General features: G+C 69.3%; 29 protein-coding genes. 10 read left to right on the forward strand and 19 right to left on the reverse strand.

From position 1 onward, the window contains the following. Together CCN51_RS20575 and CCN51_RS20580 are read left to right on the forward strand one after the other, a co-directional pair. The coding region (locus CCN51_RS20575) for a CoA-acylating methylmalonate-semialdehyde dehydrogenase (RefSeq protein WP_086859957.1) at positions 1–1,349 on the forward strand (1,349 nt) is incomplete at its 5' end. Between the two features lie 34 nt (positions 1,350–1,383). Beyond that, positions 1,384–2,748, forward strand: coding sequence for an aspartate aminotransferase family protein (locus tag CCN51_RS20580; RefSeq protein ID WP_014173193.1), 1,365 nt, complete (start codon positions 1,384–1,386; stop codon positions 2,746–2,748). Here CCN51_RS20580 and CCN51_RS20585 read toward each other — a convergent pair. Next, positions 2,743–2,958 (reverse strand): ACT domain-containing protein, encoded by a 216-nt coding sequence (locus tag CCN51_RS20585; RefSeq protein ID WP_014173194.1) that lies wholly within the window; start codon positions 2,956–2,958, stop codon positions 2,743–2,745. The genes CCN51_RS20580 and CCN51_RS20585 overlap by 6 nt on opposite strands. A 210-nt stretch (positions 2,959–3,168) precedes the next feature. Here CCN51_RS20585 and CCN51_RS20590 point away from each other — a divergent pair, with 210 nt between their 5' ends. The 3 genes from CCN51_RS20590 to CCN51_RS20600 all read left to right on the forward strand — a co-directional run bounded on the left by CCN51_RS20590 (position 3,169) and on the right by CCN51_RS20600 (position 7,093). Then, positions 3,169–3,630, forward strand: coding sequence for an Lrp/AsnC family transcriptional regulator (locus CCN51_RS20590; RefSeq protein ID WP_014173195.1), 462 nt, complete (start codon positions 3,169–3,171; stop codon positions 3,628–3,630). A gap of 69 nt (positions 3,631–3,699) precedes the next feature. Next, positions 3,700–4,692, forward strand: a complete 993-nt coding sequence (locus tag CCN51_RS20595) for a formylglycine-generating enzyme family protein (RefSeq protein ID WP_043486030.1) — start codon at positions 3,700–3,702, stop codon at positions 4,690–4,692. 133 nt (positions 4,693–4,825) lie between these two features. Next, complete coding sequence (locus CCN51_RS20600) at positions 4,826–7,093, forward strand: arylsulfatase (RefSeq protein WP_014173197.1); 2,268 nt, start codon at positions 4,826–4,828, stop codon at positions 7,091–7,093. Positions 7,094–7,165: 72 nt separating this feature from the next. On the opposite strand, the gene CCN51_RS20605 is transcribed toward CCN51_RS20600, so the two are convergent. The 8 genes from CCN51_RS20605 to CCN51_RS20640 are packed head-to-tail and all read right to left on the reverse strand — an operon-like array spanning position 7,166 to position 15,820. Further along, positions 7,166–7,963 (reverse strand): SDR family NAD(P)-dependent oxidoreductase, encoded by a 798-nt coding sequence (locus CCN51_RS20605; protein WP_014173198.1) that lies wholly within the window; start codon positions 7,961–7,963, stop codon positions 7,166–7,168. A 5-nt stretch (positions 7,964–7,968) separates the two neighbouring features. Next, a complete protein-coding gene (locus tag CCN51_RS20610; protein WP_014173199.1) occupies positions 7,969–9,483 on the reverse strand; it encodes an aldehyde dehydrogenase family protein in 1,515 nt (504 codons plus the stop codon). 2 nt (positions 9,484–9,485) lie between these two features. After that, on the reverse strand, positions 9,486–10,319 hold the full coding sequence (locus CCN51_RS20615; RefSeq protein ID WP_014173200.1) for an ATP-binding cassette domain-containing protein: 834 nt from the start codon (positions 10,317–10,319) through the stop codon (positions 9,486–9,488). Further along, positions 10,312–11,355: an ABC transporter ATP-binding protein gene (locus CCN51_RS20620; protein ID WP_014173201.1), complete on the reverse strand. Its 1,044-nt coding sequence runs from the start codon at positions 11,353–11,355 to the stop codon at positions 10,312–10,314. Before CCN51_RS20620 ends, CCN51_RS20615 begins: the two co-directional genes overlap by 8 nt. Next, on the reverse strand, positions 11,352–12,245 hold the full coding sequence (locus CCN51_RS20625) for an ABC transporter permease (RefSeq protein WP_014173202.1): 894 nt from the start codon (positions 12,243–12,245) through the stop codon (positions 11,352–11,354). Before CCN51_RS20625 ends, CCN51_RS20620 begins: the two co-directional genes overlap by 4 nt. Further along, a complete protein-coding gene (locus tag CCN51_RS20630; RefSeq protein ID WP_014173203.1) occupies positions 12,242–13,192 on the reverse strand; it encodes an ABC transporter permease in 951 nt (316 codons plus the stop codon). Before CCN51_RS20630 ends, CCN51_RS20625 begins: the two co-directional genes overlap by 4 nt. Before the next feature lie 16 nt (positions 13,193–13,208). Then, positions 13,209–14,741 (reverse strand): ABC transporter substrate-binding protein, encoded by a 1,533-nt coding sequence (locus CCN51_RS20635; RefSeq protein ID WP_014173204.1) that lies wholly within the window; start codon positions 14,739–14,741, stop codon positions 13,209–13,211. A 5-nt stretch (positions 14,742–14,746) separates the two neighbouring features. After that, positions 14,747–15,820 carry an isocitrate/isopropylmalate dehydrogenase family protein gene (locus tag CCN51_RS20640; protein WP_014173205.1) on the reverse strand — a complete coding sequence of 358 codons (1,074 nt, stop codon included), beginning with the start codon at positions 15,818–15,820 and terminating at the stop codon, positions 14,747–14,749. Positions 15,821–15,970: 150 nt separating this feature from the next. Between CCN51_RS20640 and CCN51_RS20645 the strand changes: the two genes are divergently transcribed. Further along, positions 15,971–17,437 (forward strand): amidase, encoded by a 1,467-nt coding sequence (locus tag CCN51_RS20645; RefSeq protein ID WP_014173206.1) that lies wholly within the window; start codon positions 15,971–15,973, stop codon positions 17,435–17,437. After that, complete coding sequence (locus CCN51_RS20650; protein ID WP_014173207.1) at positions 17,434–18,201, forward strand: FadR/GntR family transcriptional regulator; 768 nt, start codon at positions 17,434–17,436, stop codon at positions 18,199–18,201. The genes CCN51_RS20645 and CCN51_RS20650 overlap by 4 nt, the downstream gene beginning before the upstream one ends. Positions 18,202–18,216: 15 nt before the next feature. Here CCN51_RS20650 and icmF read toward each other — a convergent pair whose 3' ends face one another. The 3 genes from icmF to CCN51_RS20665 form a co-directional block, all read right to left on the reverse strand. Next, positions 18,217–21,447, reverse strand: coding sequence for a fused isobutyryl-CoA mutase/GTPase IcmF (gene icmF / locus CCN51_RS20655; protein WP_014173208.1), 3,231 nt, complete (start codon positions 21,445–21,447; stop codon positions 18,217–18,219). A 116-nt stretch (positions 21,448–21,563) separates the two neighbouring features. Further along, a complete protein-coding gene (locus tag CCN51_RS20660) occupies positions 21,564–22,328 on the reverse strand; it encodes a helical backbone metal receptor (RefSeq protein ID WP_014173209.1) in 765 nt (254 codons plus the stop codon). Positions 22,329–22,375: 47 nt separating this feature from the next. Next, a complete protein-coding gene (locus CCN51_RS20665; RefSeq protein ID WP_238545259.1) occupies positions 22,376–23,227 on the reverse strand; it encodes an ATP-binding protein in 852 nt (283 codons plus the stop codon). A 581-nt stretch (positions 23,228–23,808) separates the two neighbouring features. On the opposite strand from CCN51_RS20665, the gene CCN51_RS20670 reads away from it, so the two are divergent. Then, positions 23,809–25,209 carry an MFS transporter gene (locus CCN51_RS20670; protein ID WP_014173212.1) on the forward strand — a complete coding sequence of 467 codons (1,401 nt, stop codon included), beginning with the start codon at positions 23,809–23,811 and terminating at the stop codon, positions 25,207–25,209. Continuing rightward, positions 25,206–26,429 carry an FAD-dependent monooxygenase gene (locus CCN51_RS20675; protein ID WP_014173213.1) on the forward strand — a complete coding sequence of 408 codons (1,224 nt, stop codon included), beginning with the start codon at positions 25,206–25,208 and terminating at the stop codon, positions 26,427–26,429. Before CCN51_RS20670 ends, CCN51_RS20675 begins: the two co-directional genes overlap by 4 nt. Before the next feature lie 246 nt (positions 26,430–26,675). Here the strand turns inward: CCN51_RS20675 and CCN51_RS20680 are convergent, their stop codons facing one another. The 5 genes from CCN51_RS20680 to CCN51_RS20700 form a co-directional block, all read right to left on the reverse strand. Continuing rightward, entirely contained in the window at positions 26,676–27,368 is a 693-nt protein-coding gene (locus tag CCN51_RS20680; protein ID WP_043486032.1) for a response regulator transcription factor, read from the reverse strand. Next, complete coding sequence (locus tag CCN51_RS20685; RefSeq protein WP_043488701.1) at positions 27,365–28,708, reverse strand: sensor histidine kinase; 1,344 nt, start codon at positions 28,706–28,708, stop codon at positions 27,365–27,367. Before CCN51_RS20685 ends, CCN51_RS20680 begins: the two co-directional genes overlap by 4 nt. A 7-nt stretch (positions 28,709–28,715) precedes the next feature. Continuing rightward, positions 28,716–30,998, reverse strand: a complete 2,283-nt coding sequence (locus tag CCN51_RS20690) for an MMPL family transporter (protein WP_014173216.1) — start codon at positions 30,996–30,998, stop codon at positions 28,716–28,718. Positions 30,999–31,200: 202 nt separating this feature from the next. Continuing rightward, positions 31,201–31,434 carry a hypothetical protein gene (locus CCN51_RS56475; protein ID WP_193383690.1) on the reverse strand — a complete coding sequence of 78 codons (234 nt, stop codon included), beginning with the start codon at positions 31,432–31,434 and terminating at the stop codon, positions 31,201–31,203. Positions 31,435–31,504: 70 nt separating this feature from the next. Further along, complete coding sequence (locus CCN51_RS20700; RefSeq protein ID WP_078610288.1) at positions 31,505–37,816, reverse strand: non-ribosomal peptide synthetase; 6,312 nt, start codon at positions 37,814–37,816, stop codon at positions 31,505–31,507. Positions 37,817–37,955: 139 nt separating this feature from the next. Here CCN51_RS20700 and CCN51_RS20705 point away from each other — a divergent pair, with 139 nt between their 5' ends. Beyond that, on the forward strand, positions 37,956–38,990 hold the full coding sequence (locus CCN51_RS20705) for a 2-ketoarginine methyltransferase (protein ID WP_043486034.1): 1,035 nt from the start codon (positions 37,956–37,958) through the stop codon (positions 38,988–38,990). Here the strand turns inward: CCN51_RS20705 and CCN51_RS20710 are convergent. After that, positions 38,987–40,156: a beta-methylarginine biosynthesis bifunctional aminotransferase gene (locus tag CCN51_RS20710; RefSeq protein WP_014173220.1), complete on the reverse strand. Its 1,170-nt coding sequence runs from the start codon at positions 40,154–40,156 to the stop codon at positions 38,987–38,989. The two genes, CCN51_RS20705 and CCN51_RS20710, sit on opposite strands and share 4 nt — an antisense overlap. After that, positions 40,156–41,196, reverse strand: a complete 1,041-nt coding sequence (locus tag CCN51_RS20715; RefSeq protein WP_014173221.1) for an inosamine-phosphate amidinotransferase — start codon at positions 41,194–41,196, stop codon at positions 40,156–40,158. Before CCN51_RS20715 ends, CCN51_RS20710 begins: the two co-directional genes overlap by 1 nt. Between the last annotated feature and the right edge of the window lie 36 nt (positions 41,197–41,232).

Here is a 41,232-nt window from a genome sequence, read left to right on the forward strand (position 1 = left end):
AGGCGGCCGCGGCCGCCTTCCCCGCCTGGCGTGACACCTCGCTGGCCAAGCGCACCGCGATCATGTTCCGGTTCCGTGAACTGCTCAACGAGCGCAAGGGCGAGCTCGCCGAGATCATCACCGGTGAGCACGGCAAGGTCCTGTCCGACGCGCTGGGCGAGGTCACCCGCGGCCAGGAGGTCGTGGAGTTCGCCTGCGGCATTCCGCATCTGCTCAAGGGCGGGTTCAGCGAGAACGCCTCGACCGGGGTGGACGTGACCTCGATCCGGCAGCCGCTCGGAGTGGTCGGCATCATCTCGCCGTTCAACTTCCCCGCCATGGTGCCCATGTGGTTCTTCCCCGTAGCCATCGCGGCCGGCAACACCGTGGTGCTCAAGCCGAGCGAGAAGGATCCCTCGGCCGCCCTGTGGCTGGCCGAGCTGTGGGCCGAGGCCGGACTGCCTGCCGGGGTGTTCAACGTACTGCAGGGTGACAAGGTCGCGGTCGACGAACTGCTGTCCCACCGGGCCGTCAAGGCCATCAGCTTTGTGGGCTCCACGCCGGTCGCCCAGTACGTGTACGCCGCGGGAACCGCCGAGGGGAAGCGGGTCCAGGCGCTGGGCGGGGCGAAGAACCACGCCGTCGTGCTGCCCGACGCCGACCTGGACCTCGCCGCCGACGCCATGGTCAACGCCGGATTCGGGTCGGCCGGGGAGCGCTGCATGGCGATCTCCGCGGTCGTGGCGGTCGGGGCCATCGCCGACGAACTGGTCGCGAAGATCGCCGAGCGCGCCCGTCTCGTCAGGACCGGCGACGGCACCCGGGACTGTGACATGGGGCCGCTGGTGACGGCCGCGCACCGCGACCGGGTCGCCTCCTACATCGACGGGGCCGAGCGGGAGGGCGCGGCCATCGTCGTGGACGGACGGCAGGTCGTGGCCGACGGCGGCCGGGACGGTTTCTGGCTCGGCCCCACCGTGGTCGATCGCGTCACCACCACCATGAGCTGCTACACCGACGAGATCTTCGGACCGGTCCTGTCCGTCCTGCGGGTCGACTCCTACGACGAGGCCCTGGAGCTGATCAACGCCAACCCGTACGGCAACGGCACGGCGATCTTCACCAATGACGGCGGGGCCGCGCGCCGCTTCCACAACGAGGTCGAGGTCGGCATGGTCGGCATCAACGTGCCGATTCCCGTGCCGATGGCCTACTACAGCTTCGGTGGCTGGAAGAGCTCCCTGTTCGGGGACACCCATGCGCACGGTACCGAGGGCGTGCACTTCTTCACCCGCGGCAAGGTCGTCACCACCCGCTGGCGCGGCCCCAGCCAGGGCGGCCTCAACCTCGGCTTCCCGCAGACCGTCTGAGACCGCCTGAGACCGCCTGAAGGAGACGCACGTCATGACTCTCGTCCACCCCGAACTCAACCCGCAGGCTATCGCCCGGACCTACGAACTCGACCGCCGCCATGTCTTCCACTCCTGGTCCGCCCAGGCCGAAATCACGCCCATGGTCATCACCCGCGCCGAGGGTTCCTACATCTGGGACGGCGAAGGCAACCGGCTGCTCGACTTCTCCTCCCAGCTGGTGAACACCAACATCGGCCACCAGCACCCCTACGTCGTGGAAGCGATCGCCGACCAGGCCCGCACCCTGGCCACGGTGGCCCCGCAGCACGCCAACGACCAGCGCTCCGAGGCGGCCCGCCTGATCTGCGAACGCGCCCCCGGCGAGCTGAACCGGGTGTTCTTCACCAATGGCGGTGCCGACGCCAACGAACACGCCGTGCGCATGGCCCGGCTGACCACCGGCCGGCCCAAGGTACTGAGCCGCTACCGCTCGTACCACGGCGGAACGCAGACCGCGATCAACCTGACCGGGGACCCGCGCCGCTGGCCCAACGACGAAGGGACCTCGGGTGTGGTCCACTTCTTCGGCCCGTACCTCTACCGGAGCCACTTCGACGCGACGACCGAAGAGGAGGAGTGCCGGCGGGCACTCGCACACCTCGAGCAGGTCATCGAACTCGAGGGGCCGCAGACCATCGCCGCGATCCTGCTGGAGGCCATCCCCGGCACGGCCGGCATCATGCCGCCCCCGCCCGGCTATCTCGCAGGCGTAAGGGCGCTGTGCGACCAGTACGGCATCGTGTTCATCGTCGACGAGGTGATGACCGGCTTCGGCCGCACCGGCGCGTGGTTCGTCTGCGACGACGAAGGCGTGGTCCCCGACCTGCTGACCTTCGCCAAGGGCGTCAACTCTGGGTACGTCCCGCTGGGCGGTGTCGTCATCTCGGACCGGATCGCCGAGCACTTCGCACACCGTCCCTACCCCGGCGGGCTCACCTACTCCGGGCACCCGCTGGCGTGTGCGGCGGCCGTTGCCGCGATCACCGTCATGGAACGCGACGGCATCATCGACAACGCCCGCCGCATCGGCACCGACGTGTTCGGCCCCGAACTCGTCCGGCTCGCCGCACAGCACCCCAGCGTCGGCGAAGTCCGCGGACGGGGCGTCTTCTGGGCCATCGAGCTCGTCACCGACCGGCACACCCGCCGGCCTGTCGCGCCGACCGGGGGCAGCAGCCCGGTGATGGCCGAGGCCGTCCGCGCCTCGAAGGAGCTCGGACTGCTGCCGTTCACCAACTCGGGCCGCATCCACCTCGTACCGCCGTGCACCATCACCGAATCCGAGGCCCGCGAGGGGCTGCACATCATCGACCAGGTCCTGAGCCGGGTCGACACGCTGTGCGGTGCGTCGTCATGACACCGTGACGACCTCGGGTGCCCGGTTCAGGAACTTGACGAGCTGCTGCAACTTGATCTCGTCTGCCGTGTCCACCTCGATGGTGATCCTCCGCAGCCCGTCGACGGGCGCGGCGACATCCATGGTGATCAGGTCGAACTGGCGGTGTGCCAGGATCGATGCGACCCGGGCGACCGCCAGGGGCATGGCGACGACCTCGAGTTGCAGCACGGCACCACCGGGGTGCGGGCTTGGTTTCACGGCTTCGGAGGGGGCAGCACGGGTTGCTGACTGTGTCGCGGCTGACATGAGGGACACCGTGGCAAGAGCGCGATGACGTCCACAACGAAAGTGCGCACAGCGATGCGAAGCACGCTCCCGTCGAGCAGTCCGGCCGGGGCGAAAGTGAGCGTCGCGGTAAGTGCTGCTTACACTTGTGGCATGTCGGCACCCGTACATCTCGACTCGGTCGATCTGCAGATCCTGGAGTTGCTGCGAGCCGACGGGCGGCGCACCGTGCGCGATATCGCACGTCTGGTGAAGCTCTCGCCGGCGCCGGTCCGCCGGCGCATCACACGCCTCGAGGAGTCGGGGGTCATCACCGGTTACACGATCACCACGGATCAGGCCAGGCTCGGTCAGGGCCTTCAGGCGGTCACCGAGCTGCGTTTCACGGGCGACACGGACATCCATGACATCGTGGAGTTCGCGTCGACCCTGCCGGAGGTCGACGAGGTGCTGACGCTCACCGGCGATGTGGACGCACTGGTCAGGTTGCATGTCGACAACGTCGATGAGCTGCAGAAAGTGGTCAATCGTCTGCGTCGTAAGGGGGTCGGTGTGCTGCAGACGAAGACACTGATCGTCATCGCCTCCTGGCAGCGTGGAGCTCCCGTGCCCTGAGACCGCCCGGACTCAGCGGTGTATGTGTGATCAGTCGGGCCAGGAGCGGCAGCCGCGGTCGGAGGAGCGATGTCAGGTGCGTGTTGCGCCCCCGCCTCAGGGGGCGCCTCAGAGGGCGACCGGGAGATCCCCGAGCCCTCCGCCGTTCGGCTCCGGGCCTCGGAGCGGGAGCGGGCGCAGGGGCTGCGCGCCATGCTGCACATCCCTGGAGGAACGTTTTCGATGGGGGGCGATGACGCCGACGCGTTTCCCGAGGACGGTGAGGGCCCGGTCCGGGCGGTGCGGCTGTCGCCGTTCCTCATCGACGCCACGGCTGTCACCAACAGGCAGTTCGCGGCGTTCGTGCGTGCCAGCGGCTATCGGACCGATGCCGAGCGCTACGGCTGGTCCTACGTGTTCTACGCGCTCGTCCACCCCGGGGCCCGGCACCTGGTGCGCGACACGGTGGCGCAGGCGCCCTGGTGGCTCGCGGTGGAGGGGGCGTGCTGGCAGGCCCCGTACGGGCCGGGGTCGTCATGGACCGAGCTGTCGAACCACCCCGTCGTCCATGTCTCCTGGCGCGACGCGTCCGCCTACGCCGCCTGGGCGGGCAAGCGCCTGCCCACCGAGGCGGAGTGGGAGAGGGCGGCGCGTGGCGGTCTGGAGCGCTCCCGCTTCCCCTGGGGGGACGAACTGCTGCCCCGCGGGCAGCACCGCTGCAATATCTGGCAGGGGCGGTTTCCACAGGTCAACACGGGTGAGGACGGATATCTGGGCACCGCGCCGGTCAAGACCTTCCGGCCCAACAACTTCGGCCTCTACAACACCTCGGGCAATGTGTGGGAATGGTGCTCCGACTGGTGGAGCACCACATGGCACGCGGCCGACCGTCCGGAGACCCGCCAGGACCCGGCCGGGCCTCCCGCCGGGGAGGCGAAGGTGATCCGCGGCGGCTCCTATCTGTGCCATGCGTCGTACTGCAACCGCTACCGCGTCGCCGCGCGCACCTCCAACACACCGGACAGCAGCACCGGACACATGGGGTTCCGTTGCGCGGCCGACCTGCCCCGGACGGTTCGGTAGACGAACCGCCGCCCCAGCGGGCCGGCTGGGCCGGCGATGGTTGACACCACAACAGGAGCGGGCGAAACTTACTGCCCAGACTACTGGTAAGACCAGTTAACCTGAGCCTTCCTTGGTCAAAGGAGCTTCCTGGATGACCAACGCCTCTCCGTATCCGCCGTCCGAGAGCGGCACTTTCCAAGGCAAGATCGGCACCACCTACGAGGAGTCGACTCCTTGGTGGCCGGATCCGCAGACGCTCCCCGAGGACACGCCCAATGTCGTGGTCATCGTGCTCGACGATGTCGGCTTCTCCGACCTGGGCTGTTTCGGCTCGGACATCGACACCCCGGCCATGGACGCCCTCGCCACCGACGGCCTTCGCTACGCGAACTTCCACACCACCACGCTGTGTTCGCCCACCCGTGCCTCCCTGCTGACCGGCCGCAACCACCACTCCGTCGGCATGCGCATGCTGTCCAACTTCGACACCGGCTTCCCCAGCGGTCGCGGACGGATCACCAAGGCCGCCGCGACCCTGCCCGAGGTGCTGCGCGACAGCGGCTTCAACACCATGGCCGTGGGCAAGTGGCATCTGGCGCCGATGGAGCAGACCACCGCCTCCGGGCCGTACACCCAGTGGCCGCTGTCCCGCGGGTTCGAGCGCTACTACGGCTTTCTCGAAGCCGAGACGGACAGCTTCTATCCGGAGCTGTTCTACGACAACCACGCCGTGGACCCGCCCAAGAGCCCGGAAGAGGGCTATCACCTCAGCGAGGACCTGGCCGACCGGGCCATCCAGTTCATTACGGACCAGACGTCGGTCACTCCTGAGAAGCCCTTCTTCATGTATCTGGCGTTCGGCGCGGCACACGCCCCGCACCAGGCTCCCCAGGAGTACCTGGAGAAGTACCGGGGCCGGTTCGACCACGGCTGGGACGCCGAGCGCGCCACCCGCCACACCCGCCAGATCGAACGGGGCATCCTGCCGCCCGGCACCGAACTTGCGCCGCGCAACCCAGGGGTCGTTCCCTTCGACGAGCTGTCGGACGACGAGAAGAAGCTGTCCGTACGCCTCCAGGAGGCCTACGCGGCGATGCTCGACCACACCGACCACCAGATCGGCCGGCTCATGGAGTTCCTGGAGCGGATAGGCCGGCTGGAGAACACCATCACCATCCTGCTGTCGGACAACGGGGCCAGTCAGGAAGGCGGGCAGAAGGGTTCGCTCAACCCCACCGCGTTCCAGAACGGCATCGCCGAGGACCTGGAGGAGATGGTCGCGCGGATCGATGACATCGGCACCGCCCGCGCCCATGCCAACTACCCGTGGGGCTGGGCACAGGCGGGAAACACCCCGTTCAAGCGCTACAAGCAGAACACCCACGAAGGCGGCGTCCGCTGCCCGCTCATTGTGCAGTGGCCGCGGGGTCTGCCGCGCACCGGCGAGATCAGGCAGCAGTTCCACCATGTCACGGACATCGTCCCGACCCTTTTCGAACTGCTGGGTGTGCAGTCCCCCTCGGTCTACAACGGCATTCCGCAACTGCCGGTCCACGGTGTGAGCATGGCCTACACCTTCGGCTCACCGACCGCGCCGACACGCAAAGAAGCCCAGTACTTCGAGATGTTCGGACACCGCGCGATCTGGCACGACGGCTGGAAGGCCGTCTCCTTCCACCAGCGCGGTACGTCGTTCGACACGGACCAGTGGGAGCTCTACCACCACGACACCGACTTCTCGGAGTGCGACGACCTGGCGCAGAAGCGGCCCGAGCAGCTGCAGAAGATGATTTCCCGCTTCTGGGTGGAGGCGGGAAAGTACGATGTGCTGCCCTTGGACGACCAAGGCTTCGCCTACCGGGCGAAGATTCCGCGCCCCGGCTCCCCGCGGATGCGCACCATCTTCACCTACTACCCCGGTATGGCCCATCTGCCCATCGCCGCGGTCCCACCGGTGATGAACCGCGGACACCGCATCACCGCGTTCGTCGACCGGGCCGCCGCGTCGGACGAGGGTGTCCTGGTGTCCCTGGGCAACATCAGCAGCGGATACGTCCTGTACGTCAAGGACAACCGGCTGATCTACGAGTACAACTTCCTCGGCACCCGGTACACGGTGACCTCCGCGGAAGAACTCCCGCTCGGCCCGGCGGAGCTGACCTTCGAATTCGTCAAGACCGGTGATATGCGGGGCACCGGACACCTGTATGTATCGGGAAGGACGGTCGGCTCCGAGCCCATTCCGCGAGTCCTCCCGCACTTCCTGGGCTGGCAGGGCCTCGACATCGGCCGGGACACCCTGTCGCCCTCCTCGACCGGCTACGACGGCGAATTCGCGTACACCGGAGCGTTCGAGAAGGTTGTGTTCACGGTCGCGCCGGACGAAGAGGACACGGAGCCCTTCGAGCGGATCGACTGACTCCCGCCGCCACACGACTGGGAGCGACGCGGAGCCCTTCGGGGCCCGCGTCGCTCCCAGTTGGTCATCCGGTCAGGTGGGCGGTGTGAAGCGTCCGTCGATCGCCGTCCAGCCTCCGTCCACGAAGAGCTGGCTCCCCGTGACGAAGGACGACGCGTCCGACGCCAGGTAGACCACGGCGCCGGCCAGCTCATCGGGGCGGGACCAGCGGCCCAGGGCGCTCTTGGTCGCGTACGCCTCCGACCACTCGGGCACGGCCTTGATCTGCGTGGTCAGCGGTGTGTCCACGATGCCCGGGGCGATGGTGTTCACCCGCACGCCCGACGGGCCCAGTTCGGCCGCCGCGGTCCGCACCAGCTGGACCAGGCCCGCCTTCGTGGCCGCGTACACCCCCTGCCCCGGCTCGACGGCCACCGCGCGGATCGAGCTGAAGCCGATGATGCTTCCCCTGCCACGCTCGGCCATGCCACGGCCGAACGCGCGCACCAGGTCGAAGGACGCGCGCAGATTGAGCGCCACGACCCGCTCGAACTCCTCCGCCGTGTAATCGAGCAGCCGCTTGCGCACATTCGTCGCAGCGGTGAAGACGAGCACATCGACGGGGCCGAGCTCCTCGGCAGCGCGCGCCACCGCCTCGCCGTCGAGCACATCCAGGGCGTACGGGACAAGGCCCGGCCCCATCGACGCCGACGCCGTGGCCGCCGTCAGGTCGCGGTCGGCGCACACCACCGTGGCGCCGTGCGCGGCCAGCGCCAGGGCGCTCTCGCGGCCGATCCCGCTGCCCGCGCCCACCACGACGGCCTTGCGGCCGTCGAGCCTGAACAGGCGGGAGTACGCGTCCACCGCATCGGTGCGGTCCTCTGCTTGCATGGTCCTCACGGCTTCTTTGTCGTCGGAGTTGTCGTCGGGCGGATCACTGCCATACGGGTGACGGTGAGCTCTTCGATGGCGAACCTCGGGCCCTCCCGTCCGGCCCCGGAGTCCTTCACGCCGCCGTACGGCATGACGTCGGAACGGAAACCGGGCACCTCGTTGACCACCACTCCGCCCACCTCCAGGCGGTCGAGAGCGGCGAACGCGGTGTCGAGGGCGCTGGTGTAGACGCTCGCGTGCAGTCCGTAGCGCGAGTCGTTGACCAGGTCGAAGGCCGTCTCCAGATCGGGGACGGACCGTACCGCGACCACGGGGCCGAAGACTTCCTCGCCCCAGACGGGGAGGGCGCGGTCCACGTCGAGCAGCACGGTGGGCTCGATCACCCCGTCGGTGACCTTGCCCCCGGCCACCAGCGACGCCCCCGCCGCCACCGCCTCGTCCAGCCATCCGCGGACCCGCTCGGTCGACCGCTTGTCGATGAGTGCCGAAACCCTCGTCGCCGGATCGCGGGGATCGCCCACGACCACCTGGGCCACCCGCTCCGCCAGGCGGGCCATGAACTCCTCGCGTACGGCGTCCACCACGATGACCCGCTGCACGCTGATGCACGCCTGGCCCGACGCGTAGTACCCACCGCGCACCACCGCGTCGGCGGCGGCGTCGAGGTCGGCGTCGGCGGCGACCACCAGGGCGGCGTTGGAGCCGAGTTCGAGCAGCACCTTGGTGGGGGCCGCGTCCCGGGCGATCCGGTGGCCCACGGCGGCAGAGCCGGTGAAGGACACCGCCCCGATCCGGCGGTCGGTGGTCAGCGCGACACCCACCTCGGGCCCCCCGGTCACCAGTTGCACCGCGGCCGGCGGCGCCCCGGCGGCGCGCAGGGCCTCGCGGAGGAGGTGCACCAGCCACAGGGTGGCCAGCGGTGTCTGCGGGGCGGGCTTGACGACGACCGGGCAGCCGGCGGCCAGCGACGGCGCGACCTTGTGCGCGGCGAGCAGCAGCGGGTAGTTGAAGCCCGCGATGCCCACCACCACACCGATCGGCTTACGGGTCCAGAAGCCGAGCAGCCCCTCCCCCGACGGCAGCAGGTCCAGCGGCACCGTCTCCCCGTGCAGCCGGGCCACTTCCTCGGCCGCCGTCAGCAGGGTCAGCAGCGCGCGGTCCACCTCGACACGGCAGTCGACCAGCGGTTTGCCGGTCTCCAGGACCAGGAGCCGTTCGAAGTCCGCGCGCCTGGCGGCGATCGCCTCGTGCGTGGCGAGCAGGGCCGCCCTGCGGGTGTGCGAGGGGAGCCGGCCGACCTGTTCGCGGACCGCGACGGCCGCGTCCACCGCGCGGCGCGCGAGGTCGGTGTCCCCGACCGGGGCCCGCGCGACGAGCGTCCCGTCGTAGGGGAAGCGGATGTCCTCCGCGGCGGGTGCCGCCACCCAGTGGTCGCCGATGGGCAACCCCGTCGGGAACTGGTGGAACTCCAACACCTGGGCGCTTTCGCCACTGGCGGGTTCGACGTGGGTCGTCACGGTCAGTACTCCCGGTTGAGGTCGGCCGCCGACACGCCGGACAGTGCCTTGCCCAGGGTCGGTACGGCGGCGATCAGCCTGCGTGTGTAGGAATGTTGCGGCTCCTCGTACACCTGCTCCGTGGGCCCGGTCTCCACGATCTGTCCGCCGTTCATGACCGCGACCCGGTCGCACACATGGCGGACCACGGACAGGTCGTGGGAGACGAAGACCAGCGTGAGGGACAGCTCCTCGACGAGGTCGGCGATGAGGTTGAGCACTTGGGCCCGTACGGACACATCCAGGGCGCTCACCGGCTCATCGGCCACGATGATCTTCGGTCGGGGGGCGAGGGCGCGCGCGATCGAGATGCGCTGCCGCTGGCCGCCGGAGAACTGGTGCGGATACCGGTCCGCCGCGTCGGCCCGCAGGCCGACGGCCTCGAGCAACTCGGCCACCCGCTCCCGGCGGTTCGAGTGTCCCTGTGCGACCAGCGGCTCGGCCACGATGTCACCGACACGCATACGCGGGTCCAGCGAACTCATCGGGTCCTGGAACACGAGTTGAAGCCGCTCGCGGACGAACCCGAGCTGTCTCTCCCTGAGCCCGGTGATGTCCCGGCCGTCGATCGCGACGCTACCGCTGGTGGGGCGGTCGAGCCCGGCCAGAATCCGCAGCAGGGTCGACTTACCGCACCCCGACTCCCCCACGATGCCGAACCGCTGCCCCTGGGGGACGGTGAAGCTGACGCCCCGCAGGGCGTGCACCGGGGGGCTGGGGTGGCGCAGCGAGGTACGCGGACGGTGGTAGACGCGTGTGACGTCGCGGACGCTGATGGCGGTCGGCTGCTCAGCCACGGCCGGCCTCCTGGTTCATGGGTGTGCCCTTCACGTGCGCGCCACTCTGGGATGCCGGGCTCTCGGATGCCGGGTGGAAGCAGGCGTAGCCGGAGTCCGGCCCGGTCGGGACCCATTCCGGCCTGGTGGCGCACGCCTCGGTCGCGTGGGCACATCTGTTTCTGAAGACACATCCGGCGGGGAACTGGCCCGCCGGCGGTACCGATCCGGGGATCGTGGCCAGCCGGCCGCGGTCGTCCACCACGGTCAGATCCGATGCGCCGATCAGGCCCTGGGTGTAGCGGTGCCGAGGGCGGGTGAACACCTCCTGGACCGGTCCGGACTCGACCAGCCGTCCGCCGTACATGACCATGACCCGCTCGCAGGCGGTGGCCACCACGGCCAGGTCGTGGGTGATGAACAGCATGGCCGACCTGCGGTCCTGGACACCGCGCACGATCAGGTCGAGCACCCGCGCCTGCACCGTGACGTCGAGCGCGGTGGTGGGTTCGTCGCAGACCAGGAGTGCGGGGTCGTTCGCGAGGGCGATGGCCAGCACCACCCGCTGCCGCTGGCCTCCGGAGAACTGGTGCGGGTATGCCTGCGCGGCGGCCGCGGGGTCGGGGAGCCCCACCTGGGCGAGCAGTTCCACGGCGGCGGCTCGCGCGGAGGCCCGGTCGGGCCTGGTCCGGTGGATCAGCAGCACCTCGGCGATCTGCCGCCCCACCCTCATCGTGGGGTTCAGGGCGGTCATGGGCTCCTGGAAGACCATGGCGATCTCCTTGCCCCGCACCCGGGACATCCGCGCCTCGTCGGCGCCGACCAGGTCGTGGTCGACTCCGGCGAGCCGCACCGAACCCGTGGCCCGGAGCCCTTCGGGGAGCAGGCCCATGACGCTCAGCGCGGTCAGCGACTTGCCCGACCCCGACTCGCCGATCAGGCCGACCCGCTCGCCGGCCCCGATGGTGAAGCCGACATCTTCGACGAGCTTACGGCCGCCCACCGTTACGTCGAGGTTCCGCACGGCCAGCACGTCGCCAGTCACGTTGCCGGTCATCTGCGGTCCTCCAGCTTGGGGTCGAAACGGTCGCGCAGGCCGTCACCGAGCAGGTTGAATCCGAGCACCGCCACCGCGATCGCGATGCCCGGGAACACGGCGAGCCGGGGGGCGGACGACAGCATCTCCTGGCTCTCCTGCAGCATCCGGCCCCAGGACGGTGTGGGGGGCGGGGTGCCGAAGCCCAGGAAGGACAGTGCGGCTTCGGCGAGTACGGCGATGGCGAAGCCGACCGACGCCTGCACGATGACGAGACTGCTGACGTTGGGCAGAACATGCCGCACAGCGATCGCGAACGGCCCGCGGCCCGCCGCGCGCGCGGCGGTGACGTACTCGGTCTTCATGACCTGCAGCGTGCCGCCGCGGATCAGCCGGGCGAAATTGGGGATGGACGCGATACCGATGGCGACCATCGCGACCAGCGTGCTGGCGCCGTACACGGCGGCGAACATGATGGCCAGCAGGAGCGCCGGGAAGGCGAGAAGCAGGTCGTTGGCGCGCATCAGCAGCTCGCCGAGCCAGCGGGGCGCCATCCCGGCGGCGATGCCGAGGGGCACCCCGACCACGGCGGCGACCCCCACCGCCACGAAGCCGACGAACAGCGTGGTACGCGAGCCCACCAGGATCTGGCTGAACACGTCACGGCCGAATTTGTCCGTGCCGAACCAGTACTCCAGGGACGGCTTCTGCAGCCGCGCCGAGGCGTTCACCAGGGTCGGGTCGTGCGGCGTCCAGACGAAGGACAGCAGCGCCATGCCGAGCACGACCGCCACGATGAGACCGCCCACCAGCAGGCTGCCCGTCACCGGGCGGCGCCGACGACGGACGTCGGGCACCGCGGACGCGGCAGCCTTGGTGTCCGGAGCGGACTTGGTGTCCGGAGCGCTCATGACGCACCCGCCCTGAGCCGCGGGTCGATCACCAGATAGATGATGTCCACCAGGAAGTTCACCAGCAGCACCGCCATTGCGATGATCATGACCACGTCCTGCACCATGATGAGGTCCCGGTTGGAGACGCTGTCCAGCAGCAGGCTCCCGAGCCCGGGGATGACAAAGACCCGTTCGATGACCACGGCGCCCACCAGCAGCGTGGCGAGATGCAACGCCAGGACGGTGACCACGGGCACCGCCGCGTTCCGCAGGCCGTGCCGCAGCAGCGCCCGCGTCGGACGGAGTCCTTTGGCACGGGCGGTGCGCAGATAGTCCTCCCGGAGGACATCGAGCACGGCGCTGCGGACATAGCGGGTGAGCATGGCCCCCTGCACCAGTCCGAGGGACAGCGCGGGCAGCACCAGCTGTTTGAGGAACATGACCGGATCCTGCGCCGGGGGTGTCCAGCCGTTCGCCGGCAGCCACCCGAGCCCCACCGCGAACACGGTGACCAGGAGGATGCCCGCGAGGAAGGCCGGGACGGCCACGCCGACCTGGGACAAGGCCGAGAGAATGAGCCCGGACGGCTTGCGGTGCCGCACCGCCATGAGCGTGCCCATGGGGATCGCCAGGATGCAGGCGAGCGCCATCCCGGCGCCGACGAGCCACAGGGTGACCTGGAGGCGGTCGGCGATCTGCGGGCCGATCGCCGTCTGTGAGATATAGGAGTTACCCGGGTCGAAGGTCACCAGTCCCTTGACCCAGCTGAAGTACTGGACCACGAGCGGCCGGTCGAGCCCGAACTGCTCGCGCAGTTGCGCCACCGCCGTGTCCGACGCGCTGACGCCGAGGGCGACGCGGGCCGGATCCCCTGGCAGCACCGCCATGAACGCGAACACCAACACGGAGCTCACGACAAGGCTGGCCAGGAGGATCCCGATCCGCTGCACCAGACGGACGATCATCTGTTGAGTCCGCCTTTCATGACCGGCCCAGGCCGGTGAGATCCAGTGACTCGGAGACGTTGTCCACGGGCAGGCCGGTGATGTCCTTGTCCGCCACCATCAGGTTCGGCAGCAGGAACAGCCAGTCGGCCGCGGCGTCCTTGGACAGCAGCCGGGCAGCCTGCCGCATGGCGGTGATCTGCTCCTCCTGGGTGCCCTTGTCCGCCTTCTTCAGCAACGCGCGGAATTCAGGGTTGTCGTAGTGGGTGTAGTAGCTCTTGTCCCCGAACACCGTCTGCATATCGCGGGGTTCCAGATGTCCGATGATGGACATGTCGTAGTCGGCGTTCTTGAACACGGTGCTCAGCCAGGCGGCGGGGAACTCCAGCTGATCGAGGGTGACCTTGAACCCGGCCTGTTCGAGCTGGCTCTTGACCACGGTGCCGCACGCGGTGGCATAGGGCAGCGTCGGAATCCGCAGCCGCAGCGTACTGCCGGCCACACCGGACTCCTTGAGGAGCTTCTTCGCCTTGTCGCGGTCGTACGGATACTGGTTCGTGAGGTCCTGGTACCACGGGTCGGTCGGCGGGACCATGCTGCCGATGAGCTTGCCGCGCCCCGCCCAGCAGGTGTCCAGCAGGGCCTTGTGGTCGATGGCGTAGCGGACGGCCTGGCGGGCCTTCAGATTCTTCAGCGGGCCCGAGCCGTTGTTGAGGGAGAGGAGCACCTCGCCGTTGGTCGTGCCCTCGATGACCTTGTACGTCGAGTTGTTCGCGAACCGGTCCAGAGAATCCGGGGTCTGCATCGTGCCGATCACGTTGATGGTGCCCGTGAGCAGCGCGTTGTTCATGGCTGTCGGGTCCTTGAAGTACTTGAGGGTGACCGACGCGAAGTGCGGTTCACTCCCCCAGTAGCCATCACGGCGGGCCAGCGTGATCGAGTCGCCGCGGTTCCACTTCTTCACCACGTACGGGCCGGTGCCCACCGGCTCGGTGGCCAGCTTGCTCACACCGGTCCGGCTGAACATCACGCCGACGCGGGTGGTCATCCGGTACAGCCAGTCGTTGCTCGGCTCCTTCAGGGTGACCTTGAGTTCGGTCGGTGACACCGCCTGCACCGTGTCGACGACGTCCATCTGGGCCTTCTGCGCGATCGTCCAGTCGGACTTGACGCGTTCGATGGAGAACTTCGCGTCCTCGGCGGTGAACGGTGCGCCACTGCTGAACTTGGCGTCCTTCACCAACTGGAACGTGTATGTCTTACGGTCCTTGGACAGACTCCACGACTTGGCCAGTTGGGGCTGGATCTTCCCGGACTGGTCCACCTTCACCAGGTTCTCGTAGACGTTGTAGAGCAGTGCCTGGGGAATGGCGGCGCCCGCGGTCTTGGTGATGTCGAGGTTGGCCGGCTCGGCGTTGAGGCCGATCTTCAGGGCGTCGTCGGTCTTCCCGGACTTGCCCGTGCCACCTCCGTCTGCCGTGGACCCGGCCGAGCAGGCTGCCAGCAGTAGGGATGCGAGCGTGGCCGCGACCACCCCGGTGTGTCGCGTCAGCTGCTTGTTGTCTCTCATATGTGCTACCCCTGGCTTTCCATGGTGTGCAGGACAGCGGATGACACATCCGCTGTGGTGGCGTTTCCGCCGAGGTCGGCCGTGTGGTGCCGGGCATCTCGCAAGGTGCCCGCCACCGCGTCACGGATGCGGTGAGCCGCGCCGGTGTGTCCGAGGTCGTCGAGCAGCAGCGCCCCGGAGAGCAGGCATGCCACCGGATTCGCCACGCCCTTCCCGGCGATGTCCGGTGCGGAGCCGTGGACGGGTTCGTAGATGCCCGGCACATCGGCGCCCGGAAGAACGTTGGCGCTGGGCGCCATGCCCATACCGCCGGCGAGCACCGCCGCGAGGTCGGAGAGGATATCGCCGAACAGGTTGCTGGTGAGCAGGACGTCGAGGGAGCGCGGAGCCTGGATCATACGGGCGGCCATGGCGTCGACCAGCACGGTTTCCAGCCGGACCGCCGGGTACTGCTCGCCGACCTCGCGCACCACCCGGTCCCACAGCGGATAGCCGTATCGCATCGCGTTGGACTTGGTCACCAGGCACAGCCGCCCCGACCGCCGGCCGGCCAGGGCGAAGGCATGGTGCGCCGCCCGCTCGATGACGCGACGGGAGTGCACCGCGATCTCGATGCCGAGATCGTGTCCGCTGCCGGCGTGCGCCACCCCGCCGGCGCCGACGTACTCGCCCTCGGTGTTCTCGCGGACGATGACCAGGTCCACGCCATCGGTGTCGCGCACCTTGGTGGGGACTCCGGGGAACGCTCGCACCGGGCGGATGTTCACGGCGAGGTCGAGCTGCTGCCGCAGGCCGATGATCAGGCCCCAGACCAGTTCGTGATCCGGCACATCAGGGCGTCCGACGGCGCCGAACAACACGGCGTCCGTCTGCTTCACGAGGTCGGCCGCATCGGCCGGCATCGCCGCGCCCTGCCGGAGGAACCGCTCGCCTCCCCAGTCGAACGAGGTCACGTCGAGCCGGTGGCCGTCGGCCTCCAGCGCGGCCCGGAGCACGGGCAACGTTGCCGCGACGACCTCGGGGCCGATTCCGTCACCCGGTATGACGGCGAGCCGCACGACCTTGGTCTCCCGCGTCATATACGCCACCTTCCCCTCTCACTGGCCTGACCAGTAAGCTCACTTGCCAGGTACCGTGACGACTGAGGCTGTGCTTGTCAAGGGTTCGTATGCGACGGGTATCGCAAGGGGGCACCGCCCAGCGGTCGCTGGGGGATAGGGAGAGTGCAAGTGCTCACCGAACAGGGCCTGGCCACCATGCCGGCCGTCGAGATGGTGGCCGGATTCGCCGACCACACGCTGTCGCCCGTGCAGGTCCACGACGCCGTCCAGGCGGTGATCGAGGCGCGCGAGAGTGTGCTCAACGCGTTCTGGGTGCGGGATCCGGATGAGTCCCGCAAAGCGGCCCTGGCCAGCGAGGCGCGCTGGGCGGCGGGGGAACCGCTCGGGCCCATCGACGGCGTGCCCGTGACGCTGAAGGAGAACGTCGCCCGCAGGGGCGTCCCCATGCCCTCGGGCAACGCGGGGACCGTGCCGGTCGTCCCCGAGGCGGACGCGCCCATCACCGCGCGGGTCCTCGAATCCGGTGGGGTGGTCCTCGGGTCGACCGTGATGCCGGACTGGGGCATGCTCTCCTCGGGAGTCTCCAGCCGGCACGGCATTACCCGCAGCCCCTGGAACCCCGCCTGGACCACGGGCGGTTCCAGCTCCGGCGCGGGGGCCGCGGCGGCCGGGGGATACGGTCCGCTCCACGTCGGCACCGACATCGGGGGATCGATCCGGCTGCCGGGCACCTGGCTGGGGCTCGCCACGCTCAAGCCCAGCTACGGAAGGATCCCGCTGGACGCCCCGTACCTGGGGCGCGCCGCCGGCCCCATGGCGCGCACCGTGGCGGACGCGGCCCTGTTCATGAGTGTCCTGAGCCGGCCCGATCCCCGGGACTGGTCGAGTCTGCCGCCGCAGGACATCAACTGGTCGGCGTCGGCCGGCGAGGTGCGCGGACTGCGGGTGGGGGTGCAGCTGGACGCCGGTTGCGGGGAGCCCTGCGACGCCGAGGTCCGTGCCGCGGTGAACCGCGCCGCCGCGCTCTTCGAGGCGGCGGGAGCCGTCGTGGAGCCGGTGGAGCCGTTCATGAGCCAGGATCTCCTGGACGATCTGGATCTGTTCTGGCGGGTGCGGTCCTGGAACGACTTCCGCGAACTGCCGGCCGAGGCCAAGCTGCGCGTCCACCCCAGCATCATCCGATGGTGCCAGGGGGGCGCGGATGTGCCGGGCACCCGGGTGCTCCAGTGCTACCAGCAGATCATGCGTATCCAGGAGCGGACCGTGGCGGCGACGCTCCCGTACGATCTGGTGCTTTCGCCGGTGGCTCCGGTGGCGGCGTTCCCCGCCGAGCAGCCGATGCCGTTCCTGGAAGACGCGAAGACCATGGCCCATATCGGCTTCACCGCGCCGTACAACATGTCGGGCCAGCCCGCGGCGACCGTCAACTGCGGTCTGACGGCGGACGGTCGGCCCATCGGGGTGCAGCTCGCGGGCCGCCGATTCGACGATCTCGGTGTCCTGCGGGCGGCGGCGTGGTACGAACAGAACCGGCCTGCCGAGGCGGTCCCGCACTGGCCGGACAGCGCCCCCGGGGCGACCACCGGGGCGACCACCGGGGAGAAGACGACAACGCTCGAAGGGGAGAAGCCGTGAGTGACGGGGCACAGTTCCAGCAGGTCTCGCCGGTACGGCTCTACCAGCGGATCGTCGAGCAGATCGAGCAGGCGATCACACGCGGCGACCTCAAGCCCGGTCAGCGCCTGCCGAGCGAACGAGAGCTGGTGACGCAGTTCGGGGCGAGTAGGCCCACCGTACGCGAGGCCCTGCGCGTACTGGAGAGCAACGGCCTGATCCGCTCGCGCCCGGGTGACCCGAACGGCCCGGAGATCCTGCCGTTCTCCTCGGCGGGCCTGACCAAGGAGATGACCCGGCTCGTCCAGTTCGACAATGTGTCGATGGCCGAGTTGATCTCGTTCCGCATGATCCTCGACGGCTCGGCGAGCATGCTGGCGGCCCGGCTGCGGTCCGAGGAGGAACTGTCCGCCATGGAGCGGACGATCGCCGTCATGTCGGACGCGATCGAGACGGGGTACGACGAGTTCAGCAAGGCGGACGTCGCGTTCCATGAGGCGGTGGCCGTGGCCAGCCGCAACTCCCTTATCGAGGTCTGCAACCAGGTGGTCCGGGGCGCCGTCCTCTCGCTGATCTCGGACAAGGTCGCCCATGCGCACAACCGCAAGGCGCTGATGCGCGAATCGCTCCAACACCACCAGGAGGTGCTGGAGGCGATCCGGGCACGGGACGGCGCGGCGGCGGCGCGCATCTCGCGACGCAAACTCCTCGACTACTACGCCGGCTACGTCCCCGAGAGCGAGCAGGGGCCGCTGCTCGCTCTCGTGGACGACGAGGAGCCCTGAACCGCCGGCAGGTGGTCAGACGTTGCGCCGGTACTGGCCGCCGACCTCGAAGAACGCCTCGGTGATCTGCTGAAGCGAGCAGACCCGGGCGGCGTCCATGAGGACGGCGAAGACGTTGTGGCCGTTCACCGCCGCGTCCTTGAGGGCCATCAGGGCGGCGTGGGCCTGGTCGCGGTGGCGGGCCTGGTAGTCGCCCACGCGCTCCAGCTGGGACTCCTTCTCCTGCTCGGTGGCGCGCGCCAGCTCGATGGTGCCGGGCTCGGCGGTGTCCGCGCGCGGGTTGCGGAACGTGTTGACTCCGATGATCGGCAGGGTGCCGTCGTGCTTGCGCTGCTCGTACAGCATCGACTCGTCCTGGATCCGGCCGCGCTGGTAGCCGGTCTCCATGGCGCCGAGCACACCGCCGCGCTCGCTGATCCGCTCGAACTCGGCGAGCACGGCGGCCTCGACCAGATCGGTGAGTTCATCGATGATGAACGAGCCCTGCAGGGGGTTCTCGTTCATCGCCAGGCCCCATTCCCGGTTGATGATCAGCTGGATGGCCAGGGCCCGGCGGACCGAGTCCTCAGTGGGGGTGGTCACCGCCTCGTCGTAGGCGTTGGTGTGCAGGCTGTTGCAGTTGTCGTAGATGGCGATGAGCGCCTGCAAGGTGGTGCGGATGTCGTTGAAGTCCATCTCCTGGGCGTGCAGGGAGCGGCCTGAGGTCTGGACGTGGTACTTCAGCTTCTGGCTGCGCTCATTCGCCCCGTACTTCTCCTTCATCGCCACCGCCCAGATGCGGCGGGCGACCCGGCCGAGCACGGAGTATTCGGGGTCCATGCCGTTGGAGAAGAAGAAGGACAGGTTCGGGGCGAAGTCGTCGATGTCCATACCGCGCGCCAGGTAGGCCTCGACATAGGTGAAGCCGTTGGCCAGGGTGAAGGCCAGCTGGCTGATGGGGTTCGCGCCGGCTTCGGCGATGTGGTAGCCGGAGATGGACACCGAGTAGAAGTTGCGGACCTTGTGCGCGATGAACCACTCCTGGATGTCGGCCATCATCCGCAAGGAGAACTCGGTGGAGAACAGGCAGGTGTTCTGGCCCTGGTCCTCCTTGAGGATGTCGGCCTGCACCGTGCCGCGCACACTCGCCAGCGCGTGTGCGCGCAAGCGGGCGGCCTCCTCGGGGGACGGGTCACGCCCCTCGGCGGTGCGGAATCGCTCGGTCTGCTGGTCGATGGCGGTGTTCAGGAAGAACGCCAGGATGGTCGGCGCGGGTCCGTTGATCGTCATGGAGACCGAGGTCGTCGGCGCGACCAGGTCGAAGCCGTCGTAGAGGGCCTTCATGTCCTCCAGCGTGGCCACCGACACCCCGGAGGTGCCGACCTTGCCGTAGATGTCGGGGCGTTCGCCGGGGTCACGGCCATAGAGGGTGACCGAGTCGAAGGCAGTGGACAGCCGCGTGGCCGGCTGGCCCTCGGAGAGCAGCTTGAAGCGCCGGTTGGTACGGAACGGATCGCCCTCGCCGGCGAACATCCGCGCCGGGTCCTCCCCGTCGCGTTTGAACGGGAACACCCCGGCCGTGAAGGGGAAGTAGCCGGGCAGGTTCTCCCGGCGCCAGAACCGCACCAGCTCCCCGTGGTCGGTGAACCTGGGCAGGGCGACGCGGGGGACCTTGTTGCCGGACAGCGACTCGCGGGTCAGCTTGGTACGGATTTCCCTGTCGCGGACCTTCACGACCTGCTCGTCACCGGAGTAGGCGGCCACGACGGTCGGCCAGTTCCCGATCTGCTCCGTGACGTCGTGCGGAAGTTGCTTGCGGGCGTCCTCCAGCAGCGACTGCACGCTCCCGGCGTCGGAGCCGGCCTCGACGAGCTCGCCCCTGACCGCGTCCAGGCGCTGCACCCTACGGGCCGCCCCGGCCAGCCGCTCGGTCTCCTCGTGGTACCGGCGGACCGTCTCGTTGATCTCGGCGAGATAGCGCACCCGGTCCGTGGGCACCACCTGCCGGATGCCCGAGGAGTGGCGTACGTCGACCGGCGGCAGCGTGCCCTCGGACAGGGGCAGGCCCCGCTCGGCCAGGGCGGTCCTCAGATACTGGTAGAGCGCGGTGACACCATCGTCGTTGAACGTGGCCGCCGAGGTGCCGTACACCGGCATGTCCTCGGGCCGCATACCGAACGCCTCGCGGTTGCGGACCAGTTGGCGGCCCACATCACGCAGTGCGTCCTTGGCGCCGCGCCGTTCGAACTTGTTGATGGCCACCACGTCGGCGAAGTCGAGCATATCGATCTTCTCCAGCTGCGAGGCGGCGCCGAACTCCGGCGTCATCACATACAGCGAGGTGTCGACGAACGGCACGATCGCCGCGTCTCCCTGGCCGATGCCCGGTGTCTCCACGACCACCAGATCGAACCCGGCCGCCTTGACCACGTCGATGACATCGGACAGCTGCTCGGGCAGCTCGCGGCTGCCGCGCGTGGCCAGGCTCCGGAAGAAGACCCGGTGCCCGTCCAGGGAGTTCATCCGGATCCGGTCACCGAGCAGCGCACCGCCGCCACGGCGGCGGGTCGGGTCGACCGCGATCACCGCGATCCGCAACTTGTCGTGCTGGTCCACACGGAACCGGCGCACCAGCTCGTCGGTCAGTGACGACTTTCCCGAGCCGCCGGTGCCGGTGATGCCGAGCACCGGTGTGACCCGCGCCGCCGCGGCGGCACGCATCTGTTCCAGCAGCTCCGGGGGCAGCTTGCCGAGTTCGGCACCGGTGATTGCGCGGGCGATCGCGAACCGGTCGCCGGCGAGTACGGCGGCGGCGTCGGCCGGCTTGCGGTCCCAGAGGTCGAAATCGCAGTCCCGCACCACCGAGTTGACCATCCCGGCGAGGCCGAGCCGCTGGCCGTCCTCGGGGGAGAAGATCGTCACCCCGCATTCGCGCAGTCGGGCGATCTCCTCGGGCACGATGACACCGCCTCCGCCGCCCACCACGCGGACGTGGTCCGCTCCCCGCTCGCGCAGCGACGCGGCCAGGTACTCGAAGTACTCGACATGTCCGCCCTGGTAGGAGGAGACCGCGACGCCGTGTGCGTCCTCCTCGAGCGCCGCGTCCACGACCTCGCGGACGGAGCGGTTGTGCCCGAGATGGATCACCTCGGCGCCCTGGGACTGGAAGATCCGCCGCATGATGTTGATCGACGCATCGTGCCCGTCGAACAGCGCCGAAGCCGTAACCAGGCGGACAGGGTGCACAGGGCGGTGCAGATCGTTCATGAGGGCCTTCCCGGACAGCTGAGGGGACGCTGACCAACAAGATACTAGGACGTCCTAGTAAATTACTGAAGGTGAGGTCGGTGTGAAGAGAAGCACAGCGGGCGAGCCCTCCCGGCTCACAGCGCGGCGACGAGCCGCCTCAGCATCTCGTGCGCCGGCAGCAGCGACGGGCCGTACCAGGTGATCAGCCGACCGCTGACCAGGCGGGTCGGTGTGCGGCGGAAGGCCTCGGGGCCGTCGCTCTCGGTGAACACATACGGCTCGTCGGGCAGCAGGACGACGCCCACGTCCGGTTGGTCGATCTCCTCCAGGGCCATATGCGGATAGCGGTCCGGATGCCGGGCAAACGCATTGGCGACACCGGCCCGGCGCAGCAGGTCGCCGGTGAAGGTGGACCTCCCGACCACCATCCAGGGGTCCCGCCAGATCGGGACCGCCGCGGTGACCGTGGCCTCGGGAAGGGGGCCCGACCAGAGCTCCCGCGCCGCGTCGAGCCAGTCGGGGACCGGGACTTGAAGCGCCTCGGCGAACAGCCGCTCGAGCGAGTCCAGGGCCTGTGGGACGGTCTCGATGACGGTCACCCACACCGGCACTCCCGCGGCGCGCAACCGGGTGACGTCGAGTTCGCGGTTCTCCTCCTTGTTCGCGATCACGAGATCCGGCCGAAGCCGGGCGATCGCCTCCCGGTCGGGGTTCTTGGTGCCCCGCACCCGTACCACGTCCAGATCACCGGGATGGGTGCACCACTGGGTCGCCCCGACCAGGACCTCCGGATGGCCGTCGGCGACCGCCTCCGTGAGCGACGGCACGAGGGACACCACCCGGCGGGGCGGACGGGCCAGGTGCACGGCGGTGCCCATGTCGTCGTACAGCGGCGGCATGACCGCTCCCCTCGCTTGCTCTCGTACGGTTTCGGACATCCACAGGCCTACGACGCCAAGCCTTGAGTGTCGCGCCATTGCGCGACCGCGTTCTCACCCGCGTTCTGCGCGATCTCGCCGAGCCCGGACAGGGCCAGGATGTGTGCCTCCCGATCACCGACCGCGGTGGCGGCACGCAGCGCGGTCTCGCCGGCCTCACGCGCCGCGACGAGATCATGGTCCCGGGACAAGGCCAGTGCGTGCAGGGCGGCCAACCTCGCCCCGATCTCCGGGGCGGCGCCCCCCATGGCGAGGGCGGTTTCGGCCCGGCGGCGCAATTCGCCGGCGAGATCCATGTTCCACAGCGCCCCACCGAGGGCAGCCTGCAGCCGGCTGAACGCCTCCGGCGATGGCCGGCCGGCCAGTAGCCGGTCGCCTGCCGACAGTGCCTCGCGGTTCCTGCCGGCCCGTGTCAAGGAGAGGATCGTCCGCTCACCCACGGTGAACCTCAGCGGCAGTGCCGGGGGCACCAGATCCAGAGCGCGTGTCATCAGGTCGGCCGCGAGGCCCGGCGTGACCGACAGTACGTCGTCGGCCGCTCGCTCAAGCAGCGCCACGGCTTCCTCGTCCCCGTGCAGGGCTCCCCTGAGGATGTGCGGCACCGCATCGATCGGCTGATGGCCCGCGGAGACAAGGTGGTGGGCAGCCTCCCGGTGAAGAGCCTTCCGGGCTGACGGCGGGATGTCGACATAGACCGCCTGGCGCAGCAGATCATGCCGGAAGGCCAGATGATCGCCGCCGTCGTCGAGGAGTCCGGCGCGCACGGCTTCCTCGAGCGCCTCGATCAACGCGGCGGTCGGCCGGCCGCAGAGCGCGGCGGCGTCGTGGAAACCGAAACTGCGTCCCAGCACCGCTCCCATCTGGAGGAAGCGCAGCGTGCCGGGCTGCAGGGACCTGGGATCAGGGCCAACCCGCCGCTTCCGGTGCGGGCCACCGAGGCGATCAGCGCCTGAAGCTCTTCGAGCTCGACCTCTCGGCCGCGCAGCCCCCTACGGGTCAGCGATCCGCCTGCCCTCGCCACTCACGTACCTTTCCTATCCGTACTCCCCGGCCGAGGCCGGTCTCCGCCCACGCAAAACGGTCCAAGTGGGGTCCTGTGTCGGCGAGCGGCCGGCAGAGCGACGGAATGCCCGGGACGGGATTAGTGGCAGCATAACGGGTCACATCTCCACCGCCGCTGCGCACCCCCTCGACCCCGGGCGTGACAGTCCGGCTGTAGACCAGGTCACTGAACTCCAGGCCAAGCCCCGCCCCGGCCCGAGTCGGCCTGTAGTGCGTAGGCACCAGGACACGTAAGTGGCTGGTCCGGGTGGACCAGGGGAAGACGGCGGCCAGGGACGATGCCCGGCGGCGCGCCGGAGAGAAATGTTGGAGGCGTGCGAATCCCGCACATCAAGCAGGTCCACGCACTTGCTCGCAACCAACGATGAAAAGGACATCTATGTCCGAAGCTGTGGTTTCCCCGGTCCGCATCGGGAGGCTGTCGATCGGCGCCCTCGGCGCCCTGGCACTCGCCCTCGGCACCCTGCAGACAGTGGTGGATCCAGCGCTCCCGCTGCTGCAACGTGAGCTGGGGGTCAGCTCTGGCGAAGGGGCACTGGTCTCCAACGCAGTGCTCATCACCGGCGCCGCCGTCGCACCCGTCGCAGGCAAACTTGGCGACCGCTACGGCGGAAAGCGGGTGCTGGTCCGGCTGATGGCCGTGGTCTCGGCCGGTGGTCTGTTGGCCGGCCTGGCGCCGAACCTGCCGGTGTTGTTACTCGGTCAGGTATTGCAGGGCGCCATGGTGGGTGCGCTGCCCCTTTCCTTCATCCTGGTGCGCAAACACCTCCCGGCAGGGGAGTCACAGCTGGGGATGGGGCTGGTCATGGCGCTGTTCACGGGCGGCGGCATGGTGGGAACGCTCACTGCCGGGCCGATCGCGGAAGGACTGTCCTGGCATTGGATGTTCGCGCTGCCGACGATCGCGATCATCGCGACGACGTTGGTCGTGGCTCGGTTGATGCCGCATGATCCGCCGATCGAATCGGAGTACGGGATCGACTGGCCTGGCGTGGTTCTGCTGAGCGGCACGTTGCTCGCGTTCATGCTCGGGCTCGTGAGGGTGACGGGCGACGACGGCCTGCCGCCACTCACGGTCGGGGCCCTCGCGGTGGTCGTGGCCGCCCTCGCGACCGGATGGGTCGTCGTCGAGCGCCGGGCAGCCTCGCCGATGGTCGATCTACGCATGCTGGCAAAGCCTGCGATGTGGCATGCGTGCATGCTCACCATCGTCATAACCACCAGTTTCGGGATGGTGAGCTTTCTGCTCCCACAGCTGTTCGGGGTACCGGGCGACGGGTACGGCTTCGGAGCCAGCACCACCGACATCGGACTGTTCCTGCTGCCCGGCGCCATCGCCGGGGCGGTGAGCGATTCGGTCGGCGGGATCACGGCGCGGCGTTTCGGTCTGCGTGCCGTGGTCGTCGTGGGCGCCGTCGTCACGGCGGCCACGATGACCACCCTGGTGTCGCTGCACACCGCGGAATGGCAGCTCGTCCTCGCGAAGGCGCTGGCCGCGATGGCCGCGGGCGTCGGTACCACGGCGTTGCTCACCAGCGCTGCCACCGCCGTCGAGACCAGGGACATCGGCATCGCCACCAGCGTGCTCGTGGTGACTCGCGTAATCGGCATCGCCCTGGGCGTCCAGATCGCCGCCGCGATCCTCGACGCCGGGGCCGACCCGACGACGGGCCTGCCTACCGAATCGGCCTTCGTCACAGGTTTCGCCGTCGCCGGCCTCGTCGCCGCACTGTCACTGCTCGTTGTCCGTATCACGAAGAAAAAGGGAGCCCAGGCATGACATCCACCGGTCTGTCGATGGACATGAGTACTACGGCGAAGCGCAGAGTCCTGATCTCCGGGGCCAGTATCTCCGGACCCGCGCTGGCGTACTGGCTGCACCGGTCCGGATTCGCGGTCACAGTGGTGGAGAAGGCAGGCGCACTGCGCGACGGTGGTTACCCGATCGACATCCGCGGTACCGCGATAGAGGTGGTCCGGCGGATGGGGATACTGCCGCAACTGCGGGACGCGCATATCGACTCGCGTCGCTGCACTTTCCTCAACGCCGATGGCAGTGAAGTGGCCTCGGTCAGCCCGAGCGCCGTTGCCGGCGGTGTCGAGGGGCAGGATCTCGAGGTACGTCGTGGGGATCTGGCCGCGATCCTCTACGCGATGGTCCGCGACGACGTGGAATTCCTGTTCGGCGACTCCATCGACACCCTCGACCAGTCCGAACAAGGGGTCGACGTTACTTTCCACAGTGGGCAACGGCGCACGTTCGACCTGGTAGTCGGCGCCGACGGTATGCACTCACACACCCGGGAGTCCCTGTTCGGCCCCGAAGAGCAGTTCCACCGCTACCTCGGCTACTGCTTCGCCATTTTCACCATGCCGAACACCTTCGGGCTCTCCCGCGAGCTCATGATGTGGAACGCCCCGGGGAAAGCCGCGGCCCTCTACGCCGTCGGGGGCAACGACGAGCTGCACGCCTTCCTGAACTTTCACCAACCAGACCCGCCGTTCGATGCCCTCCGGAACCCCGACGCCCAGCGGGACCTGGTCGCCACGATCTTCGCAGGCGCGGGATGGGAGGTCCCTGGCCTGGTCAACGCCATGCGCGACGCGGATGACCTGTTCTTCGACACGGCCGGTCAGATCCGCATGCCCCGCTGGTCCAACGGCCGCGTCGCGCTCGTCGGCGACGCCGCGTACGCACCCTCGTTCCTTACCGGACAAGGCTCAAGCCTTGCGCTGGTCGGTGCCTACATGCTCGCCAACGCCCTGGCCACGAACCGGGACCACACTGCGGCCTTCGCCGCCTACGAACGCGACGTTCGCGAGTTCGTAGCCATGAATCAGGCACTGGTCGACAACGGTGCGGCCACGCTCTTCCCCACCACGGTGCGGGCCCTGGAGCAACGCAACACCATGCTGCGTGGCCTCGTCACCATGCCCTCCGCGACAGCACGACCCGCCCACTCAGCCCTTACGCTGCCCGAATTCGCCCCGATGCCGTGACCTGATACGCCGGCCGCACTGAGAACTCCTGACTCCGTACCTGCCGGCGTCGGCTTACCGAGTGGACCGAAGCCGGTGCTCCATCGCCCTACTCCCAACGTTCGTTGCCGGCGAGCGTGAGTAGGTGCTGATGGCGCCGGTTGGGTGGCGAGGTTGCCGACTGCCCGGTGAGCTGGCGGAGTTGGGCGGAGGTGACGGCGCGAGGTCGGCGCCGGGCTCCGAGCCGCCGAAGGGCCCCGTATCGGACTACGGCAGGCGGCCGGTGCCGCCGTCGGGGGCTGCGTGGGCCAGGCCCGTCCGGTAGGCGATGACGACGAGTTGCGCCCGGTCGCGGGCCTCCAGCTTCGTCATGGCGCGCTGCACATGGGCGCGGACGGTGAAGGGGCTGAGGAACATCCGCTCGGCGATCTCCTGGTTGGACAGGCCGGTCGCGACCAGGGCCACCATCTCGCGTTCGCGCGGCGTGAGCACGGCGAGCTGTTCGGGGTGGTGCGACGGGGTGTCGTCCGGTGTGGCCAGGAAGCGGGCGACCAAGGAGCGGGTGGCGGCGGGGGACAGCAGAGTGTCGCCGTCGGCGATCGTACGCACGGCGTCCAGCAGGTCCTCGGCCCCGATTCCCTTGCCGATGAAGCCACCGGCCCCCGCGCGCAGCGCCTGAGCGACGTACTCGTCGGTCTCGTACGTGGTGAGGATCAGGATGCGGCTGGCACGCAGTTCCGGGTCCGCGCAGATCTCCGACGTGGCGGTGAGACCGTCCACCTCGGGCATACGGATGTCCATGATCACCACGTCCGGGCGCAGTTCCCGGGTGAGTCTCACCGCCTCCCTGCCGTCGGCGGCCTCGCCGACCACGGTGATGTCGTCGGCACTGTCGAGAAGCATCCGGAAGGCACCGCGCAGCAGGGCCTGATCGTCGGCGAGCAGCACCCGGAGTGTCATGGCGCATCCCCGGTCTCTCCGCCGTCCGTCCGTCCGTCGCCGGTCCGTTGTCCGTCGCCTGTCACTCCGTCGGCCATCGGCCCCTCGATGGTTGTTGCTCCGTCAGTCCTCCGCGTCGTGTCCTTGGCGGGCGGGAGAGGCAGCTGGGTGGAGACGAGGAAGCCGCCCTCCGGGCGCCTGCCCGCGGAAAGGTGTCCCCCGACCGCGGTGGCACGTTCACGCATCCCGATCAGACCGTAACCGGGCGGACGGTCCGGCACCGTGGACGCGCTCGGTCCCGTGGATGCGGTCGGCGCCGTACGGGCGCCCCCTCCGTCGTCGGCGACGGTGATGGTCACGCGATCGCGGTTCCAGACGAGGCGTACCCGGGCGCTACCGGTACCGGCGTGCTTGGTCACGTTGGTCAGGGCCTCCTGGACGATGCGGTAGGCGGTGAGGTCCACTCCCGGCGGCAGCGGCCTGGCCGTACCCTCCTGGTGCACCGACACCTCCAGACCCGCGCGGCGGAAGGACTCGAGGAGCGTGGGAAGCCGGGAAAGGCCGGGCGCCGGTTCGGCGGGCCCGGCCGCGTCCCCGGACTGACGCAGCAGACCAACCGTGGCCCGCAGTTCGTCGAGCGCGTGGCCGGTGGTCTCGACGAGCTCCTTCAGGCTCTTGCGGGTCTGCTCCGGGCGGGCGTCGAAGAGGTGGGCGGCGACCGTGGCCTGCGCGTTGGCCAGGGTGATCTGATGGGCCACGAGGTCGTGCAACTCCCGGGCGATGCGAACCCGTTCCTCGGCCACTCTCCGGCGCGCCTCGCTGTCCCGGCTCTGCTCGGCCCGCTGGGCCCGCTCCTCCACGGCCGCCAGGTAGGCCCGTCGGTTCTGCACCGAGTGACCGAGTACGCCGGCCACCAGCGGGAACGCCGCCACCGCTCCCACCCTGCTCGCATCCTTCCACGAGAGGGCCCCGAACAAGGGGGTGGAGGCGACAAGGAGCGCCACGGAGGTGAGCGACACCGCGCTCACCGCGTGCCGTTCGGTGCGCACGGTGAGCGAGTAGGCGGTGATCACGGCGGGGGCCACGATGAGCGGGCTCAGCAGGAGGCCCAAGGGTGGCACCAGCATGCCGCTCGCGGTCGTGGCCGCCATGGCGGCCAGGGGTGCCCGGTGCCGCACCGGCAGCACGGCACAGGACACCACGGCGATGAAGTAGGCGGCGGGGGGCGGCGGTGACAGCGTGCTGCCGTCGTTCTGCACCACGCCGCCGAGCAGACAGAGCGCGAACGCCGTCGCCGTGACCGCTGCCTCCCGCCACCACGTGCCGCGTGGTCGCGGGCCACCGCCACCCGTGTTCGTCATGGCCGGCTCAGTGCCGGTGCCGGCCGACGGGGAGCCGCGGCACCGCTGCGTCCAACTCGGCTGCGGAGGCCGGGACATGCCTGCTCAGTTTCTCACCCTCGATATCCACATTCGGCAGCACGCGGTTCAGGATACGGGGCAGCCACCAGGCCCGGTGGCCGAGCAGTGCCAGGACCGCGGGTGCGATCGCCATCCGGACCACGAAGGCGTCGAAGGCGACGGCGGCGGCCAGGCCGACGCCCATCGTCTGGATGGTCGGGCTGCTCATCCCGATGAATCCGGCGAACACGCTGATCATAATGATCGCCGCCGCGGCCACCACACGTCCGCTGTGCCGGAAACCGTTGACGATTGCCTCGCCGGGGGACGCGCCATGGACGTAGGCCTCCCGCATCCGGGTGAGGAGGAAGACCTCGTAATCCATGGCGAGGCCGAACACGATTCCGATGATGAGAATCGGCATCAGCGACATGACCGGTCCGGTCTGCTCGATGCCGATCAGGTCTGCCGCCCAGCCCCACTGGAAGACGGCGACGAGGACACCGAAGGCGGCACCCACCGACAGCAGGAAGCCGAGCGCGGCCTTGACCGGGACCAGGACCGAGCGGAAGACCACCATCAGCAGGAGCACCGCCAGGCCGATGACCACGGTCAGATAGGGGACGAGGGCGTCGGACATGGCTTCGGAAATGTCGATGTTCATCGCGGTGGTGCCGGTCACCAGGATGTCGGCGCCCGTGTCGGCCTCGACGCCGGAGACCGCGCCCCGGATCGCGTGCACCAGGTCCTTGGTCTCGCCGCTGTTCGGCGCGGTCTGCGGGACGGCGGTGAGGACGGCCGTGTCCTTGCCCCGGCTGAGAACCGGATCACCGACCGACGCGACCCCGTCCACTCCCCGTACGGTCTTGGCGACCAGGTCCGTGGTGGCCCGGGTGTCCCCGGACCCCGAAGACGCTGGCATGTCCACGACCAAGGTCAACGGGCCGTTGAAGCCGGGGCCGAAGCCTTCTGACAGCAGGTCGTAGGCACGGCGCTGGGTGGTCTCCACCGACTTGGACTCGTCTCCGGGCAGCCCGAGTTCGAGGCTCAGCGCCGGTAGGGCGACGGCGCCGAGACCGAGTCCGGCGATCAGCAGCACGGCCGCCGGTCGGCGCAGCACGAACCGTGCCCAGCGGGTGCCGAGCCCGGGCCGGCCGGCCGCGGTGGGCACGGGGTGCGGGCGCTCGCTTCCCGGCCGCTCGCTTCCCGATCGGCGATACGAGGGTTCCTTGCGGACGGCGCGGGACAGTACCCGTCGGCCGAAGAAGCCGAACAGCGCGGGGACCAGGGTCAGTGCGACGAGTACGGCAAGGGCCACGGCGCCCGCGCCGCCCATGCCCATCTTGGTGAGTTCGGGGATTCCGACGACCCCCAGCCCGACCAGGGCGATGAAGACGGTCGCGCCGGCGAAGACGACGGCGGATCCGGCCGTGCCCACCGCCCGGCCGGCGGCCTCCTCCGGTTCGCTGCCCTGGGCCCGTTCGTCGCGGAAGCGGGAGGTGATGAAGAGTGCGTAGTCGATCCCGACCGCAAGCCCCAGCATCAGCGCCAGGATGGCGACGGTGGACGTCAGGCCCAGCGGCACGGCCAGCGCGGAGACCAGGCCGAAGGCGATGGCCACGCCCACGAAGGCGGTCAGCAGCGACAATCCGGCCGCGACCAGCGACCCGAGGGCGAGGACCAGCACCACCGCCGCCACCGCCACGCCGATGATCTCCGTCGTACCGCCCGGTTCCTCTTCCGAATCCAGGGCCGAGCCGCCGATCTCCACGGTCAACCCCGCGTCCCGGGCCTGGCTCGCGGCGTCCTCGAGGGCGCTCTTCGTCGGCTCGGCCAGGTCGACGGCGTCCGCGGTGTAGGTGATCGTGGAGTAGGCGATGGTGCCGTCCTCGCTGACAGCACCGGTCTCATAGGGGTCGGTGGTCGACGCGACCTGATCGCCCCCGTCCAGCGAGCCGAGCGTGTTCTCGACGGCCGCCTTGTTCTCCCTGGCCGTCACCCGCTGCCCGTCCGGGGCCCGGAACACCAAGCGGGCCTCGGCCCCTTGGGAGTTGCTCTGGGGGAAGCGCTCGTCCAGCAGATCGAACGCCTTCTGCGACTCGGTGCCGGGCATGGAGAGGTCCTCTTCCTTCCCCTCCGGCGCCATGGCGGCGGCGACGACGGCCAGCACCAGGACACCCAACCACAGACCACCCACGAGCCGGCGGCGCCGGAAGGCCCACCGTCCGATCCGGTAAAGAAATGTCGCCACCTGTTGATCACTCCAAACACCGCTGGGCAAGGGGAATGCGTGAGATTCACGCGCCTCCAACACTCCCCTCCGGCGCCCCGCCGGGCATCGTCCCTGGCCGCCGTCTTCCCCTGGTCCACCCGGACCAGCCACTCACGTGTCCTGGTGCATACGCACTACAGGCCGACTCGGGCCGGGGCCGCGCGCAGCGGTCGGCGCACCGTCAGACGCCGCAGGCGTGACACCGACGCACGCGGCCCCGGCCGGTGAGGTTCCCGGCGTCCCGGTAGGTGATGCCGTCCCTGCTGATGCCGACCTTCGCGCCCGGCACCGCGCCGGACGGCGCGCTGTACGTCTTCGCTGTCATCGAGCACACCACCAGGCGCAGCCGGATGCCCGGCGCCACCGCACACCCCGCCGCGGAGTGGATCGTGCAGCTCGGACGTAACCTCCTCATGCACCTCGAAATGCACCTCGGGACCGCGACTCAGAGTTCACAGCCGCCTTCAGGCCTCACCGCACTCGCGTCAGGGTCTGTTCCTAGGGCGCAATGCCGGGCGAGCGCGTCGGCCGTTGTCCAGGTGAGGCGTCAGTTCGGCGACTGTGGGAGCCTCGAAGACGGTCTGTAGGTCAAGGCCGATCCCAAACTGTGCGCGGACGCGGTTGACCAGGAGCATGGCGAGCAGTGAGTGCCCGCCCAACTCGAAGAAACTGTCGTCCCGGCTGACATCGGGTACCCCCAGGATGTCGGCGAAAAGCTTACACAGGGCTTCTTCCCGGTCGTTGCGGGGGAGTTGCGAGGTCGAGGCGGCCGTGTGGCCGGGGGCGGGCAGCGCGGCGCGGTCCAGCTTGGCGTTGATTGTCAGAGGCAGTGCCGCCAGCTGCACGAAGGCCGACGGCACCATGTACGTGGGCAGGCGCTCGGCGAGCCGGTCGGCGAGCACGGCCGTGTCCAGTGCGGCGCCGGTGTCCGATATCACGTAGGCGACGAGTCGTTTGTCGCCGGGCCGGTCCTCGCGCAGTGTCACCACGGCCTGCCGTACTCCGGGCAGGGCCGTCAGGGTGGCTTCGATCTCTCCCGGCTCGATCCGGAAGCCACGGAGCTTGACCTGGTCGTCGGTACGGCCCAGGTAGAGCAGGTTGCCGTCGGCCGTCCAGCGGACCATGTCGCCGGTCCGGTACATCCGTTCGCCGGCCGCGCCGAACGGGCACGCGACGAAGCGGGTGGCCGTGAGTCCCGCGCGTCCGACGTATCCCCGGGTCACGCCCGGGCCCGCGAGATACAGCTCGCCGTCCACTCCGGGCGGCACCGGCCGCAGGGCGTCGTCCAGGACGTATGCCTGGGTGCCGGCGATGGGTCCGCCGATGGTGACGGAGCGGCCCGGGGCCAGGAATGCGCCGGTGGATCCCACGGTGACCTCGGTCGGCCCGTAGAGATTGAACAACGGGTTGTCGACGGACCAGAGGTCAGCCACCATCTGCGGGACCGCCTCGGACCCGGTGACGATCGTCGTTCCGGCCGGCACGGCGGCCGAGGGCAGCGCGGACAGCAGCGTCGGCGAGATCCACACGTGCGTCGCGCCATGGGCGGGCGTACTGCCATGCTCGGCCTCGGCGAGTGCCTCGGGCCGGATGAACCGGAGCCTCGCGCCGGTGAGCAGGGCCATGCCGATCTCCCACACGGACGCGTCGAAGCCGATCGAGGCCAACTGCAGCACCACGCTCTGCGGGCCGACTCCCAAGGCGGATGTGTGGGTGCTGATCAGCCGGGTGATCCCGGTGTGGGGGACCGCGACGCCCTTGGGCATCCCCGTGGAACCGGAGGTGTAGATCACGTACGCCGTGGAGGCGATACGCAGCGGAGCGAGACGGTCGTCGTCGCTCACCTCGGTGGCGGGGAAGCCCGCCAGGCCGAGGCCGCCCAGCACGGTGGTTTCGATGTCCGCGTCGCCGAGCCGCGCGGGGTCGTCCACCAGCGCCATCGTGGCCGCGGTGTCCGCCAGCATGAAGGCCATGCGCGCCGGGGGATACGCCGGGTCGATCGGCAGGTACGCCCCGCCCGCGGTGAGCACCGCCAGCATGGCCACCAGGAGGCCGGGGCCGCGCTCCGCCGACACGGCGACGGGGACCTCGGGGCCCACTCCGCGCTCGATCAGATAGCGTGCCAGCCGGTTGACGCTGGCGCTCAACTCGGCGTACGTGACTCCCCCGTCGCCGTCCTCGACGGCGATGGCGTCCGGTCGCTGCCGCACCTGCTCCTCGAACAGGTCGGGGATGGTCGCCGACTCGACCTCGGCGCCACGGCCCCACTCTTCGAGGATCCGCTTCCTCTCGTCGGGGAGGAGCACCTGGAAGGTGCTGAGCCGGGCATCGGGGGCGGCCGTTGCCTGCTCCAGCAGCTGGATCAGCCGCCGGCCCAGGCTGAGCGCGGTCGCGGGGGCGTAGAGGTCCGTCGCGTATCCGACGCTCAGCCTGAGCCCGGAGCCCCCGGAGCCGCCGGAACCCCCGGAGCCCCCGGAGCCCCCGGAGCCGCGGTGCTCGCTGAACTCGAATTCGAGGTCGAACTTCACGACGTCCAGGGGCACCGGGCCGGGCTCGCAGCGAAGGCCGGGCAGTTCGAGGGCGGCGCTGGTGGCGTCGGTCCAGACAAGTGCCGTCTGGAAGAGGGGATTGCGTGACGGGGAACGAGTCGGCTGGAGTTCTTCCACGAGGCGGTCGAAGGGAAGCTGCTGGTGTTCGAAGGCGGCCAGATCGGTCACGCGGACCCGGGCGAGCAGGTCGGAGAAGGAGGGATCACCGCTGGTGTCGGTGCGCAGGACCAGGGTGTTGAGGAAATAGCCGACGAGATCATGCAGGGTGTGGTCGGGGCGTGCCGCGACGACGGCGCCCAGCGGAATGTCGGTGCCGGCGCCCAGTTGGGTGAAGAGGGCGGCCAGGGCGGCCTGGGCCACCATGTAGGGGGTGACCCCGTGGGTCCGGGCCAGTTGTCGCAGCCGCTGGTCCAGTGCCTGGTCGATCGGCAGTTCGACCTGGCCGCCGCGGCGGGAAGCGCGGGCCGGCCGGGGTCGGTCGGCGGGCAGCGTCAGCTCCTCGGGCAGGCCGGCCAGGGCCGTACGCCAGTAGTCGAGCTGGTGGCTCTGCACACCGGCCGGATCACCGGCGTCCCCGATCGTGTCCTCGTACCAGAGCGCGTAGTCCGCGTACTGGACGGGCAGCGGCTCCCAGTCGGGAGCCTCACCCCGAGTGCGGGCTGCGTAAGCACGGGCCAGATCGGTGGTCAGCGGCCTCATGGACCAGGCGTCGATGGCGATGTGGTGGATGGTCAGGACGAGGGTGGAGTCCTGTGGGCCGGTGGTGATGAGTTCAGCGTGCAGGGGAAGGTCGGTGGACAGGTCGATGGCGTGGGCGCAGGCTCGGGCGATGGCATCCTCCGCCTGCTCGGCCGTGGTGTCGGTGAACCGCGGCCGCGGCCGGGCCCGGTCGGCGGGAACGACGATCTGAACGGTCACCCCCTCGCGTTCGGCATAGAGCGTACGCAGGGCCTCGTGCCGCACCGTGAGGTCGGCCAGTGCCGCTGTCAGTGCGTCCCGGTCCACCGCCCCCTGGATCCGGGTGACCACCGGGACATTGTGCGTCGCGTCGGGGCCGTGCAACTGGTGCAGGAACCACAGGCCACGCTGGACGGGGGACAACGGCAGCACCTCGGGGCGCGGCACGACCGCCACCACCCCCGGTGGTGTCCGGTCGGCCGACTCCTCGGCGAGGCGCGGAGCCAGCTGGGCGACGGTCGGCGCTTCGAACAGGGTGCGCACCTTCAGCCGGACGCCGAACCGGACGCGGATGCGGTTGATCAGGCGGATGGCGAGCAAAGAATGACCGCCCAGGTCGAAGAAGCTGTCGTCGGGGCCGACTCGGGTCATGCCCAGCACCTCGGCGAACAGCGCGCCCAGCGTCCGTTCGGGCTCACCCAGGGCCGCTGACCCATCGGGGCCCGGGGTGTGAGCCGGGGATGTCCGAAGGGCCTTGCGGTCCAGCTTGCCGTTCGGCGTGAGCGGCAGGGCGTCGAGGGCGATGACGGCGGACGGGACCATGTACTCGGGAAGCGCCGACTGGGCCAGATCGCGGAGCTCGGTCTCGCCCGGCACCCGGCCCGGCGCGGGCACCACATACGCCAGCAGCCGCTGCTCATGGGCCACCACGACGGCGCGGGCCACCGACTCGTGCGCGTGCAGCACCGCCTCGATCTCCCCGGGCTCGATCCGGAAGCCATGCACCTTGACCTGGTCGTCCGCCCGGCCCAGGAACTCCAGCAGTCCGTCGCGGGTCCGTCGGCCCAGGTCACCGGTGCGGTACATGCGGGCGCCGGGGACATCGCCGTACGGGTCGGCCACGAAACGCCCCGCGGTCAGGCCAGGGCGGGACAGATAGCCATGGGCCAGCTGTACGCCCGCGAGGTAGAGCTCCCCCACGGCACCCGGAGGCACCGGCTGCAGGGCCGTGTCCAGGACGTAGACCCGGGTGTTCCAGACCGGGCGGCCGATGGGGACCGGTTCCACGCCGGGGATGACCTGGGCAGCCGTCACATCCACCGATGCCTCGGTCGGGCCGTAGAGGTTGTGCAGCTCGGCGGTCGGCAGGACCCGGTGGAAGCGTCCGGCGAGCGGCGCGGGCAGGGCCTCGCCGCTGCAGATGACGCGCCGCACCGTGGCGCACCCGGCCGCTGACGGCTCTGCCGCGAGCGCGTCCAGGAACACCTCCAGCATCGACGGCACGAAGTGGACCGTGGTGATCCGCTCGGACTCGATGAGCTCGGAGAGATAGGCCGGGTCGCGGTGGCCGTCGGGCTCGGCCACGACCAGCGTGGCCCCGGTGATCAGCGGCAGGAAGAGCTCCCACACCGACACGTCGAAGCTCGCGGACGTCTTCTGGAGCACCCGGTCGGCGGCGCTCAGCCCGTACTCGTCCCGCATCCACAGCAGTCGGTTGACGATGCCCGCGTGCGGTACGACCACACCCTTGGGGCGGCCGGTGGAGCCCGATGTGTAGATCACATAGGCCGGCAGGTTCGGAGCGTACGCCTTCGGCAACTCACCGGGCGGGCCATCCGGCGCCGCCCCGTCCAGGACGAGGACCGGACGGGCGTCGTCCAGCATGAAGGCGGTCCGCTCGGCCGGGTACTGGGTGTCCAGCGGCAGATAGGCCGCCCCTGTACGGTGCACCGCGAGCAGCGTCGCCACCAGCTCCACCGAGCGCGGCAGCGCGACCGCCACCGTCTCCCCCGGCCCCGCGCCTTTCCCGGCGAGCACCCGTGCCAGCCGCTCCACCCGTGCGTCCAGGTCCGCATACGTCAGCCGCTCGTCCCGGAAGACCAGCGCAGTCGCGTCGGGTGTCCGCGCCACCTGCGCCCGGAACAGCTCCGGCAGGGTCTTGGACGGCACCTCGTGGGCGGTGTCGTTCCACCCGTCCACGACCAGCGCGCGCTCGTCCGCGACCAGCACGTCCAGTCGGCCCACCGGCTGTTCCGGGTCCGCCGCCACCTGCTCCAGCAGGCGGACCAGTCGCTGTGCGAGCGATTCGGCCGTGTGCGGGTCGAAGAGATCGGGACGGTAGGCGATCCGGCCGTGAAGGCGGCCGTCGGGCCCCTGTTCGGCGAGGTCGAACCGGAGGTCGTACGCGTCCGCCCGCTGATCGATCGGGGGTGCCTCGGGGGCGGCGGCTGCCGCGAGTGAGCCCACCATCACCTGGCAGAGCGGATGATGTGCTGGATCACGGCTGACGGCTTTGCCGGTCGCCTCGACCAGTTCCTCGAACGGCAGGTCCCGGTGCTCGTGGGCCGTCAGGAGGGTGGCATGGACCTGGGTGAGAAGTTCGTCGAAACCGGTGTCCCCGGAGAGGCCGATGCGCAGTACCAGGGAGTTCGCGAAGCGGCCGACCAGGTCCCGTGACTCTCCGTGGGGTCGGCCGGAGACCGGTATGCCGAGCGGGATGTCGTCGCCCGCGCCGACGCGGTGCAGCAGGGCTGCGACGGCTGCCTGCGCCACTGTCGACATGCTGATGCCTCGGCTGAGGGCCGATGCGCGCACCGCCCGCGCCGGTTCCGCGCCGACCGTGAAGTCCACGGTGTCGGGCCGGGGACCGGGCGCCTGTCCCCGGGGCCGGTCGACGGGCAGCCTCAGTTCCTCGGGCAGGTCGGCCAACTGATCTGTCCAGTACTTGCGTTGCCGATCCCCCAGCTGCTGGAGCCGGTTGGCCGTCTCGGTCACATGATCGGCGTAACGGGGCGGAGAGCCCCACTGTGGCGCCCCGCCACCCGTGCGCGCCGTGTAGGCAGTGTCGAAATCCCTGAGTAGCGGGCGTACGGACCAGGCGTCGATGGCGATGTGGTGGATGGTCAGAACCAGGGTGGAGTTGGAGTCCTTTGGGCCGGTGGTGATGAGTTCAGCGTGCAGGGGAAGGTCGGTGGACAGGTCGATGGCGTGGGCGCAGGCTCGGGCGATGGCATCCTCCGCCTGCTCGGCCGTGGTGTCGGTGAACCGCGGCCGCGGCCGGGCCCGGTCGGCGGGAACGACGATCTGAACCGGCACCCCCTCGCGTTCGGCATAGAGCGTACGCAGGGCCTCGTGCCGCACCGTGAGGTCCGTCAGCGCCGCGGTGAGCGCCTCCCGGTCCACCACACCCGGGATCCTGGTCACCACCGGGACATTGTGCGTCCCGTCGGGGCCGTGCAGCTGATACAGGGACCACGGACCACGCTGCGCCGGGGACAACGGCAGCACCTCGGGGCGAGATGCCGTTGACGCCGAAGAACCATGTGAAGACTTCTTTTCGGGCATTACCATCAACCTGCCAATCTTCCCTCACACTATGGCGTCAACTGCTGGGGTCCGCAGCTCAATTGTGCTCTGTGGCATGTCGGCCGAGCGTGGCCGTGTGTGATGTTTATGGAATCGCGGGGCACTGGAAAGGGATATATCGCAAATGAATGATTTCGAACCTCGCCTGGTGGAGGCGCTGCAGCCGGTGCGCCACTTCTTCTTGGCGCAGGCGATCGAGTTCGGTCTGACCTCCGGGCTGCTGGACGAACTGGCTGCCGACCGGACGACAGACGACCGGTCGTCGGCGGAGGTGGCGAAACGGTTGAGCATGGACCCCGACCGCCTCCTCGGCCTGCTGCGCTACTTCGCGGCCGAGGGCATCGTGCGCGACCCCGAGACCTCCCCACGGCTGACCCACAAAGGGGAGGAGGCACGTCGGTTCCGGCCGTGGTACGAGCTGCTGATCGGCGGGTATTCCGCGACCCTTCGGGAACTGCCGGCCGTCATGGCCGACCCGAGCGCGTATGCGGGACGTGACGGCGGCATGGTGGGCCTGGGCAGCTGCGGGATCAGCCGCCACGATGCCATACCTCTGGTACGGCGACTGCTGGCGCTGCTGCCGGAAGAGCCCGCGGTCGTGGTCGATCTCGGCTGCGGAGACGGCTCGTTCCTGCTCGAAATCTGCGCGGACCGGGGCCGGGGAATCGGTATCGACCCGGACGCGAGCAGTATCGCGCGCGCCCGTGCGCTCTCCCGTGACCAGGGACGCGGGGCGGAGATGACGTTCGATGTGTCCACGGCTCAGGATTTCCTGTCCCGCAAACTGGATCTGCCGCACCGCTCGGTCTGCTTCATTACGGCGTTTTCCCTTCAGGAAGTACTGGAACAGCGCGACCGCGGGGCAGTGGTCGGCCTTGTGCGCTCCGCTCTGGAGCAGGCGCCGGAGTCCTATCTGATTGTTGTGGAGGTCGATCATCGGCCTACCGACCCCGCTGTCATGAGGCATGGCCTGGGGCTGGCCTACTACAATCCCTATTACCTGTTGCACCAGGTGACGGAGCAGCGGCTCGAGACCGCCGAATTCTGGCGGGACCTCTTCACCGAAGCGGGTGGTTCGGTCGTCGAATGTCTGACCACCGACCCGGAGGTCGACTCGACCGGCCTTGAACTCGGCTTCCTTGTCCGGAAGACCGGTTAGGTCCGCTGCCGGACTTCCCAGGCGGCCATGGCCCGGTCGAGCAGTGCGAGACCTTCCCGGATCCTCCGGGGTGCCAGGCCGGTGGGAAAGCGAATGAATCCCGGGATCACAGGAGCGTAGTTCTCCGAGGTTGTGAGCACGAGCCGGTATTCGTCGAGAGCGAAGTCGGCGAAAGCCTCGACATCGGCCACCCGGAGGTCCATCCAGAGCTGGGTGCCGCCGTTCGGCAGCGGGGCGTCGAGGAGGTTGTGGCCGGCCGCGCTGCGCCGTATGGCGTCGCGGCCGGCCAGAACCCCGTCGACCAGCGCTCCATTTCCATGGCCGACGACCACCGCCGCGATCTGCTGCGCCCGGCTGTTTATCGAAACGGCCTCCCACTCCAGACGGGGGACGATTCGGCTGACCGTCTCTTCGTGCCCGGTGATCCAGCCGATCCGGTCGCCGGGCCGTCCGTAGTTTTTCGACATGGAGTTCACCACGACCAAGTCGGTCCGGCTGACCGCCAGATCGACGGGAGCAGCACAGATTTCCGGCCCGAAGGAGAAAGAATCGTAGACGGCGTCGTAGACCACCAGGACGTCGTGCGCATCCGCGAACCGGCTCAGGAAACGCGGATATCCGGCCCTCGCCGTGGCTCCTGTGGGGTTGTGCGGGAAATTGACGTACAGGACCGTGGGCTCGCGGCACATCGGGGCGAGCACGTCCCAGTCCTCCGCCGACCCCGTGAGCGTGAGCGTCTCCACCGTCAGCCCTGCCGCCAGCATCGCGTCGCGCACTCCGCGGAACACCGGAGCCTGGCAGACCGCCTTCCGGTATCCCCTGGCGACGCTGTCCCGGAACACAAGCCCCAGAGCGTGCATGCCGCCGGCGCTGACGACGATGTTCGACGGACGCACGGCCGCGCTTCCGGACATCTCGTGCTCGCGCCGGGCTATGGCCTCGCGCAGGACCGGCAGCCCCTGCGAAGGCGCGTAGAAGTACGGAGCGTCGTCGGAATCCGGAGAAGCCGTACTGGATTCCGGCTGCTTCCCCTCCGGCCAGCAGGGAACATTCTCCACGAGAACCGACCACGGTTCGTCGGGCCGCGACTCGGCGATCGCCAGCCGACGCTGCAGGGCGGATACAGCCGGTGTTGCGAGGTTCTTTTCGGTGAACTCCGATCGCATCAGCGGTACGTCTCCAGTGTTCCCGTTCTGCGTATGTCGAGGGAGACGCAGTGGAACGATCCTCCCAGGGTGCGCGCGTGGGTGAGGCGCATCGGAAGGACGTCGATCCCGCGCTTCTCGAGAGCGCGGAGAAGCGCGGGCTGCCGCTCGTCCGCCACTACCAGATCCTCATTGATGACCAGGAGGTTCATGCCGACCCAGGGGGAACCGTAGGGGTGCTTGCCCTCATATTCGGTCTCGGTCATTTCCGGGCACCAGAGATGGTCCCAGTCGCGGAGGTAGTCCGGCATGTTCTTGTCGTTGACGCGCTCGGGATTGAGGAGTACGAGTCCGGGCCGGAGCGGGACAATGGTGGTGTCGATATGGGTTCCCGTGTAGATGTCACGGCACGGGTGAACCTTGTACGTGTCTCCCAGCGCCGACTGGAGCCATTTCCAGCCCAGTTCGTTTCCGCTGTCCGACACCAGATACAGCAGATCCGTCCCGCAGCGCATCATGTTGGCGGCGTCGAATGCGGGTTCCAGGTTTCCGAGCCGACGCCCGGGCTCGGCGTCCATGTCGTACATGTCGTCGCCGAGCCGTGGCTTCGGCGCCGATATCCATCGCGCTCCGCTTTCAAAGAACTCCAGCAGCATGTTCTTGTAGGCGAAGGGTTCCAGGAATCTCGACCGAAGAACCATGGGGGTCTCGATGACGGTGCTGCCCACGGTCAGAAAGACATCGCGCGGGCAGTAGTCGTAGAAGCCGTCGGTCTGCCAGTCCGGGGTGGCGAGCTGCGCCGCGTGATCACGGGCCTCGGGCCGCCGGACCTTCACGCCGATTTTCGTGAGCTCCGCGCAGAGCCTCGACAACTCCTCTTCGGTCTCCTCGACAATATGCTGCGCATACGGACCGGAAGGGACTTTGTCGACCGTGCCGTAGTCCGCGTACTCCAGAGTGAACAGGCCCTTGTCGGGGACTGGTACGCGGGCGCCGGTCACGGTGCCGATGATGACTTCTTCGAGCGGGTCCCACTCGTTGTGCACATCGACCAGACTCACTCGGCCTCCCCCTGCGAGTCGGCGGCCATGGCCGCC

It is taken from the genome of Streptomyces milbemycinicus (assembly GCF_002154605.1).
GTDB lineage: Bacteria > Actinomycetota > Actinomycetes > Streptomycetales > Streptomycetaceae > Streptomyces > Streptomyces milbemycinicus.

Bases quoted from the DNA above. Each gene is read 5' to 3' on its own strand.
- CCN51_RS20580 (WP_014173193.1), top strand. From the start codon at position 1,384: ATGACTCTCGTCCACCCCGAACTCAACCCGCAGGCTATCGCCCGGACC.
- CCN51_RS20590 (WP_014173195.1), top strand. From the start codon at position 3,169: ATGTCGGCACCCGTACATCTCGACTCGGTCGATCTGCAGATCCTGGAG.
- CCN51_RS20595 (WP_043486030.1), top strand. From the start codon at position 3,700: ATGTCAGGTGCGTGTTGCGCCCCCGCCTCAGGGGGCGCCTCAGAGGGC.
- CCN51_RS20600 (WP_014173197.1), top strand. From the start codon at position 4,826: ATGACCAACGCCTCTCCGTATCCGCCGTCCGAGAGCGGCACTTTCCAA.
- CCN51_RS20605 (WP_014173198.1), bottom strand. From the start codon at position 7,963: ATGCAAGCAGAGGACCGCACCGATGCGGTGGACGCGTACTCCCGCCTG.
- CCN51_RS20620 (WP_014173201.1), bottom strand. From the start codon at position 11,355: ATGACCGGCAACGTGACTGGCGACGTGCTGGCCGTGCGGAACCTCGAC.
- CCN51_RS20625 (WP_014173202.1), bottom strand. From the start codon at position 12,245: ATGAGCGCTCCGGACACCAAGTCCGCTCCGGACACCAAGGCTGCCGCG.
- CCN51_RS20630 (WP_014173203.1), bottom strand. From the start codon at position 13,192: ATGATCGTCCGTCTGGTGCAGCGGATCGGGATCCTCCTGGCCAGCCTT.
- CCN51_RS20635 (WP_014173204.1), bottom strand. From the start codon at position 14,741: ATGAGAGACAACAAGCAGCTGACGCGACACACCGGGGTGGTCGCGGCC.
- CCN51_RS20640 (WP_014173205.1), bottom strand. From the start codon at position 15,820: ATGACGCGGGAGACCAAGGTCGTGCGGCTCGCCGTCATACCGGGTGAC.
- icmF (WP_014173208.1), bottom strand. From the start codon at position 21,447: ATGAACGATCTGCACCGCCCTGTGCACCCTGTCCGCCTGGTTACGGCT.
- CCN51_RS20660 (WP_014173209.1), bottom strand. From the start codon at position 22,328: ATGCCGCCGCTGTACGACGACATGGGCACCGCCGTGCACCTGGCCCGT.
- CCN51_RS20665 (WP_238545259.1), bottom strand. From the start codon at position 23,227: ATGGGAGCGGTGCTGGGACGCAGTTTCGGTTTCCACGACGCCGCCGCG.
- CCN51_RS20670 (WP_014173212.1), top strand. From the start codon at position 23,809: ATGTCCGAAGCTGTGGTTTCCCCGGTCCGCATCGGGAGGCTGTCGATC.
- CCN51_RS20675 (WP_014173213.1), top strand. From the start codon at position 25,206: ATGACATCCACCGGTCTGTCGATGGACATGAGTACTACGGCGAAGCGC.
- CCN51_RS20680 (WP_043486032.1), bottom strand. From the start codon at position 27,368: ATGACACTCCGGGTGCTGCTCGCCGACGATCAGGCCCTGCTGCGCGGT.
- CCN51_RS20685 (WP_043488701.1), bottom strand. From the start codon at position 28,708: ATGACGAACACGGGTGGCGGTGGCCCGCGACCACGCGGCACGTGGTGG.
- CCN51_RS56475 (WP_193383690.1), bottom strand. From the start codon at position 31,434: ATGAGGAGGTTACGTCCGAGCTGCACGATCCACTCCGCGGCGGGGTGT.
- CCN51_RS20700 (WP_078610288.1), bottom strand. From the start codon at position 37,816: ATGGTAATGCCCGAAAAGAAGTCTTCACATGGTTCTTCGGCGTCAACG.
- CCN51_RS20705 (WP_043486034.1), top strand. From the start codon at position 37,956: ATGAATGATTTCGAACCTCGCCTGGTGGAGGCGCTGCAGCCGGTGCGC.
- CCN51_RS20710 (WP_014173220.1), bottom strand. From the start codon at position 40,156: ATGCGATCGGAGTTCACCGAAAAGAACCTCGCAACACCGGCTGTATCC.